Source organism: Methanofollis fontis, from assembly GCF_004297185.1.
Taxonomy (GTDB): domain Archaea; phylum Halobacteriota; class Methanomicrobia; order Methanomicrobiales; family Methanofollaceae; genus Methanofollis; species Methanofollis fontis.
This window is the reverse complement of the sequence record NZ_PGCL01000005.1, coordinates 1-55,368: the sequence shown is the minus strand read 5'-3', so window position 1 is coordinate 55,368 and position 55,368 is coordinate 1. Positions and strand designations below refer to the sequence as shown.

Sequence of the window (55,368 nt, the reverse complement as noted above, 5' to 3'; positions counted from 1 at the left end):
AGCGGTTCGCCGGGTCCTGCGATCCCGATCACCTTGACGAAGGGGAACTCGTCGATGACTTTTTGCACCAGTTCGAGGCTTTCTTCGGGCCTGATCACCTTTGACGTCACGCCCGGGCGGCTTTCATTCACGCAGTCAAAGTCCCGGACGCAGTAGTTGCACTGAATATTGCAGTCCGGTGCAACCGGCAGGTGACAGCGCCCGAAGGTGTGGCAGGCGTTTTCAGAATAACACGGGTGCTCCTGAATTTTTCGCAGCTGTTCGGGGTCATAGGGTACGTCCTGGTCCCCGACCCGCGCCGTCCTGTATTCTTCTTCCGCCATAGTAAACAACACTGTATCTCTCTTCCGCATTATATTACCATTCGGTTCCTGTCAGTCAACGGGGGGGAACGATTATATCGGCGACGGCACATCTCCATCCCATGAAACCAACATCGGCAGCAGTCTTCCTCTGTCTTGTGACGGTCATCCTCTGTGCCGGATGCGCATCCGCTCCCGGAGACGGGGAAACGCCGTCTCCGACCACAGTCGTGACGACCGAACCCACCCCCGAACCGGTGGTGAGTCCGGTGCTCGTAATCGATCCCCGTCTTGCAGATATGCGGATCGGCCTTGATGCGGTGGAACTGAGTGATAGAAGCGGCCTGTTCCTGACGCTCACCGTCGATCCGGCGTGGGCCGAGGTTGCACGCGCCGGAGCGCCCGTAGAAGCGCTGTTCTTTGCATACAACACCGCCGACAGGGCTACGGGATATGTACCGGCATCGCCCGCAGACGTCCGTGCCGGCGACATGCCCTACCGGACGCTCTCGGTCACCGTCTATGATGCAACGGTCATTTTCAAGGCCGATCTCCCGCGGGACTCCGAGAACAAGAACCTGGATATTGAGAAAGAGTATGTCTATGGGGCATTTGTGTCGCTGAGGGACTGAGACTGATGTATGGTGATGTGCTTCCGGAACGTCGGTCGGAAGGGGAACCCCTCAAGGTTCCCCTATGAGATGGTGGATCCGTCTGGCATGGAGATGATGTGTCTATGCCGGGTGTTCTCTCCTCGATCCGGTTGCTGACAATTCATCTGAGGGATGCCCCATGCCGGTTCATCGGGCAAAAAGTGAATTTCAGGTGTCGCAGCCCGGTGCCTTTGATTCCTGGAATATCACCCGGCCCTTGGGGGTGAGGGTGATCGAGGTGAATGTGTAGGGTTCAGATGAGGAACGGAGGTGGATGTCCACTGCTCCTGCCGATTTCAGCTCTCTGACGGCAGCATTGAGGTCATTTGGCCTGAGTCCGGTGATTGATCCGAGTTCCCTGCCGGTATACTGTCGCATGACTCCGCTAACAAGTGTATACATGATTTTTTCTGCATTTTTACTCAATTTTTCCATGATTATCTCCGGGGATCGATTGGATGCACTCGATATCTCGTTTGCACACATAAACCTTCGTATCCGCTGAGGGGGGGGATGTTCATGAAGGCTGGTTAACCCGTGGGCAGCCTCACAACAATATTTATTATTTTGTATTGTGACATAATCCAATGCCATGAGAAAAAGTTTCTTGATGCTACTCGCGGTGGTGATGGTAGCTGCCGCTATTGTTGCAGGCTGTACCGGCACCGGTGGGGAGACGACCCCGGCACCGACAACGGCGCCTGCAGAGACGACAACACCTACAGAGACAACAGCACCTGCAGAAACACAGACGCTTCTGATTGCAACCACGACCAGCCTGTATGATACCGGACTTCTGGACTATATCCGGCCGATGTTTGAGGACGAGTACGGCGCCGAGGTGAAGATCACCGCCAAGGGCACTGGACAGTCCCTCGAACTCGGGCGTGGGGGCGATGTCGACGTCATGATGGTCCATGACCGCGCACGTGAGGACGAATTCATCGACGAGGGCTATGGCGTCAACCGCCGTGTGATTGCCTACAATTATTTCGTGATCGTCGGACCGGAATCTGATCCGGCAGGAATCAAGGGTATGGACCCCGAAGAGGCATTCCTCACCATCAGGGAGATGGGTCTTGCTGATCCGGAATCCGTGAAGTTCGTCTCGCGCGGAGATGATTCCGGCACCCACGGAAAGGAAAAGGCCATCTGGACGTCGGCGGGCATGGACTACACCACAGATGTCCAGGGCTCTGGTGACTGGTACATCGAGGCAGGCACTGGAATGGGCTCCACCCTGGTGCTTGCAAGCGAGAAGGAGGCCTATACGCTGAGTGATATCGGCACCTTCCTTGCCTATAAGGGTGACATCCAGCTGGTCACGCTCGTTGACAAGGGCGATATCCTGCTCAACATCTACAGCGCCATGCAGATCAGTCCCGATCGCTTCCCTGAGGTGAACAGCACCCTCGCAAAGGAGTGGATCAATTTCCTGATCTCACCCGAGATCCAGGATGAGATCGGTAACTTCGGTGTTGCCGAGTACGGGGAACCGCTCTTCTTCCCGTCACGCGGTGCATGGGAGACGATCGGCGTCACGCAGGCAGAGTGTGAGGACCCCATCCCGTGATGGGGATCCTTCTCTTTTTTCCATTACATTCATGGTCTCGCGGAAACCATGAGGGGGTAGAATATGGTTGACTCTCTGAGCGGTCTCGAACCGATCGGCGAAGGACTGGTGCAGGCGTTCTACCTGATTGTATCGCTCGATCCGACGATCATCGATATCACGCTCCGCAGTCTGCTCATCACCTTCAGTGCCGTCATCATCGGTTCGCTCATCTCCCTGCCGCTCGGCGCCCTGATATCCTTCAATGACTTCCCCGGCAAGAAGACGGTCATCAACCTCATCCAGACGCTCTATGCCATTCCGACCGTCGTCGTCGGTCTTGTGGTATTCATGTTTCTCCGGAGGATCGGTCCCTTCGGGTTTCTGGACCTGCTCTTCACGCCGGGCGGGATGATCATCGGTCAGACGATCCTGGTCCTCCCGATCATCACCGGGCTGACGATATCGGCACTCTCCGGTCTGGACACCACCATCAGGGACACCATCATATCGCTCGGTGCAACGAGTCTTCAGTTTTTTCTCTCGGTCATGAAAGAGGTCAGGTTTGCGATCTTTGCCGCCATCGCCCTGGCATTCGGGCGGGCGATCTCTGAGGTGGGTGCGGCGATCATCATCGGCGGGAACATCCAGACCGGCACCTTCTGGGGCTCCACCCGCATCCTGACGACAGCGATCACCCTTGAGACCGGCAAGGGGGACATCGCCCTCTCCATCGCCCTCGGCATCATCCTCCTCTGTATCGCACTGATCGTGAACTCACTCATGACGATTGTCCAGCAGAGGTGAAGGCGTGATCGAAATAGAGCATGTGGCAAAAAAATTTGGCGATAAAGAGGTGCTGCGCGACGTCAATGCGGTGATCAGGGACGGGGAGATCTTTGCGATCATCGGTCCGTCTGGTTCAGGCAAGTCCACCCTTCTGCGGATCATCAACCTCCTCGACCGCCCGAGCGGCGGGCGCGTGCTGCTGGATGGCGAGGACATCCATGCCGAACGGAACCAGGCGCTCTCTTATAGGCGAAAGATGGCGATGGTCTTCCAGAAACCCGCCGCTTTCAATGAGAATGTCTATGAGAACATCGCCATCGGGCTTCGGATGCGGCACCTGCCGGAACCTGCGATCCGGCAGAAGATCGAGGAGGCGCTCGAGGTGATCGGGCTTACCGGCTATGAGAAACGCCGGGCAAAGACCCTCTCGGGCGGCGAGATGCAGCGGGTCGCCCTGGCGAGGGCGATCGTCACCGAACCGGCGGTCCTCCTCATGGACGAACCCACGGCAAACCTCGATCCGGTTTCGACGGCGGCGATCGAGGACCTCGTGCTCCAGATAAACCGGAAGTTCGGCCAGACCGTGGTCATCTCCACGCACGACATGCTCCAGGGCCAGCGCCTTGCCCACCGGATCGGGGTGATGATGGACGGGGTGTTCTCCCAGATCGGGACACCCCGCGAGGTGTTTGCGATGCCGAAGAACAAGCACGTCGCCCGCTTTATCGGCATCGAGAACATCATCTCCGGAACGATCGTCCGGACATCGGAGGGTGTTGCAGATATCGCCGCCAATGGTGCGACCATCCATGCCGTCACCCCGCTTCCTGTCGGCACGCGTGTATGCGCCTGCGTCAAGCCCGAGGACATCACCGTCCACCTGATCGACGGCACGCAGATCAGTGCACGCAATGTACTCGACGGGACGATCAAGGCGGAAAAGGCCTTCGGCCCGCTCGATCATCTCACCGTCGACTGCGGGATCCCCATGTCCGTCCTGATCACCTGGAAATCCTCTGAAGAACTGGGGATAGAAAAAGGCGCCCGCATCCGGATATCGTTCAAGGCGAGCGCCGTTCATGTCATGGAGGACACCGACTGAACGGTGTCACTCTGGTGCCTTCTCTCTCTTCTGCCAGCGGAGCAGATATGCCAGGATGAGCCCGACCACGAAGCCGACGGTGATGTTCACCAGGACCGAGAGCACGGCGATCACGATGGTGACCGCATAGGAGTCGGTCTTTGCCGAGTGTTTGCCCAGTTCGACGGCGGCAAAGAAGAGCAGACCGCCGAAGACCCCGAGGGGGATGAGGGCGAGACTCTCCGGTGAGGCGAAGAAGAGGGCGAACCCCAGGAAGATCACGCCGGCAATGATGTTCGACCCGCCTGTGCGGGCCCCGAAGCGGTGCTGGGCCGCAAGCCCGCCGGCGCCATGGCACATCGGAAAACCCCCGAGCGGGACCGAGACCAGGTTCATGATCCCGATGGTGCGGGAGAGGCGGTCGGGCGGTACATCGGTTTTGAAGAGGTCGTGGGCGAGGAGGGAGGTCGCCAGGATCGCATTCGTGAGGGTGAGCGGGAACTGCGGTGGGACGAGATAGAGTCCGGCGTGGACGAGATCGGCGGTGGAGGGGAGGAGGAGGGAGGGCAGGGGTATCATCGAGAGGTTGGGGAGACCGGCGGTGAGGATGCCGGCGCCGATCCCGATGGCGAGGACGATGAGTGCCGAGACATCATTGATCTTCCAGTGGAGGGCAGCGATGAAGAAGATCACGACGACAGCAACGGAAATGCCGGCAAAGAGGGGGTCTGATATGAGAAATCCGATAGAGGTTTTAATCAGTACCAGGGCAAGTCCTGCCTGCACGCCCCTGATGACGGAGACCGGGATCCGGTCCCGCAACCAGGTCATGCTCCCGCAACACCCGAGGCCCAGGAAGATCACACCGATGATCAGTCCGGCGCCGGCGATCTCCCCTGCTGTCAGTCCTTCGGCGATGGCGATGGCACCGACCGCCTTCAAGGGCTCTATTGGTATCGGGAGGCGGTAGATCAGTCCTGAAACCACATACCAGAGGGCAAAGAAGAGGAAGATATGCGCGAGGTTCACGTTGCAGACCAGAGCGACGCCGAGCACGATCGGGAGGATGGTGCCGAAGTCTCCCACCGATCCGGCGAACTCGCCGATGGTGAATCTGAGCGATAATGGTCTGTTTTTCTCCTCCATTTCCACTGCTTCCTCCATCTGTGCGCATCATGTATATGATGTTCGCCTATGATGCGCACAGGGTGTATATGTCTCTCCGGAGTGTTAAACCATAGGTCTTTATTTACAATGTTAATTAACGCTGTCATCATGAAGTCATTCCCGATCCTTGTGGCCCTGCTGCTGGTGGTGGGCGCCTCCTGTGCCATCTGCGGATGCACAACCGAACAGACGTCGACCACCCCGCAGGTCTCTGAAGATAAGGAGCTGATGGTCTACTGCGGCGCCGGTATCCGCGGCCCGATGGAGGAGATCGCTGCCCTCTACGAGAACGAGACCGGCACCCTGATCGAGTTCACCTTTGGCGGTTCGGCCCAGCTGCTCAGCCAGATTGAACTGGTCGAACAGGGCGACCTCTACATGCCCGGCGCAACCGCCTACATCGAGAAGGCGGACGAAAAGGGGTATGTGAGCACCACCGAGAAGGTCGTCTACCACATCCCGGTGATCGCCGTTGCAAAGGGCAATCCGAAGAATGTGACCTGCATTGAGGACCTGGCCCGGGACGACCTGACGGTCGTCATCGGCGATCCCACCGGACCTGCCATTGGCAAGACCACCAAGAAGATCCTGAATGGCAGTGGACTCTGGGAGCAGGTCGATCAGAATGCCGCCGCAAAGCGCGCCACCGTCAACGAACTCGTTGTCGATGTCTGCATGGGCACGGCAGATGCAACTGTCATCTGGTACGATCTCTATGTCCCCGACAAGATGGACCTTGTAGAGATCCCGCAGGACCAGAACGATATCAAGGTGATCCCGATCGGTACGCTCTCCTTCTCGGAGAACCCGGTAGAAGCGCAGAAATTTGCCGACTTCGTCGCCTCCGATGAGGGCAAGGCGATCTTTGCGGAGCACGGGTATGTCATCTACCCGGACCCGAAGTATGAGTCCTGAAAAACCTGAACACCACCCCTTTTTCTCTTTCCCGGCGAGGTCATTCCCATGCATACTGAATCAACCGATCCGACACGACAACCGGTCACCTACCGGCCCATCGGCGTCATCAGGACGCCCTTTACCGAACAGGAGAACACCCCCATCCAGGGGATATTCAATCCGGCCTGCGGCACCGTCGAGGTCTTCCCGGAGTATGAGGAGGGGCTGCTGGATGTCGAGTCCTTCTCGCACCTGATCCTCATCTACCACTTCCACCGGGCGAACGGTGCCATGCTCCGCCAGAAGCCCTTCCTGGATGTCCAGAAGGAGCGCGGTATCTTTTCCATCCGCCATTTCAACCGCCCGAACCCGATCGGGCTCTCGATCGTGGAGCTGAAGGGTGTGCGCGGCACCACCCTCGATATCTGCGGCATCGACGTCCTCGATGGCACGCCGCTCCTGGATATCAAGCCCTATGTCCGCCAGTTCGACCACCGCGAGGAGGTCAGGAGCGGATGGGTGGACGATCAGCATGTGGACGATATCAGGGAGTGGAACAGCACCCCCGAGGCGCTCAGGCACCGCGGCCGGGTGAATCTGTGAATGCCCCGAACTCCCTGAAGGCGGCGACGGTCGGCGTTGCCGCCCTGATTACCGCCTTTATCGTCATCCTGTTGCTGCTGGTCGTCACCCATCCCTCCCCTGCCGCACTCGTCGCCTCCATCGCCTCGCGTGAGATCCAGTTCGCCATCTATCTCTCGATCGTCACCTCGATCGCCTCGACGGCGATCAGCATCCTGATCGCCGTTCCCTCGGCCTATGCCCTTGCGCGATATGATTTCCTCGGCAAACATGCGGTGAACACGATCGTGGATATGCCGCTCGCCCTCCCACCCCTCGTCGCTGGTGTGGGGCTGCTGCTCTTCTTCGGGACCACGCCCATCGGTAAGGCGCTTGCCGAGGCGGGACTGGTCTTCATCTTCACGCCGCTCGGCATCATCGTGGCCCAGGTGTTCGTGAACTTCCCGTTCATGCTCCGGATCATGCGCTCCACCTTCGAGGGGATCAGCCCCCGTTACGAGTACGTGGCAAAGACGCTGGGGTGCACCGATCTCCAGGCCCTCTGGCGGGTCACCCTGCCGATGGCGACGAGCGGTCTCATTGCCGGCGGTGTGATCACCTGGGCGAAGGGGATTGGAGAGTTCGGTGCAGCCCTGATGATCGCCGGTGCGACGCGGATGAAGACCGAAACCCTCCCGATCTCCCTCTTCCTGAACATGTCGTGCGGAGAGCTGGAGATGGCCATCTCGGCGGCGACGATCCTGATCGTCATCTCGGTGGTCTCGCTCTATGTGTTTGAACGCTATGGCGGGAGTGCCCGGTTATAGGAGGAATTGAAATGCTGGAAATCGAACACGTATCCAAGGACATGGGGGAGTTCGTCCTGAAGGATGCCTCCCTCCAGGTGAACGACGGTGAGTACCTGGTGATCATCGGGCCGACCGGTGCCGGGAAGACGATCCTCCTCGAGACGCTGGCCGGGATCTATCCGCCGGACTCGGGCCGCGTGGTCCTGGACGGTCGGGACATCACCGATGTGCCGCCACGGGAGCGAAACATCTGCATGGTCTACCAGGACTACATGCTCTTCCCCCACCTCACGGTGGCAGAGAACATCGGTTTCGGTCTGCGGAACCGGAAGGTGGAGGCGACGGAGATCGAGCGGAAGGTTACCGATGCCGCCCGCTTTCTGGCCATCGATCACCTCCTCCACCGCCATCCTGATACCCTCTCCGGCGGAGAACAGCAGCGGGCGGCGATCGCCCGGGCGATCGTCATGGAGCCCGCCCTCCTCCTTCTCGATGAACCGCTGAGCGCCCTGGACGGGCAGACGCGTGAGAAGCTCAGGAAGGAACTGCGGCGCCTCCACGATCTCTACGGGATCACGGTGATCCATGTCACCCACAACTTCGAGGAGGTCTTCTCCCTCGCCGACCGCGTGGCCGTGATCCGGGGCGGTGAGATCGTGCAGGTCGGCGAACCGCACGAGGTCTTCAGGAAACCGAACTGTGAGTTTGTGGCGAATTTCGTGGGAGTGGAAAACCTCTTCCACGGTAGGTGCGTGCAGAAGGGCGATCTCTGCGAGATCGACGCCGGCGGCGTCAGGATCGTCTCCGCCACCTGTTCGGGGGACGGTGAGGTCACGGCGACCGTGCGACCCGAGGACATCCTGATATCGCGCACCCCCCTGGATTCGAGTGCACAGAACTCATTGAAGGGAACGATCGTGGATATCGTCGACAATGGCATGGTCGTGCGGATCACGGTGGACGCCGGCATCCCGTTTGTGGTGGTGCTCACCCGGCGGGGCGTGGTCGATCTGGACATCCATCAGGACGAGGAGGTCTGGATCACCTTCAAGGCCTCATCGGTCCACGTCTTTTAATCCCGAGGCCTTCAGCAGTTCCCTGAATGTCGCCCCCCCGATGACCGCCTCCGCCTCTGTCAGGTGGGAAGACGACATCAGCCCAAGGAGGAGTCGTGTGCCGGCGGGCGTGGTCGATATCCCGACCCGCTCCACCCTCCTGATCAACCCGTCCCGCTCCATCTCCGCGCAATATGGGAGCACATAGTAGTGCGGAACACCGAGGTGTTCGGCAAGGCGCCGGGTGGTCGGGAACTGGACGCTGACGGTGCCGTCCCGGTAGTGGACGGTGACAACGCGGTCGACATCGAGCAGGATCCGCACCGCCGCCGCAAAAATGGTCTCTCTGTCCGGCGCTGTCATGTCAGAAAATGGGCGAATGGAGGGGTTACTCCGCCTTCATCCCGCCGCGCTCTTCTTCTGCCATCGGTTCGAGATACACGATCTCTGCGCCCACGTCGGCAGCGACCTGTTCAAGTTCGGTCTTTCTGAAGTGGGTCGCCTCGATCTTCAGGTGTGCGTTGTCCCCCTTCTCTCCGGTGACGGCGACAACCCTGAACTTGGGTTGCTTGACACCGGCACCGACCTTCTGTCGTCCTCGTACATAGATCTTCATTGCTTCACCTCGCTCCAGCTGGTATACCAGTTGGTTGATCGAATCTTATATCATGCTGAAATATATACTTTTTCCATCTGGTGATACTATCAAAGAACAACGGTTCGAACTGGATTCTGGTCTTCGTGGGGAGACGCTTGTCAGAAAAGGGCTTATGAAGAGGGTTTCTGAGATCCCGCAGATCCGGATCATGCCCGACCTCAAAGTGGTGAAGATCGGCGGGCACGGCACGATGGATTTCGGCCGCGACGTCGTCTTCCCGATCGTTGAGGAGCTCGGGGCGCTGAAACAGTCCGGCGAGAAACTCCTTGTCGTCACCGGTGGCGGCGTACGGGTGCGGCATATCATGGACATCGGGATCAACCTGGGCATGCCCACCGGTGTGCTCGCCGAACTGGCGGGCACAATCAGCGAACAGAACGCCCTGATGATGTCCCTCCTCCTCTCACCGCACGGTGGTGTGCAGGTGGCATCCGACGACCTCCTCAATCTCCCCACCCTCACCTCACTGGGTCTGCTCCCGGTGATCCACGGCACACCGCCCTATGGTCTCTATGAGCAACCCCCGGAGATGGGATCGATCCCGCCGAACCGCACCGATACCGGCGCCGTGCTCATTGCCGAGGTGATGGGGGCGAAGACCTGCATCCTGGCCAAGAATGTCGATGGACTTTATGCCGAGGACCCGCGCCTTGACCCCGATGCGGAGTTCATACCTGAGATCACGGCATCTGAACTCCTCGCCCGCGATATGGAGGACATGGTGCTCGAGAAGAAGGCGGTGGAACTCCTGCTCTATACCAAGCACATCACCGAGATCCGGGTGGTCAACGGGCATGTGCCCGGCACCATCACAAAGGCCCTCAGGGGAGAGCGGGTCGGGACCGTGATCCGGCGGTAAACAGAAAATTTTAGGAGAAAGGGGCTTCACATGCCCCTCTGTGTTCACTCCTCTTTCATGCTCCCGCGCTCTTCCTCGGGCATCGGTTCAAGCCAGACGATCTCGGCACCGACATCCCTGGCGATCGCCTCGATCTCGTTCTTCCTGAAATGGACCGCCTCGACCTTGAGGTGCCCCTCGTCTGCCTTCTCTCCGGTGACGGCGACCACCCTGAACTTGGGTTGCTTGACGCCGGCACCGACCTTCTGGCGTTCACGCACATAAAATTTCATGACGTCCCCCCTGCCGCATATGATCGGCAGCACACAAATCACTATATATTAGTGTATATACTTTTCCCGTGTGATCCTATGACTAAAGGACGCTTTGAGCTGGAGTCCGGTCTCCGGGGGGAGACGCTGGTGAGAAAGGGGTTGATGCGCCGTATCGATGAGATCCCGCAGATCCGGATCATGCCCGCACTGAACGTGATCAAGTTCGGCGGACACGGCACCATCGACTATGGCAAGGATGTGGTCTTCCCGATCGTCGAGGAGATCGGTGCCCTGAAGGGTGAGGGAGAACAGGTCCTGGTCGTCACCGGGGGCGGGGGACGGGTGCGGCATATCATGGACATCGGGATCAATCTCGGTATGCCCACCGGTGTGCTCGCCGAACTGGCGGGCAAGATCAGCGAACAGAATGCCATCATGATGTCTGTGCTCCTCTCGAAGTACAACGGGGTCAGGATCAAGACCGACGACCTGCTCGAACTCCCCACCCTGATCGCTCTGGGTCTGCTGCCGGTGACCCACGGCACCCCCCCGTACGGCCTCTACGAGCAGCCGGCCGATATGGGATCGATCCCGCCGAACCGCACCGATACCGGCGCCGTGCTCATTGCCGAGGTGATGGGGGCGAAGAACTGTATCCTTGCCAAGAATGTCGACGGCCAGTTCGCCGAGGACCCGAGGGAGAATGCGAATGCAGAGTTCATCCCCGAGATCACCGCCGCAGAACTCCTCTCGATGGACATGGAGGACATGGTGCTTGAGAGAAGGGCGGTGGAACTCCTCCTCCACACCCGGCACATCAGGGAGATCCGGGTGGTCAACGGGCATGTGCCCGGGAACATCACGCGGGCCATCAGGGGAGAGCCGGTCGGGACCGTGATCCGGGGGTGAACCGGATATATTCTGACACCCGTCCGGGATGAAGAGGGGCTGCGGCCATACTGCCTCTCCCCTCCTTTTTGTAGTTGTCTCCTGCGAGGTATGTCTTGGGCTGCGTTTCTGCCAGCTTTTTGCCTTTTTGCCCTTTTTTCGTGCTATAATTCAGAAAATAGGTCGCTCATCCCGGTTGTTTGATGGTGCCTCCCGTCATCGCTAAAAAGAGAAAAGGGTTCAGTTGGAGGTGAAGAGGTCATCGTAGTCTGCAGGCGTGAGGTCATAGTGGTAGAACTCACTGTAGAATGCGGTGATCCGTCCTTCGACATCGAGATCGGCAAACCGGTCGGGATACATCATCTCCCCTGCCCAGAGCATGCCCGGTATCAGGTTGGTGCTCGGCGGGGCGTTGAAGACACTGAACGGTCCATAGGGCGTGTAGAAGACCTGGTGGTTCTCCACGGCCGTGACGTTCTCCCAGAGTGGGTCGGTGTAGACCGATGTAGCAAAGGTTGGATCGTCACAGAAGATCAGGTCCGGGTTCCAGAGCAGCACCTGCTCTATCGAGACCGGTGTCTTGCCTGATCCCGGCGTGACGGCGCATTCGGCCACGTTCACCCCACCGCAGATTTCGATGACCTGGGCGTGGAAGGAACCGGTGGGATCTGTGGCGAGTCCATCCGCACCCTCTGCATAGTAGACGCGGCGACGCTCGTCCTCAGGGATGTCGCCTGTGCGGGCGGAGACCTCGTCCATCACCTCATTGTAGAACTCGATCAGGGAACCGGCCTCGTCCTGACTCCCGAGCACCCTTCCGACAAAACTAACGGTGGTTTCGAACTGCGTTGCATCGTTCGATGCAAGCACGCCGACGACCGGGATCGGGTCGAAGTTTGCCTGCCGCTCCTCGATGTTTTCCTCAAGGGTGCCCTGGCAGTTCGCCCCGTCGATGATCAGATCAGGGCCGAGGGCGATGAAGGTCTCGTAGTTGCCGCTCATGGACCCGAACCATCCCCCAACGACCGGGAGACTCTTGTAGTCCGCCGGCATCGGGTCGCCGGGGTTGAAGTTCCATCCGAGGAGTTTGTCGGGCGCGATCATGTAGGTCATGATCGTGGTGGTCGGGTTGGTGGTGAGCACGCCGTTCACCTCGTCCGGGACGATGATCCGCCGCCCGACCATGTCGGTCATATAACGGGTGTGTGTCGCCTCCGGGAGATCGCCGATGATGGCGGTGACCTCGTCATCAGTGAGGTCGACGTGATAGAATTCGGAATAGAACTGACCGATCGTCCCGACAACGTCCATGTCCTCGAACTCGTCAGGGTACATCACTGCCCCTGCCCAGAGCATGCCCGGTATCAGGTTGGTGCTCGGCGGGGTGTTGAAGAGGCTGAAGGGCCCGTAGGGAGTGTAGAAGACCTGATGGTTCTTGACTGCGTCGATCTCCTGCCACTGCGGGTCGGTGTAGACCGAGGCGGCAAAGTTTGGATCGTCACAGAAGATCAGGTCCGGGTTCCAGAGCAGCACCTGCTCTATCGAGACCGGTGTCTTGCCTGATCCCGGCGTGACGGCGCATTCGGCCACGTTCACCCCGCCGCAGATGTCGATGACCTGGGCGTGGAAGGAACCGGTCGGATCGGTGGTGAGTCCGTCCGCCCCCTCGGCATAGTAGACGCGGCGGCGCTCGTCCTCAGGGATATCGGCCGTCCTGTCGGTGACCTCGTCCTTGACGTTCCGGTAGAACTCGATGAGGTTGCTGGCGCGGTCCTGGTCGCCCAGGATCTCCCCGACAAATCCGACTGTCGCCTCGAAATGTGTTGCATCGTTTGAGGACAGCACGCCGACGACCGGGATCGGGTCGAAGTTTGCCTGCCGCTCCTCGATGTTTTCCTCAAGGGTGCCCTGGCAGTTTGCGCCGTCGATGATCACGTCCGGCCCGAGGGCGATGAAGGTCTCGTAGTTGCCGCTCATGGACCCGAACCATCCTCCGACGACCGGGAGACTCTTGTAGTCTGCCGGCATCGGATCACCGGGATTGAAGTTCCATCCGAGGAGTTTCTCGGGCGCGATCATGTAGACCATGATCGTGGTGGTCGGGTTGGTGGTGAGCACCCCGTTCACATCATAGGGGAGTTGGACCAGACGACCGACGGTGTCCTGTACATAGCGAATGTCGGGATCGTCGCCGGAATCCCCGGACCCGCCGCCGCCTGAGGAGGAGCCGGCGGTTGTTTCCTCAGTTTCGGTTGTTTCTTCCGGTTCGATGGTTTCTTCAGGCGCCGTTGTCTCTTCAACCGGTGTTCCGTCAGTTTGGGTTTCACCGTTGCTTTCAGCCTGAGCAGATTGTGTCTGCGTGGTGGCGGCGTTTGTCGTGGCGCCCGTCGTGTCGTCAGACCCTGTTGGTGGTGACTGCTGTTCGGGCGCTCCACCTTCTTCTGGCCCCGGTTCAGTGGTTGTACCGGAGAGGCACCCGCAGGTGACGGCGGTTGCCAGGAGAAGAAAGAGGATTGATATAATGAAAATGTGGTCAATTTTTCTCATAGTTGACTCCTGAATCATCTTTATTGAAAATCAGGCTCAATTGTGTCCTTTCCTGATCTTCAGCATCCTTACTCTGCAGGTCTCTGCTTAAATGTTGGTATTGTACCAAAACCAAATGTTAAATAAAAATGGTTATCTCGGGGGCCGGTATATGGAGGGGATGCAGACCCGCCGTCCGGCCTCCTCGACATAGGTGATCGCCACATCGATCCCGTAGGCCGCACCGAGATGTTCAGGGGTCAGCACCTCTTCTGCCGGTCCGACGGCGATAAACCCTCCGTCCTTCATGATCGCCACATTCTGAGAAATGATGAAGCTATGATCCGGGAAGTGTGAGGTCATGATCACGGCGATCCCCTCGTCGGCAAGTCGTTCGATGAGACGGAGGACTCGTACCTGGTTGCCGAAATCGAGGTGGGAGGTCGGTTCGTCGAGGACCATCACGGCGGGCTGCTGTGCCAGCGCCCGGGCGATGAGGGCCAGCTGCAGCTCGCCCCCGCTGATCTCGGATACCGGACGAGCGGCGAGATGCTCTATCCCCACGGTGACCAGTGCCTCCTCTGCAATCTGACGGTCGGCACGACCCGGCGTGGCGAAGAGGGAGAGGTGGGGGGCCCGCCCCATCAGGACGAAGTCGATGACCGCAAAGGGGAAGACGATCTGGTGGGCCTGCGGCACATAGGCGATCTGCCGGGCCACCTCTGTTCTGGGGAGCGTGACGATCTCCTCCCCTCCGAGCGTGATGCTGCCCATATTCAGGGGGAGGACGTTGATGAGACATTTGATCAGGGTGGACTTCCCGGTGCCGTTCGGGCCCAGGATGCAGAGGCACTCCCCCCGTCCGATGGAGAAGGAGACCCCCGCAAAGATCATCCGTGTGCCGTCATAGGAGAAGGCGGCATCTCTGACATCCAGGATCATTCCCACCCCACCTTCCTGAACTTCAGCAGATAGGCGAACACCGGGGCCCCGATCACGGCGGTGAGGATGCCGAGCGGGATCTCGGCGGCGGTGAGGGTGCGGGCGATGTCGTCGACGATGAGGAGATAGCATGCCCCGATCACCACCGAGACTGGCAGGATCTTCCTGTAGTCCGGTCCGACGATCATGCGGGCGATGTGCGGGACGACAAGCCCCACCCATCCGATGATCCCGCTGATGCAGACGGCCGTTGCCGTGATGATGGTGGCGCAGATGATGATGATCTGTGCCATCCTGGTGGTGTTGATGCCGAGCGCCTTTGCTTCGTCGTCTCCTACCGACAGGATGTTGATCCGCCACCTGATCAGCAGGAGAATGATCATGCACCCGATGATCAGCGGTCCGACGATGATCAGGTCGCCGATCCTGACATCTGCAAGGCTCCCCATCAGCCAGAAGACGATGGCCGGGAGTTTCTCAAACGGATCGGCGACATATTTGGTGAGCGATATCATCGCCTGGAAAAAGGCGCCCACGATGATGCCGGCCAGCACCAGCACCAGGGTGGGGGTGGTGCGGTAGACGCGGGCGAGCAGGTAGGTTGCCACCACGGCCACGATCCCGAAGGTGAAGGCAAGCCCCTGGACCACAAGAAGGGATCCCGAGATCAGGATACCGAGCGCCGCCCCGAAACCCGCACCTGAGTCGACACCCAGGATATGCGGAGAGACCAGCGGGTTTCTGAAGAGGCCCTGGAAGGCGGCGCCTGATATGGCAAGCCCCGAACCCACGAGCATCGCCGCACAGATGCGGGGGATTCTGATCCGCCACACGATGGTGTCCATCACCGCTGGCCAGGTATGCGGGATCGAGACGGGGAATGAGGGGATGGCGTCGGTGATCCCTGCCGCAATGATCTGGATGGCCGTGAAGGGATCGATCGTGTAGCGGCCGAGAAAGAGGGAAAAAACGAACAATAGAATTGGGAGTCCGGCAAGCACCCCGATTGTCGTCCAGTTATGGGTCGAGTCTATGTCTCTCATCCCTCACCCCGTGAAAAACGGATCCAGAGGTGCCAGGGTTCTCGGAGGATGGTATAGTCCTCGATCCCCGCCCGGTCCAGGTCTGCCCTGAACCGTTCCGCGGTCCTGTCACTGAGGCGCTCGTGCACCCCTTCGATCCAGGCCGTATCGATACGGTCCATCTGCTCCCTGACCCTCTCGAGGATCTCGGCGCTCCCGAACCCGCCGCCGATCCATGCCTGACCGCCAGGTCCGAGCACCCGCCGGATCTCCCTGAATGCCCCTGCAGGATCAGGCCAGAAAAAGGCCGATCCCTTGCTGAAGACGAGGTCCGTCGATGCATCGGAGAGCGGGATCGCCGCAGCGTCGCCGCTGAGCGGGGTGATCTGATCGTAGAGTCCGGCGTCATGGATGGTTCTGGCCGCAATGGATCGCATCGGCACCGAGATGTCGAGGGCGATCACCCGGAGGTCGGTGATCCGTGCCACCTCGATTGCGAGGTGGGCAGGGCCGCTCCCGATTTCGATCGCCGTTCCCCGGGTGATCCCGCATTCTGCTACAATCTGGCGGGCGATGGCAGTGTTGACCGGTGCAAACACCCTTTCTGAGAGGCGAGCAAACCGCTCTGCCGACTCCCGGTCCGAAAATGTCCCTTTCTGATCGTGTTTTTTCACTGGATCCCCCTCCATTGTTCATTTTTATCTCTGCGGACCGCCGCCATCGTGCCGTAATTGTAGAGGTTGCGGGCAAAACACTCGACGGTGATGTCGGTACCGGCATACACATGCGTCAGGGTGCTCCGACTCCCGACTGCCGCGCTGCGCCCCTCATAGGCAGAACCCAGGGTGTCTGCAGGCATCGTGGTGTAGGGCCCGGCAAAGGGATACTCCCGCCCCTCGCCGTCCTCAGGATAGTATCGGAACCCCGGCGGGTAGGCCTGATCAGGGAGGTGCTTTCCGGGGTCCGGTCGCCGGGGTGGCAGTGGTCTGCCTGGATCCTGCGTGCAATACCGACCAGCGGGCTGTCCGCACTGATCCCTCTTCCCGTTCCTGAGGTCGATGACCCCGATCATCGGTCGTTGACCTCTATGGAATCCAATGCAACACGCCTCCCATGGAGGGGAATTTCCCCTCCGCAGTATGGGCAGGTACCATCTTCGAGCAGATCGCGGACGATTTTTCTGCCGCGTCCTCCGCCGTTGATTCGCTCGACGACCGTCCTCCCGCATCCTGGACAGATGGTGTTGAACTGATCTGGTCCAATACCATTGCTGAAATACACATACGGCAGGATCTCCCGTATGGGCTCGATGTTGGCGTCGATATGCCTGATCTCGGGCGCCTCTTTGCCGGATATATGGTGTTCAGGGAGGAGGGGAAAGAAATGCCAGGGGATGAATGGATCGATTCCCGCGATGAATCGGGCGATACCGGCGATCTCATCTTCGTTAATGCCCTGTATAACGGGAGTGGTCACCTCAACATGGCAGTGTCCGGCAAGGATCTCAATGGTCCTGAGCACCGGGTCCACGCTCTCGACACCGGCATATTTTTGATAGAATGTTGATGTTAATGATTTCAGGCTGATGTTCACAAAAGATAGGTGTTCTCCAAGTGTTCGAGCGGATTCCTCGGTCATATAGCCGTTTGTGAGGCAGCCAACGGGAATTTCATGCTCCTGTGCAGTTGTGGCAAGATCGAGGAGTGAAGGGAGAGAAACCGTTGGTTCGTTGATGCCGAAGGTGATCGTATGGCACCCCTCCTTTTCTGCGAGGCTCACAAGGTGTTCGGGTGATGCATGGTGGAGCTCGATCCTTGCGGGGTCCGTTCTTGCCATGTGGGGATTTGAGCAGTAGGTGCATGCGAGGTTGCAGCCGGCTGTTCCCACCTGGAGGGTGCGTGTACCGGGGTAAACATGGAAAAACGGAATGGATTCGATCTGTGTTACGTGGTATGATGACCATCGGTGGGGAAAACGCTCCCTGATTGTTCCTCCACTCGAATAATACATCCTGCAGAAGCCGATCCGCACATCCGAGAGATCACACCTCCGTTCACAGTAATGGCACTTCATTATTTTTCTCCTGCGGACCGTTGGGGCAGCAGCCTGAACGGCTGGAGATGCAGATGCTGTCCGTCCCGCCGCGTTGTTAATATCATCTCAATTGCCTCGAGAAATCCCGGTATGGCCTCTCTGGAGGTTTCACATCTGTCTCCGGTTGATCGGTCTGATCTGCCTTCACAGATTTCGGGGTGATCCCGGTTACCTCCTCACCAGCCGTGAAACCCCTGTTGGAACGCCAGCAAGGATCTGAGCGATAGTTACAATCTAATTGTACACTATTTCCTCAGGATGGCTGAATTTTGATAATTACCACGTTTTTGCTGGTCTAGAGTTTTTTTAACGACAATAATAAACTTTTCAATTTATTGTTCGGGTGGGATAAATTAACCTGATTAACTGCTGTCGCTCCCCTCCTATGATTGGATCCGTTTCAGAATGGCGTATCTCTCTGGTTTTTCCATGCCTGCGGGATTTTTCAACCTGAAAATATTTTTTTGTGAAAAATTGGATTTTCCCTCTTCACGGTGCACCGCGCAGAATCAAACGTCCCCGATCAGGCGGAGGCACCGGTTCAGGTGGTCCCTGTACATTCCCCTGAAGAGGGCGGGGCTGATGGCGTCCGCCCGGTGCCCCCGCAGGACCAGGATCCGGTCGGACTGGGCAATGAGGGGATCCAGGGACGAGGCGGCGAGCACCAGGGTGGTATTGCCGAGGATATGGCGCTGTCCGCTCAGGATCTCGGAGAGGGGGGTGACGTCCTCCTCCTGCAGGGTGCTGTGGACCAGCAGGTTTGCCGCCGCCCGGTCCTCGTCGATGAGCAGGAGCGGCGCCTCCTCCCGCACCGCCCGTCCGACCTGCATCGCCATCGTCATCGACCCGCTCCCCTGTCCGAAGGCGGAGGTCGGCGTCCCTGTCATGCCGGGGGGAAGGGATGAGAAGAACATGCTCACGTCGGCGCCATGGAGGTGCTGCCCTCCCGCCTCGGCCGTCCTGGCGCCCGGGACGGTGACGAGGAGTTCGCGGCCGTCGCCCGGTGCGTGGTCGTCCTCTCCGGCCAGGATCGCCTGAAGAAGGGTGGTCTTTCCGGCCGCATTCGATCCCGCCACAGCGAGCGCCTCCCCCCGCCGGATCGAAAGCCCGCTCACCATTCTCCCGCTCGCCGGCAGTTCCAGGCAGATAGGATTGAGGGCGTCCGGGCAGGTGAAGGGGATGTGGACTCCGTCTTTCGGGCCGGCGATCCGGCTATGCTGGCGGAACCGGGTGTAGGCGCGGGCGGGACGCGTCCCGTCGCCGATAAAGGCCACAAGGCCGAGTTTGTGGAGGCGTTCCCTGAGCATCGTCTGGTCGAGGAGATGGGTGACCGCCGACCTGAGGCGGCGCTCCGGCACCCTGAACCCCGCATCGGCGATCCCCCCGGCGATATCGGTCACCTGTTCGGCGAGACGGCGTATCGCGGCATTATCCGGGGTTCCCGGCCACGGAACGGCCCCCCGGACGGTGCAGTGGAGGCCGTCGGTCCCGATGTAATTGTCGGTGTCCGCCTTCCAGAGGTCGGCGCCTGCCGCCGATCTCAGGTGCATCACCGTCACCGGTTCGATCCCGGCACCATAACGGCCCGGGTGGAGGGTGTCGAGCCCGCCAAGCGGCCTGAGGCGGGGATCTCCGGGTGCTGCCCGTTTCACCGCCTCGATCACCGCCCATGCGGCGCCGTCGGCCCCGCGGGGATCGATATCCTCCGGGAGGGGGAAGGGGAGGTGGAGGGGGAAGCAGAACTGGAGGGCATCGCCGTCGGCCGATCGGACGGCATAGCAATTCACACCGGGACGAAGCCTTCTTCTGTCGATCTGCACGCCGCTATCGCCCGCCACACGGACCGCCGCCTCCATCCACCCGTCCGCTGCCATTGAAGGGATCGTCGGATCTTCTCAGATGAATCTCTGTCGATCGCCATCGATATAGTGGTCAAGAACAGATAGATGGAGGATGAAGGTTACCGTCCTCGCCAGCGGGAGCAAGGGAAACTGTGTGTATGTGGAGGGGGAGAGCGGTGCACTCCTCATCGATGCCGGTCTCTCGGCACGGGAGATCAGGAACCGTCTTGCCGGGGCCGGCGGAGACGAGAACCTGGTGAAGGGCATTGTGGTGACCCACGAGCATATCGATCATATCAGGGGCGTGGACGTCCTCTCGCGCCGCCTTGGACTGCCGGTGGCCGGAACGGCGGGAACGCTGGATGCATTCTGCAGGACCAGAAAATCGGACAAACCGGTCGAACTGATTCGTGCCTCCTGCGGCGAGGCGTTCTCCTTCGGTGGTCTCTCTGTCGTGCCCTTCCAGACGGCGCACGATGCTGCCGACCCGGTCGGTTATGTCATCGAGGAGGACGGCGTCCGCATCGGCTGCTGTCTGGACACCGGCATCATCACCCCCAGGATCGAGGAGGCCCTCCGGAGGTGCGATGCGGTGGTGCTCGAGAGCAACCACTGCCCGCAGATGCTCGAGGAAGGGCCGTACCCGGAGTTTCTCAAGAAGCGGATCCGCTCCAAGCACGGACATCTCTCCAATGCTGCCGCCGCCACATGCCTGCGCGATATCGGCGGCGACCTCTCGGCGGTGATGCTCGCCCACCTCTCCGAGGTGAACAACACCCCTGAAAAAGCGCTTGTGTCGGCAGAAGACGCTCTTGCCCACCTTATCGATGGCATCGAGGTCGTCGTCGGGTGCCAGCACGAGGTGTCGGCCACCGTGAGGGTCTGAAATGGATTTTGCGGAGTTTTCCCGGATCTGCGAGCACCTTGAGGGTCTCAGCGGCCGACTGGAGATGATCGCGGAGATCGCCTCCGTAATGCCCTCTCTCTCCGACGACGAACTCCCGGTGTTCGTTCGTTTTGTGATGGGGCGGGTGTTCCCGGACTGGAGCCCCCTCAAGCTCGGCATCGGGCCGAACCTCCTGTATGACGCCGTCGCCTATGTGGTCGGCAAAAAACGGGAGGAGGTGGTCCGCTCCGTCAGCGGGAACGGTGACGTGGGCCGCGCCGTGGAGATGCTGCTGGCCTCGAAGTCGCAGACCTCCTTCTTCTCAGAGTCCCTGGACCTGACCGGCGTCTACGGGGACTGCCGCCGCATCGCCGAGACCGAGGGGAGTAAATCGCAACGGGAAAAACTTCGGATCGTCCGGGGACTCTTCAGCAACGCCGGTCCGCTGGAGGGGCGCTACCTCGCCCGTCTCCTCCTCGAAGAACTCAGGATCGGTGTCGGCGAGGGCAATGTGCGTGACGCCGTGGCGCAGGCCTTTTCCGTGGACGCCTCCCTGGTCGCCCATGCTCACCAGGCCCTCAACGACCTGGGTGAGGTGGCCCTGCTGGCGCGCCGTGGCGAGGACGCCCTGCGTGACGTCCGCATCGAACCCTTCCGCCCGGTGAAGATGATGCTCGCCCAGCAGGGGACGATCGCCGAGATGGTGACCGATCACGGTGCGGTGGCCGTCGAGTACAAGTACGACGGCACGCGCTTCCAGTTTCACCGGGTCGGGGATGAGTGCCGGGTCTACTCGCGGCGGCTGGAGGACGTGACCGCCGCCGTCCCGGACGTCATCGAGGCTCTCTCTGGTGCGGTCGCGGGTGACGTGATCCTGGACGGCGAGGTGATCGCCATCAAGGACGGTCGTCCCCGCCCCTTCCAGTTTGTGCTCAGGCGGTTCCGGCGAAAGCATGAGGTCGAGGAGGCGATCGGCAGGGTGGAGCTCGTCCCGAACGTCTTCGATATCCTCTACCTGGACGGCGAAACGCTTATCGACCGCCCGTTCTCCGAGCGCCGCCGTATCCTTGAGGAGACGCTCGCCTCGTCCGTGGCCCCGCAGTGGGTGAGCGACGATTCGAGCGTGCTGGAGGGGATCTATGCCGATGCCCTCACCGCCGGGCATGAGGGTGTGATGGTCAAGGCGCTCGATTCTGCCTATACGCCGGGAGTGCGGGGCAGGAACTGGATCAAGGTCAAACCTGCCGTGGACACCCTTGACCTCGCCGTCATCGGGGCAGAGTGGGGGGAGGGACGGCGGGCCCATATCTTCGGGTCATTCCTGCTCGCCTGTCAGCGCGAGGGCGAACTCCTCCCGGTCGGGAAGGTGGCGACCGGTTTTTCCGACGAGCAACTTGCCGCCATCCATGAAACCCTCAGGGATCTGGTGATCGCGGAGAAAGGAAAGGAGATCGTGCTCGAACCGACAATCGTCTTCGAGGTCGGGTATGCCGAGATCCAGCAGAGCCCGAATTATTCCAGCGGTTTTGCCCTGCGCTTCCCGCGGTTTGTGCGGATGCGCCAGGACAAGAGTGTGGACGAGGTGGAGACGGTGGAGGGGATGCAGGGTCGCTATGATCGCCAGTTCAGGTCCGTATGACCCGGTAGACCTGTCTGCCGGTGTCGCCGTCCACATAGGCATAGTACTCTGAACCGAACCCCTCCACATTGGTGAAGGTGACCTCGCCGTTGAAGTCGGTGTATTTTGTATGGAAACGGACTCCGTTTCTGTGTTTGAGGACCACCTTCACGTCTGCTGCCGGTTCTGAATTCAGTTTGTCCTCCACCCTGTAGGAGAGGACCGGGTTGAGGGGTTCGTCAGGGCGGTCGGCGGCGTCCTTGACGATGGCGCCACTCCTGGTCGGCATCGCCACCTCTGAGATCTTGCCATAATCGCTGTAGCGCACGAGCAGGACCGATCCGAGGAGGAAGAACAGGGTCCCGAGTGCTCCGAAGAGCAGGATGCCGCCGGTGCCGTCGAGGTGCAGCGCCGGGACGATCCCTGGTATGGTGTCGCTCAGGATATAGGAGAAGAGGTCGACGGTCCAGGCGAAGAGCGTGACCCCGGCAAACCGTGCGACCAGTACCATGGCGATGAAGACCAGGCAGAGACTCCCGATTGCGATGCTCAGGATGCCGAAGAACATGGCGGCGATCCGGGCGACCGGCGAGCGCCCGCGGTTTGGTTGACCCCGTCTAACCACATGATAGAGCACGACCACAAAGACGTTGAAATAGATGACCCCGCCGATGAAGAGGGCGAAGACATCGGTTGTCGTGAATGCGGTGGTGACAGCTCCGGCGGTGCCGTTCGCTGCCGCTGCCGCCGGTGCGATGAGAGAGAGGATGAGGAGAGCGACCCCCGGATAACGCATGATCATCAATCTGGCTCTAAAAATTATATTTGTATCTTTTTTATTCTCATGACTAAAAATCAAACAGCGTTTTTTGCGATCGCATCTCCGGTATGAGTCTGCTGTGCGCCCTCCACGATGGCGATCTGATGGCGGTGTCCACCCGCGTCATCGCCTCCTCCAGCGTTGCGCAGTACACCGGGCGGGACGACATCGCCGCGCGCGTGGCCTCCCTGATCACCCAGGAACCAAGCGGCGCCCAGTATTCGCTCCCTGCATGGCGGACGACGACGGCGCGACCCGAACGCCCCGTCCGCCCGAGATATTCGAGTACTGCCAGGCGTGCTGCATAGTAGGCGCCTGCAATGGGAGAGTAGCCGCGTTTTTTCATCCGCTCACCGTCAGTGACGATGGACTCCTCCTCTCCGGCCCAGAGCGACCGCCGTCCCCAGATCTCGATCATCTCAAACCGCCAGTCGCCCGGGACCAGGATCACCGCAATGGTGTTGCCGTGGAGGGTGGCGCTGAAGACCTCGATCCGGGTGAGGGGTGAGAGGCGGGCGATCTCTTGTTTCAGACCGGTTCCCACGGTGTCGTCCACCGCCGTTATCGCCCAGCGGGTTGGCACAATCCGCCGTTTTTTCCCCAGGAGCCCGACGCTCATCAATCGTGAGATCTGGTATACGTCCACCCCATCGCTGCCCAGGGAGAGGCAGGCCTCGGCGGCGGGCAGGTCGGTGTCCGAGGTGATCCGGTCCACGACGCGGCTGACACGTGCATTGTCGATGACGTCCAGGCGGACGATCGTGCCCGAAAGCCCGACCGGCGTGACCGTGCCGTCGAAGCGCAGGTCGAATGAAACCGGGCGATCGAATCCGGCCTCCACATCCAGGGGTGCCGACGAGAGGGCGATCTCCTGCATCTGCCCGGATATCGCCGCCGGCTGTGCCGATCCCCGGATCGTCTGCGCCCTGATCCCGACGATATCCTCGATGGAAAGGCCTCGCGCCACCCATTCGGGCGGGCTGTCGGCATCGGCACTCATCAATGGGCCGGCGGAGACGGCCGGATAACCGTACGAACCCACAAATACCGATGGGGCGGAGCCCATATACTCCCGGCCGCGTGCCGCCGCCCGCACCTGTGCATGGAACCGGCTTGTGATCGGGCACTGCGGAAGACCGCAGAAGAGTCGTCCCTTGCATTCGGCGCATCTCATTATCGGATCACCTCAGGTCAAGGGCGATCCGGGCGCCCTTCCCGGCGGTCCGCACCGCCCCCGCCACCCACGCCGACCACTCCGTATCCCCGTCCGGGATCGTCTCCCCGATGATGAGCCCGAGTTCGTCGTCCCGTCCTTCAATCGCCTCCAGCACCACGGAACCCGGTGGGAACACCCCGCTGACCACACCGTCGGCGTCGCCGTCCGTGATCCCGAGCACCGGGATCCCGAGATGGCTGGCGATATGCCCGGCAACGGCAGTGGTGTCGTCGCCGACGGCGAGAAGACCGCAGGTGCCGGGAGTGACCAGGTCATAGAAGCGGTGGGCGCAGTGGTCCAGGAGCACGATCCTGCCGCTTTTCGGTTCTCTCTGTGCTCGTTGCGGCTCATGCGTCCTGATCCCGCCGCTCTTGCACCATGCGGCGGCGAGGTCGACGGGGCCGCAACGGTGGAGCTTCTCCAGCCCGTGGGGTTTGACCTCCACCCCGCTCACCGCCTCCACCTCGCCATCCCGCGTGCGGAGGACCACCGCCTCCGCCCGCGCCGTTCCGATCACGATCCCGTTCACAAAGAGCGGTTCGCCGGGGATGCATCCGCGGATCCGCCGCTCTCCCCCCTCCTGCCGGGGGTGCGGGGCATCCCGCCGGAAACAGCGGTAACCGAGGGCGCGCGCGATTGAAAGTCCCCTCTCTTCGTCCCCGTTCCAGCAGTACACGGTGTCTGAGGAGCATTCCACATGTATCAGGGGCCGATCGCTCCGTCCGGCCACGATCTCGCCGAAGACTTCCCCGGAGACCGGGGTCTTGCCGCGGTTGAGGAGGAGGGCGGGGGCGCTGAGGCGGGCGAAGACGATGCTCGGTGGAACCCCGCAGAATTCGCAGGCGATACCTGACTCCTCTGCAGCCGTCCGTGCCATGATGCCGGCGACAAGCACCCGGCACGGCCCGATCGCCTCCTGCAGACGGCGGATGTCACCGCGGTCGAAGGGCTCGGGGCCGTGGACCACCATGACGGGGGCATCACCCGGTTTCATCGGATCCATTCTGTGCTGAATGCAGAAAAAGCGTGGCGATGGGGATCACGACCGCCGGAAATATCGTCCCTCGCCGGTGACGAGTCTGCCCGCCACCGTCTGCCATCCGCCGTCCGCCGGCACCTCAGCCGTGATCAGGTCGGTGTAGGAGTTGGATGACCAGCCAAGCAGCCACCACTCATTGGAGCCGCTGAGGGTGATCGTCACCCTGACCACGGTCCCTGCCGGAGCGTCGCAATGGAGAAACAGGGGGGTGGTATAGAGATACTCCCTCTCGCTGACGGTGGTGAGGTTGTGCTTCGGGGCGAGCACCGGTTCGGCGCCGAGGGGGTGGCGGGTGTCGATCGGTCCGGGCTCCCGCTCTGCCGTGTAGGTCTCCGTGCCCGCCTCCACCGTCGCCCCCATCCGGAAGGGGAGGAGCACCGGGGTGTCGTCCGAGTACTCGGGGGAATAGGTGATCGTCACCCCTTCTTCTGGCTCATCGCCCGGCGTGACGGCGACCGGCCGCGGGGCATACCGCGGGAGCACCTCCGCGGCGGTGACGACCAGCACCGGCGTTCCGTCCACCTCTGTCACCGCAAGGCTCCAGTTCTCCGGCACCCCGTATCCATCGCCTCCGACCAGCATCTCCCCTATTGCGGAGGTGCCGTTCTCCACCGGGAGGGGGAGGATCAGGCTGAGGTTCTGGAGGGGGGCGGGTGTGGTGAGGGTGATCTCGTAGCGGTAGGTGCCGGTGATCTCGGTCTCTCCCTCCGTTGGCGATGCCGCATGGTAGAAGAGGGCGGCACCGATAATTCCGAGCAGCACCAGCACCAGAAGGGCTCCTCCGGCTACCCAGAGGAGGACCCGTAGCCATCGCTTCATCTGCACTTCCCGGGACGGTATTCTGCCCGGGATCTATACATCGGTTTCCATGGGGGGCGAAGCGATCAGCGCCGTCTCTCTCCGGTGCTCCGCCGCCCCTCAGGAATGAGGCACCGCCATCCCTGACCGATGAGGTCCCGCCTGCCTGCGGCCCGCAACCCCTCCTCGACGAGTTTCCTGTTCTTCGGGTCGCGGTAATGGAGGAGCGAGCGCTGGACCTGTTTCTCCCTCCCCTTCGGGACATGGACGGTTTCGCCTGTGAGGGGATCGATGCCGGTGGCGTACATGGTGGTGGAGCGGGTCATCGGCGTGGGTGTGAAGTCCTGCACCTGCTCGGTGTAGAGACGCGTGTCCCTGATGTACTCGGCCAGCAGGACGGCGTCCTGAATGGTGCAGCCCGGGTGTCCGGACATGAAGTAGGGGAGGATATACTGTCGTTTTGTGCCGGTTTTTCTCAACCGGGCGAAACGCTCCCTGAAACGGTCGAAGACCTCCTGCCCCGGTTTGTTCATGAGGCGGGTCACGGCGGGTGCCACATGTTCGGGGGCGACCTTGAGGTGTCCGGAGATATGGTGGCGGCAGACCTCCTCCAGATAGTCTCCATCGTCTGCGAGCGCCAGGTCATAGCGGATGCCTGATGCGATGAAGACCCGTTTGATGCCGGGGAGCGCCCTGAGCTGGCGCAGCAGGGCGACCTGGCGGGCATGCGAGGTCCGGAGCGCCGGGCAATCCGGGCCGCACCGGCGGTCGGGGCAGGCCCCCGCCGTTTCCCACCGCGGGCAGACCAGGCCGTACATGTTGGCGGTCGGGCCGCCGACATCCTGGATCACGCCGGAGAACCCCTGCATCTGCGCCATCCGGCGCGCTTCGGCCAGGATCGATTCCTCGGTCCGGCTCTGGATGATCCGCCCCTGGTGGTGGGTGAGGGCGCAGAAGGAGCACGAACCGAAACAGCCCCTGTGGGTGGTGATCGAGAAGTGGACTGGTTCGAGGGCAGGAATGGGCTCCCGGTAGGAGAGGTGCGCAGCCCTGGCATAGGGGAGGTCGTAGATCCGGTCGAGTTCCGGGGGCGAGAGCGGGAGCGCCGGCGGTTCCTGGATGATCACAGTCTTTGGGTGCGGCTGAACGACGGTCCGCCCCCTGATGGGATCCTGTTCACGGTCCAGGAGGGCAAAGGCCCGGGCATACGCGGCCGGATCGTCCCGCACCTCCGGAAATCCGGGGATGACGACATCACCCTCCCGGTCCCCCGCCCGCCATTCTGCGGGGGGAATGCCGTGGGCGGTGCCCCGGATCCCCTGAAGACTCTCTCCGGCAGCGCACCGTTCTGCGATCTCCCGGATCTGCCGTTCGCCCATGCCGTAGATGAGAACGTCTGCGGGGGCGTCGGCCAGTATGGAGCCCCGGATGTTATCCGACCAGTAGTCATAGTGGGCGAAGCGCCGGAGACTTGCCTCGATCCCGCCGAGGACGATCGGAACACCGGGGAAGTGCGAGCGCACCAGGTTTGCATAGACGATCGTCGCCCTGTCTGGCCGTTTCAGTTTCCCTCCCGGGGAATAGGCATCCGTGCTCCTCCGTTTTCTGTTCGGGGTGAATGCGTTGACCATCGAGTCGACGGCACCGGCCGAGATGGCGAAGAAGAGTCGGGGGCGCCCGAGGCGGAGGATGTCGTCGGGGCGTTTCCAGTCGGGCTGGGCAATGATCCCGACGGTATAGCCGGCGTCCCAGAGCACGCGCCCGATGACGGCAGTGCCGAAGGAGGGGTGGTCCACATAGGCGTCTCCTGATATCAGGATGACGTCGAACTCCTCGATGCCGAGGCGGTGCGCCTCTTCGGGTGTCATCGGGAGGAAGGGTGGCTGCGGGATCATCCCTCCCATATCCACCCTGCTGCGGGAAATACCTGTGTTATGCGGCCGGGACAAATGCCATGACGGTGCCGCTGCTGCCGCCATGTATGGTCAGCACACCGGCGGTCGGTTCCAGATAGAGCATATACTCGCCATCATCCAGGGAGAGGTGATAGGCCCGCTGTGTTCCGATACGGATCCGGGGTTCGAAGGTCCAGTCCCCCTGCCGCACCTGGGGCGCGCCTTCTGTCAGCTCCTCCTCTGTCGTCATCACGGCGGTGCCGTTCTCGAAGAGCACCAGACACACCATGACCGTGCTATTATAGTGCCAGGTCCCGGCCACCTGGTCGGCAGGCGGAAGGGGGGTGTTCTGTGCCGGTGTGTTCGTGGGTGCCGGAGCGGCGGTGGTCGCCGGTGTCGGCACTATGGCGGGCCCCGTGGTCGGCACAGGATCGAGTGTCTGCAGTGCGGGCTCCTCCCCGCCGATCCCGCCGACGAACAGCGTCACTGAGAAGATCAATGCAACGGCCAGACCGGTGATGATCGCGAGTGCCGTCTCCCCGTTCATGGATGGATCTTCATCCGCTCTCCTCATAGAGTTTGTGTTTGCTCCGGTTTTTTTCATTGGCCTGCGATGGCAATGGATGCTCTGCCGGGATGCACCGGGGGCCAGTGGTTGATAGAACGAAAAAAGGTCGGCGAATGGTTCAACGGTTCACGCCAGGAAGGCGAGGACAAGAAAGCATGCAAGAAGCCCGCTCACCCCGGCGGCCAGGAGGAGGTCAGGGCGCCCGAACGTCCCGGTGCCGGTGGTGGAGAGGCGGTGCCTGAGCCCCCGGAGATCGATGGTCAGACCGATCACCTCGGCCTTGCCCAGGGCGTTTGCAATCAGGGGCACGAGCACCGGGACGGTGCCGCGGACCCTGCCGCCGATCCCGGTCCCCGGCGCAAAACCCCTGGCTGCCTGTGCCTCCTGGATTTTTCTCCCCTCGATCTGGAGGTGCGGTATGAACCGCAGGGCGACCAGGGCCATCAGTGCGTAGTCGGCCGGAAAACCCAGGCGCCTGAGGGCGGAGACGAGGGCGGTGGGCAGGGTGGTCGCCACCAGGATCTGGAAGGCGAAGATCATCGCACAGAAGCGGAGGGCGAGGGCGAGTCCGAAGGAGAGTGCGCCCGCCGTCACGGTGATCGGGCCGTTCAGGACCACCGCCCCGCTCTGGAGGGTGAGGACGGTGATCAGCACCAGGAAACCGCCCAGGAAGGTGAGCAGGGGCACCTGCCGCGCCAGGTCGCGTCCCACCCCGCCGATTGCACCGAGGAAGGCGATTGCGATGGTCATCACGGCAAGGAAGAGGGGATCGGCAGTGAGGACGGCCAGGACGACGACCGCCGTCACCCCGCCGATCTTGGTGAGCGGGTTCATGCGGTGGAGGATGCCGGTGCCGTTCCTGTACTGGAAGATCTCCTGCATATCTCACCTCCCCGCATTTCGTCCCCGACGATCTCCCCGCTATCCATGGTGATGATCCGGTCGGCATACCGACGGGCGAGGGCGTGGTCATGGGTGACCATGATCACCGTCCGCCCCTCCCCCTGCAGCATGCGGAGGCGGTCCATGACAAGCCCTGCCTCGGCGGGAGAGAGCCCGGTGGTGGGTTCGTCCAGGACGATCACCTCGGGGGCCATCGCCAGCACACAGGCGATGGCCAGGCGCTGCCGCTCCCCCCGGGAGAGATGGCGGGGATAGGCCTTTTTTCGCCCGAGCAGGTCCACGGCGGCAAGAGCAGAGATCACGGCCTCCTCCGGATCGTTCACTCCTGCGTTGCGAGCACCGAAGGCGATCTCCCTCTCTGCGGTCTCCTCGAAGAGCATCGTGTCCGGGTTCTGGAAGACCAGCCCCACCCGGCGGGCGAGGGCGTGGACCGGATGGGCGGCGGCGTCCATGCCGCAGACCTCGACGGTTCCTGTTTCCGGTTTCAGGAGTCCGTTGAGGTGGCGGATCAGGGTCGTCTTGCCAGACCCGTTCTCGCCGGTGATCGCCACGCACTCCCCCCGCCCGATGTCAAGGTCGAGGGGCCTGACGGCAAATCCTCTCTCATAGCGGCGTGAGAGCCCCCGGATCCGCACCACCGGTTCTCCTGCAGGAGGCGCCGGTGGGACGTTGTGATGCACCTCAGGCGCCCCCGTCCTGTTTTCGGTCTGCACCCCGGCGTCGATATGGATTGTGCGGTCGGCGATGGCGGTAAAAGGGCCGGGGGTGTTCTCGACCAGGAGGATCGCCTTCCCCTCCCCTTTCAGGGTGTTCAGGATGGCGGCGACCCGTGCAGCGCCGGCAGGATCGAGTTCGGCGGCCGGTTCGTCCAGGATCAGGACCGGACGATCTCCGGCCACCGCCGCCGCCAGCACGGTCCGCTGTTTCTCCCCGCCCGAGAGGGTGTGGGGCGCCTGCTCCCGCAGGTGGGCGATCCCGAACCGCTCCATGATCTCGTCCGCCTCGATCCCGTCCGCGGCGGCCGACCGGATCTCCTCGCCGACGGTGGAGAAGATCAGCTGGGCGTCGGCATCATCGAAGACCATCCCGATCGATGCGGCGATCTCCTCGATGCCGGTATAATCGGCGGCCTCTCGCCCGGCGATCCGGATAGACCCCCGGATCTTGCCGCCGTATTCGTGGGTGAGGATGCCTGCCGCCGCCCGGCAGAGCGTTGTCTTGCCCGCACCCGTGGGTCCGGTGACGAGCGCGAGTTCGCCGGGTCTGATCTCCAGATCGATCCTCCTGAGGGCCGGTGTCTCCGACCCCCCATAGGTGTAGGCGAGGGTGTTGATCCGGATCATTCCTGGTTCCCCGCGGCCATGCTCCGGGCCACCGGTGCCCCTGTGCCCCTGGAGAGCGCCCGATGTGCGGGCATGTAGAGGATCTGGGCGATGACGGCGTTCACGACGGCGGTGCCGATGACGATCGGGACGGTGGCGGCGGCGAAGGCCCCGATGGAGGCGTACTTCGTCAGGATGACCGGTGCGATCCCGATGATAGCGACGAGAATGAACGTCGTCCCGGATGCGGCGGTGGCCACGAAGGTGGTGAGTCCGGGTGCGGCGGCGATCCGTCCTCTGAGGGCCAGATAGGTGCCGATACAGACGAGAGCGCCGATGGGTTCGCTGATCAGGTTTGCGGGCGGGAAGACCGAGTGACTGATCAGGGCGCAGATGATCCCGGCGACCACGCCGATGCCCAGGGCCTCGCCGAGGGTCGGGACGATGAGGATGATCGCAAGGCAGTAGAAGGCGATCACCAGGTTCGAGACGATCGGGCCCGGGATCACCAGGGAGAGATAGCGCACGATGGCGCCTGATGCGAGCAGGATTCCTGCAATGGCAATGTGCTGTGACTTCATGGTATCGTTTGTATATGGTATTCAACAGGCGGTGCAGATGGAGGCGTGCGATGGTCGCCAACGGCGATGCCAGCGGCGGTGGTATCCTCTGTCCTGCACCCCGACCCGAGGGGGCAAATGTCCTACAGCAAACATCGTTGTATATTGTTGTGCATTTTGGTATTAAAATGCTTGTGCTCTGCTCCACCTATCTGCAGAGAACAGGTCCGGATCTTCACCCGGATGGCATGAACATACAAAAAAGGGGGTATGGATTCGGTCCAGGACCGGTTCGATCCCGCTTATGCGGGTCGTCGGGAAGAAACGATGAGTTACCGCCGCCTGCGTCGCCTGTCCCTGAAGTCGTCGGGTTCATCCCCGTAAAACCGGTCCTCTTTCGACCGTCTTCGTCCACTGTCCGAGTCCCATGTATTCGTCTGGTTTCTGATCGCTTTTGTCCCAGATCTGGACATGAATGTGAGGTGATATGTTCAGATTTATAAATCTGATCTTTGGGTGCTATGCGCTTTATATCTGAATCGTGTGGGGGAAAGGCGAGGGATATGGTGGGCCGAACCCGCTGCCTGCCCTGTCTGTCATAACGATCTCTTGTGCCTCCAATGGTTTCTGGCGTCTCCGGGGTTAAGCAACGGTTAAATACTCGTTTTTTCACCAATTTCGTCCAGATTCCGGCCTTTATGGATGCCCTCTGGTGGGTTGTGCCGGGAGGGGATGGATGATTCATCGCCGGTGATCCAGACCTTCTGATCGGGGCGATAGGATTGCTGAATAATGGTCGATATGCGAATCAGGACCCCTATTTTGCATCTTTTGACAGGGGACCTTTCGCCCCGCGTGGATCCTGCTGAAATGGGTTACAGAGGTCATAACGGTCTCTGTTCAGCGTGGGGAGATGGTCCCTCCGGTGCCTCTCCGGAGCGACCGGAAAAGAGGGGTCTGGTTTGGCACCGGAATCCGGATCCTGGTGTGCGCCCAAGCGTCAATGCCTGCACATATGAGAAATACCGTGCAGGGAGATATTTTGCTCTTTAATGGGGAAAACAGCGGCAAGCATTCTCTGCCGTTGTGCAGGAGAAATCGCATGAATAATTATTCTGATGGATCATTTCATCAAACGTTCTGGCGCTGAAATTTCCGTTTGATAAATGTTGGTAGATGATTTTCTCAAAAAGGGTATGGGCCCGCTGAGATTCGAACTCAGGACCTCCGCCATGTCAAGGCGACGTCATAACCAGCTAGACCACGAGCCCGTTCGTGTCCGGTTATCAGACTCTCTATAGGTTGCACCTTTTTTGATATAAACATTGTTGAGGGCGGGAACGTCCGGCAAAAAAATACGGGGTGCAGAACACCCTCGCGCAAAGGTATTCTAGAGTTTGGCGAACTTTGCGGAGAAGATCCCGACCTTCGTCCTGATCTCTTTCATGACCTCTGCTGAGACCTCGGAATCGACGTTCAGGACCATTATCGCCTCTTCGCCGCGCTTGGTGCGACCCACCTGCATGCCGGCGATATTGATCTCCGCCTCGCCCAGGATGGTGGAGGCGCGGCCGATCACGCCCGGTTTGTCGAGGTGGCGGGAGATGATCACGCAGCCCTCAGGCACCATGTCCATCGTGTAACCGCCGATGGACGTGATCCGGATCCGGTCCCGCGAGAACACCGTGCCGGAGATGGTCTCTTCGCCGGCGTCGGTCCGCACCTTCAGGGTGATCAGGTTCTTGAACCCCTGCGCCGCCTCGGTGACGGTTTCTGCCACCCTGATCCCGCGCTCCTTTGTGACGAACTCGGCGTTCACGAAGTTCACCGGTTCCCGGAGGATGGGGTCGAGGAGTCCCTTGAGGACGCTCCGGGTGATGTAGCGGGTGAAACGGTTCTTTGCAAGGTCGCCGCCATAGGTGATATCGACCGCCTCGATCCGGCCCTCAACGAGCTGGACGATGAGTTTTCCCATTTTCTCGCCCAGAACGGCATAGGGCTCCATCTGCTCCTGCTGGTCGGGGGGCACCATCGGGACATTCACCGCATACTTCGCCGGTTCGCCGGCAAACACCGCAAGGCACTGCTTTGCCACCGAGACGGCGACATTCTTCTGGGCCTCGACAGTGCTCGCACCCAGGTGCGGGGTGACGATCACGGTGTCGAGGGTCAGCAGCGGGGACTCAAACGGAGGTTCGCTCTCAAACACATCGAGGGCGGCGCCCGCGATCTTGCCGGAGACCAGACCGTCGTACATCGCCTGCTCGTCGATAATCCCGCCGCGGGCACAGTTGATCAACCGGACGCCGTCCTTCATCGTGGCGACCCGCTCTGCATTGATCAGGTGGCGCGTCTCCGGCGTCAGGGGGGTGTGCACGGTGATGAAGTCCGATACCTTCACCAGGTCATCGACCTCCATCAGTTCGACACCCATCTGGGCGGCGTTCTCCTTCGTGATGAAGGGGTCGTATCCGGCGATCTTCATGTCCATGGCGATCGCACGCTTTGCGATCTCCCGTCCGATCCGACCGAGACCGACGATCCCGAGGGTCTTCTCGTTCAGCTCGACCCCCATGAACTTTGAACGCTTCCACTCCTTCTTCTTCAATGATGCCGTTGCCTGCGGGATGTTCCTGGCCAGGGACAGCATCATGGCCATCGTGTGTTCGGTGGCGGCCATCGTATTGCCGGAGGGTGCGTTCGCCACCGGTATGCCGCGGCGGGTGGCGGCCTCGGTATCAATATTGTCGACACCGGCGCCGGCACGCCCGATGAACTTCAGCCGTGTTCCCGCCTCGATCACCGGCGCCGTCACCTCGGTCCCGCTCCTGACCAGGATGGCGTCGTAATCCCCGATGACGTCGATCAACTGTTCTTCGCTCAGGTCGGTCCTGACGTCCACGTCACATGTCGCCCTGAGGATGTCGATCCCTTCTTCGGCCAGCGGATCGCTGACAAGGACTCTGTATTTCAAGTGAAACCCCATCATATATGGTGCCCTGGGGTATTCATGTTTTTTTATGAAAACGGCTGCGGCCACGGTGTGCCGGCGGTTCGGGCCGGAAAATACTCCCCCTGAGGTCGGCGGCAGGCCCTCCCATCATGGGTCTGAGGGTCGCGGTCTGTTTTTCAAAACAGATATATATTGGTTTCTATGGGGGCGCTCCCGTTCTCCCCGGATCCTCCTCCTTTTACCAGTGATATCCACTCGCTCTCCGCGGTGAAACCCATACCAGGAGAATCTATAATAATCGTCAGGCATATGTTATAGGTGGTGCGAAAATGACCGAAATGCCCAACATTTTGTGGCTCGAAGAGATTTCAAAGGACGATATTCCTTCCGTCGGGGGAAAAGGTGCCTCCCTCGGTGAGATGACCTCTGTCGGGCTGCCCGTACCCAGAGCATTTGTTGTAACCGCCCAGGCCTTCAGGAAGTTCCTGGTGGAAACCGGTCTGGAGGACTCCATCTTTGATTTACTCACAGATGTCGATGTCGAGGATAGCGACGAACTCGAGCAGGTTTCCCGGAGCGTCAGGGATATGGTCCTTGAGGCGAAGATGCCGGACGGGATCAGGGAAGAGATCATAGCCTCCTATGCGAAGATGGAGCCTGAGGACGTTGTGGTCGCAGTCCGTTCGAGCGCAACGGCTGAAGACCTCCCTGATGCCAGCTTTGCAGGCCAGCAGGAAACCTACCTGAATATCAAGGGTGATGCGGCGGTCCTTGAAGCGGTGCAGATGTGCTGGGCCTCCCTCTATGGGGCCAGGGCCATCTACTACCGCTCGAAACAGGGCTTTGACGACCGGACCGTCAATATCGCCGTCGTTATCCAGCAGTTGATCCGGTCGGAAAAATCGGGCGTCATGTTCTCATCGCACCCTGTCACCGGCGAACCGCTCACCATCATCGAGGGCTCATGGGGCCTTGGTGAAGCGGTTGTCTCCGGTAGCGTTTCACCGGACAAATATGTATACGACCGCCGGCTGAACCGCATCGTCGACCGATTGGTCTCGAACAAGGAGTATATGATCGTACCGGTCGGTGAACACGGCACCGAACTGGTAAGCGTTCCTGCGGACCAGCAGGACGAACCGGTCCTCTCCGACGCCGAGATCGAGGATCTCACACGTTTCGCCGAGATCTCTGAGAACCACTACGGCCTCCCGCAGGACCTTGAATGGGCGACCGTCGGAGGGACGGTCTATATCCTGCAGTCCCGACCGATCACCACAATCGGCATGTCCTCAAAGCCCTCGAGTGCATCCGGCGGTCTTGGCGGGATCATCCTGGAAGGGAACGGTGCGTCTCCGGGCATGGCCAGCGGTCCGGTGATCATCGTCCATGACATCAAGGACCTCGGCAAGGTCAGGGAGGGCGACATCCTTGTGGCGAAGATGACCAATCCCGACATGGTGCCCGCGATGCGCAAGGTCTCCGGGATTGTCACCGATGAGGGTGGCATGACCTGCCACGCCGCCATCGTCTCCCGCGAGCTCGGCACCCCGGCGGTCGTCGGGACGAAGAAGGCCACAAAGAACCTGAAAAACGGCCAGATCATCACCATTGATGGTGAAAAGGGGCTGGTCTTTGAGGGTGCGGCCGCCGAGGCAGCCACTCCATCTGCAGCCGCCGGTGCGGCGGTATCGGCCGCCGGTGCGGTCGCAGCGGCCCCGATCATCACGGCGACGAGCATCAAGGTGAACGTATCCCTCGCCGAAGCCGCGGGGCGCGCCGCCGCCACCGGGGCGGACGGCGTGGGGCTGCTGCGGATCGAGCACATGATCCTGGGCCTGAACAAGACGCCGGGCTGGTACATCTCGCAGGGCAAGGAAGAGGAGTTCATCACCGAGCTCTATAACGGCATCAAGGTGGTGCTCGACGCCTTCCCGGGCAAACCGGTCTGGGTCAGAACCCTCGATGCACCGACCGACGAGTTCAGGAATATGCTCGGCGGCGAGGACGAACCCATCGAGCACAACCCGATGCTCGGGTGGCGCGGCATCCGCCGTGATCTCCAGAGCCCTGAGCAGTTCAGGATGCAGATCGAGGCCTTCAAACGCCTCTGGGGCGCCGGTTACGACAACCTTGGTCTGATGTTTCCGCTCGTCTCTCACCCCGACCAGTTCATCCAGGCGAAGGCGCTGATTGAGGAGTGGGGCGTGGATGTCACCGAGGTGGCCCTTGGTGTGATGATCGAGATCCCATCCTCTGCAATCCTGATCGAGGACTTCTGCAAGGCCGGCATCTCGTTCGCCTCCTTCGGCACCAACGACCTGATCCAGTACACCCTGGCCATCGACCGGAACAACGAACTTGTCTCCAGCATGTACCTGCCAAAGCACCCGGCCGTACTCAAGCTGATAAAGGACGCCATTGCCGTCTGCCGCGAGTATGGTGTGGAGTGCTCCATCTGTGGGCAGGCGGGTTCTGACCCGAATATGGTCGAGTGGCTGATCGAAAACGGCATCTCCAGCGTTTCGGCCAATATCGACGCCGTCCCGAAGATCCGGGAGACGGCGGCGCGGACCGAGATGCGGATGATCCTCGATTCGGTGAGACGCACCAATGCTTGAAGAGGGACGCTCAGAGGAGGAACTTTTTTCCTTCCTCTCCCTCAAGAAGGGGGAGGATTCCAGTTATCATCATGTGCTCAGCTCGATGTGCACCATTCCTCACCCGGTTGCGGCCCGCGCCCACCAGATGTTCCTCGAGGCAAACCTCGGCGATCCCGGTCTGTTCCGGGGCACCGCAGAGATCGAGGCCCTGCTGATCGAGCGTATCGGGGACCTGCTCCATCACCGGCGTGCCGGCGGTTACGCCACCTCAGGCGGCACTGAGTCCAATCTCCAGGCATTGCGGATCTTCCGGAAGATGAAGGCTTCTTCAAGGCCCAATATCGTCGTCCCTGAGTCGGCGCACTTCTCCTTCGAGAAGGCCTGCGATATCCTCTCCCTCGGCATGCGCACGGTGCCGTGCGACGACTCGTTCCGGATGGACGCCGATGCCCTGCAGGAGGCGATCGATGCCGATACCTGTGCGGTTGTGGCGATTGCCGGCACGACCGAGTACGGCGTCGTCGATCCCATCGCCGCCATCGCCGATATCGCCCACGATACCGGCGTCCCGCTCCATGTGGACGCTGCATTCGGCGGTTTTGTGATCCCCTTTCTGAAGCAGGAGATCCCCTTCGACTTCTCCCTGGAGGGGGTCTCGAGCATCGCAATCGACCCGCATAAGATGGGGATGAGCACCATCCCGTGCGGCAGTCTGCTGGTGCGAGAACCCTCCTGGTTTGACCTCCTGAACGTGGAGACGCCCTACCTGACGGTGAAGCAGGAGTGCACCCTTGCCGGCACCCGTTCAGGCGGGGCGGTCGTCGGCGCCTTTGCCGTGCTCGAGTACCTCGGAAAGAGCGGGCTTGCGGCGATCGTCAGGGGGTGCATGAAGAACACGAAACGCCTCATCACCGGGATGGAGACCCTTGGTTACCGGCGGGCGGTCACGCCCGACCTGAACGTGGCCACCTTCCATGCGGACCATGTGCCGCCGGGATGGCGCGTCTCCTGGACCCGGCGCGGGCATATGCGCACGGTGATGATGCCGCATGTGCACCTCAGTGTGATCGAAGAGTTTCTCAGGGATATTGGTGACAACAATGCTCAGAAGACTGATTGAATCGCTTGAATCCTGCCCGATGGTGCGGCGGGGGGAGTATAACTATTTCATCCACCCGATCACCGACGGCGTGCCGATCGTCGAACCGGCGCTGCTGCGCGAGGTCGCCTGCGCCATGGTCTGTGTGATGGACCTTGCGGGCGTGGACAAGATCGTCACCGCCGAGGCGATGGGGATCCATATCGGCACCACCCTCTCGATGATGACCGACATCCCCCTGACGATCATGCGCAAACGGCAGTACAACCTCCCCGGCGAGGTCGCTGTCCACCAGTCCACCGGATACTCGTCCGGCGAACTCTACCTGAACGGGATCGAGCGGGGCGACCGGGTCGCCGTGATCGATGACGTCATCTCTACCGGCGGGACGATGCGGGCGGTCATTGCCGCCCTTGAAGGCGCTGGAGCGGAGATTGCGGATATCTGTGTGGTGATCCGGCGGGGCGAGGCCGATGTCGGGCGCCCCTTTACGACACTCGTCAGCATTGAAGTCGATGAAAGCGGCGTCCATGTCGTCGATACCTGCCGCTGAACTGGCGGCGCGGATCCGCCGCGCCGGCGGGGAGCGGATCGTCCTCCAGTTCCCGGACGGACTGAAGCGGCAGGCGGCGCCCCTGGTGCGGGAGTTGCGGGCCGAGGGGATCGAGGTGGCGGCCGTCGCCGGCGATCCCTGCTATGGCGCCTGTGACCTTGCCCTGGATGCCGTGGCCCTGACCGCTGCCGACCTCCTGGTGCATATCGGTCATGCCCCGGTGGAGGAGCGGAGCGGGGTGATCTACTGGGAGTATCCCCTCGAATTCGATCCGGCGTCCGCCGCCGCCGCCGTCCCCCTCCTCCAGGGTCCGCGAGTCGGTCTGGTCACCACGGTCCAGCACGCCCATATGCTTGATGCGGTTGCCGGCGTGCTCGCTGACCAGGGTCTCGAGACCGAGATCGCCCCTGGCGGCGGGCGCACACCCCATGCCGGTCAGGTGCTGGGATGCAGTTATGCGACGGCGAGAGCCCTCTCCTCCACGGAAATCCTCTATATCGGCACCGGCGTCTTTCATGCAATCGGCGTGGCTCTGGCGACCGGGAAACGGGTCGTCGCCCTCGACCCCTACACCGGGGAGGTGCAGGAGGTGAATGCCGATCGCCTGCTGAGGCGGCGTTTCGCCCTGATCGAACGGGCCCGGAAGGCCGAGACGATCGGGATCATCCTCTCCACCAAGAGCGGGCAGGCGCGGCCCGACCTCGCCGCCCGACTCGCCGCCCTCTCGGAGCGGGCGATGGTGATCACCATGCGGGAGGTGACCGCCGCCGAGATGACGAACTTCGGGTGCGGGGCATATGTGAACACCGCCTGCCCGCGCCTCGCCTACGACGACCAGGTCCGCTTCCCGGTGCCCCTCCTCTCCCCGCAGGAGTTCGAGATCCTCTGCGGTGTGCGGGCATGGGAGGATTATGCCATCGACGAGATTGAGTGATCTGTCGTCAGGTTTAAGGTGTCCGGGGGCATGGGTCGGTCATGCGACCCGCACTCCGGCGCCTGCTGATCCTCTGCGGCGTCTGCCTTGCGGTTTCGGCTCTGTTCTGTGCCTTATTTCCCCTCGTACTGGATGGATCGCTGGATTATCTGGTTGCCTACCCCTGCACCGTCCCCGCCGATCCCTCTGTGCCGGTCATCGTCCTGGATGAGGATGACTTCAGGGAGCATCCCGCCCTCCGTGAACTGGTGGTCGGCATGAAGATGGTCCGTTGTCCGTCGCTCTTCGCCCCGTTTCTGCCCCCGGGCGAGGGGTGGAGCTCGGTGGTGCTGACGGAAGCGGAGGAGGAGGCGCTATGGGGGTATATGCTCGCTGTGAATGAGCGGGGGACTCTGGTGCCGGCGGTGGTGGAGTACAACGGCACCTGCTATCAGGTTGCGGCGTCAAGGGGCAGACCGCCCGCCCCATCCGGTACCTTCATCCCCTCTACACCCGTATAATCTACCAGATATGCGCCTTCGCCACCTTGAAATGGCCCTCCAGCGCCTTTCCGGTTTTCCCGCACCCCGACCCGAGCTCGAGCAGTATGCGACCCCCGCCGTTGTTGCGGCACGCCTCCTCTATCATGCGGCGGGGGAGGGGGCGATCCGGGAGTGTCGGGTGCTCGATCTCGGGTGCGGCACCGGGGTGCTTGCCGGCGGGGCGGCGCTCCTCGGTGCTGAGACGGTCGCCGGCATCGACTGCGACCGCGGTGCCCTGGGCGTGGCGCGGAAGAATGCCGCCGCCCTCGGGGTCGATCTGGACCTGATCCGCGGCGAGGTCGGGGGTCGGTTTCCGATCCGGGCCGACACCTTCGACACCGTCGTGATGAACCCCCCCTTCGGGGCGCAGCGGCGGCATGCCGACCGCCCTTTCATCGACTGCGCCCTCTCCACCGCTCCGGTGGTCTACGGGATCTTCAATGCCGGTTCACGCCGGTTTGTGGAGCGTTATATCGGGGACCGGGCAATGATCACCGCCGCTGTCGGCGGTGCCTTCACCATCCCCCGCACCTTCTCCTTCCATCGGCGTGAGGCCGTCGAGATCGCGGTCGAGGTCCTGCGTATCGAGCGGGGTGCCGGATGCTGAAACGCCTGCGCGGCGTGCTTGGTCTATCTGCCGGTCATTTCGTCATCGACATCTATTCCCCGGTTATTCCGGCTATTCTTCCCCTGCTCATCGCCTCCTATGGCTACTCCTACTTCGCCGCCGGCGTGCTGGCGGCGGCCTTCAACATCACCTCATCCCTCCTCCAGCCGATCGCCGGGATGGCGGCCGATCGGCGGGGTGCACTGATCCCGATCGGGCTGCCGATCATCATCTCGGCGGTGGCGGTCAGTGCCTACGGGGTTGTGGAGGCCTATCCCCTCCTGCTCATCTGCGCCTGCTGTGCCGGGATCGGTCATGCCACATTCCATCCCACCGCTCTGGCCGCCGTCAACCGTCTCAGCAGGGCCGAGAACAGGGGTCGCATCACCTCGATATTCGTGATCGGGGGGAATTTCGGGTTTGCGGTGGGGCCGGTGCTTGCCGGGCTGATCGTCGTGGCCTTCGGTCTCCCCGGTCTTGTCTGGCTGGTCATCCCCGGCATCATCGCCGGCATCGCCTTCCTGGTCTTCAGGCCAGGCCGCGGCGGTTCCGGCGACCATCCCGGCGCCACTGATGTGGAGGACACCGGTCCCCTCTCCTATCGACCCATCCTCCTGCTCATCACTGTCGGCGCCCTCAGGTCATGGGTAATCTTCGGCTCCATCGCCTATTTGCCGGCCTATATCCACGCACAACTGGGCGTCGATCTCCTCACCGCCGATGCCCTGGTCTCCCTGATGCTCGTCGCCGGTGTTGTCGGGCAGTATGTGGGGGGCCACCTCTCCGACCGTTACGGCCGCAAGGAGTACACCCTCTTCGGGCTCTCTGCCGCCGTCCTCCCCTTCCTCCTGTTCATCTCGACCTCGGGGGTGCTTTCCTATGCGGCCCTCCTCCTCTTCGGGTTTCTCCTCTGGTCCACCTTCTCGGTGACAGTGGCAATGGCGCAGGAGGTGCTGCCGGGCCGCGCCGGACTCGCATCCGGCCTCATGCTCGGCCTCGCCGTGGGTGCGGGCGGACTCGGCGTGGCGGCGAGCGGTGCAATCGCCGACGCCTCGTCCCTGGGTACGGCCCTCTCTCTGCTCCTGCTCCCGATCGTCGCCGCCGCCCTCCTGATGACGGTCGTCCCCTATCCCTGGAAGAGTCTTGCCGGGAGAGTGCGGGACCGCCTGTAAAATTTTCTGGCGTTCCCCGCGTTCCGCGGCACCATCGTCATCATCCTGACGGGCGCCTCGCCTTCATCGATTTCGGAAATGTGGGGGTGATCCGCCCGGAGTCTTCTCTTCGGTGCGAATAAGCCGGTAGTGATGAAAAAAATGCAGGAGGATGGATGCAGCGGGTTTTGCTGAAGGTTCTTTCCTTCTGGAATGTTGTGAGAGCGGGCCATCCATGGACCGACCCGCGGAACCCCTCCTGATCGGATTAAGGGGGTGGTGTGATCCCCGTTACCGCCTCGGGACAGCCCCGATCTAATCTTCTTTCTTCCCGAAATACAGGTTGCAATGGCACTGCCCCTCGTTCTCCACCTCATCGCGGTGGTAGATGCAGGGGCAGATGATCTTCCTGTCCTCTTCGGGATCGCCGCTCCTGATGCGGCACGGGCAGTATCGTTCGCCAAAGCGGAGGGAGTTTCGTGCCAGTCCCCGGATCACGGTTCTGAGCTGATCGTCGTTCGAGTTGAGCACCCAGCCGTTTTTACGCGCATATTCCTGTGCCCACTCGAGGATCTCCTGCTCGAGTTCTTCCTGAGAGAGATCTGCCATACAGGTACCTCGACTCACCTATGCTTGACCTTTGCCGTTCTCCCGGTCTTCGATGCTCCGGATCATCCCGGTGAAGATCCGACGCCCGTCGTCGGATCCGAGCACCTCCTCAGACGCCCGTTCGGGGTGGGGCATCATGCAGAGCACGTTCCGCTCGTTCCCGCCGATCACACCGGTGATGTTCTCGGCCGCACCGTTCGGGTTGGCGGCAGGCGTGACATTCCCCTGCTCGTCGCAGAAACGGAAAGCGACCCTTTTCTCGGCATTCAGGGTGCGAAGGGTCTCGGCCGGGGCCACATAGCGCCCCTCCTTGTGGGCGATCGGTATGCGGATCACCTCGCCGGTGCGGTATTCCCTGGTGAAGGGGGTGTCCTCGGTCTCGACCCGCAGGCAGACCGGGCGGCAGATGAACTTCGGGGTGGCGTTGGTGGTGAACGTGCCCGGCACCAGTGCTGTCTCCGCCCCGATCTGGGCGCCGTTGCAGATCCCGAGCACCAGTTTTCCGGCCTCTGCATGCTGTTTGATGGCCTCCATCACCGGTGTCCTGGCCGCAATGGCGCCGGCCCTGAGGTAATCGCCATAACTGAACCCGCCCGGGATGACAATGGCGTCGTAGTCACGGGTGATGCCGTCCTTGTACCAGACGAGGTCGCAGTCAACGCCGCAAACATCGGAAACGACGTGGTGGACGTCGCGGTCGCAGTTGCTCCCCCCGAACTGGACCACCGCGAACCTCATGCGCCGACCTCGACCTCGTAGCGGTGGATGACCGGGTTGGCGAGGAGACGCTCGCACATCCGGGTGGCCTCGGCCTTTGCGGCCTCAACGTTTTCCGCCTGCAGGGTGATGAAAAACACCCGGGCGGTGCTCAATGCATCGGTCGAAAACCCGAGGTTTGCAAGGGCATGCTGGATCGCACGCGCCTCGGGATCGAGCATCCCCTCCTTCAGGCTGATGGTAATCTTTGCGGTATAGTTCATACTTCTCACGCTCCAGTCAGTCGTTCTGCGACGGTGGCATAGGTGGCCATCACGTCGCCCTTGTCAAAGCGGTAGACGTCCTTGTCCATCGATGCGTGCGTCTCCATGTCCCACAGGCGCATGGAGTCCATCGAGATCTCGTCGCCGAGCAGGATCCGATCGCCGTGGCGACCGAACTCCAGTTTGAAATCGACCAGGTCAAGGCCGATACGCCCGAACTCTGCGCGCAACAGGTCGTTGACCTGCAGGGCGATCGTCTTTACGGCATCGATCTCCTCGGCCGTCATCAGACCGAGGGCGACGATGATCTCCTCATTGATCATCGGGTCATGGCGGGCGTCGTCCTTGTAGTCCAGGACGATCACCGGCGGGTCCAGGCGCTGCCCCTCCTCGAAGGGATAGTTGCGCACAAGCGACCCGGCAGCGGCGTTCCTGACGATCACCTCGACGGGTATCATCGTCAGGGGACGCACGATCATCGTGCGTTCGTCCTCCATCCGCACGAAATGGGTCGCGATGCCCTTCTCCTCCAGGCGTCCGAAGAGGTAGGCCGAGACCGTTGCGTTGTAGACTCCCTTGTCCGTCAGTTCGTCTTTTTTTGCACCGTCAAAGGCGGTAATGTCGTCCCGGAACGAGACGATCAGTTCGTCCGGGTTGTCCGAGCGGAAGATGGACTTCGCCTTTCCGCGGTAGATGGGTTGCTGTTCAGTCACAAAGACCTCTCCTCTATCTGTTTCTGGAGTGTGTGGATCAGCGTGGCCAGAGATGCCGGATACCATCCCCGCTCGATGAAGCGGGGGTAGATGCAGAGACGCTCGCGCAGGGTGGCGTCGCCGACAAGGGATTTCAAGGCATCGATCTGCGGCCACGGGTGTTCGGGGTTGACATAATCGATGGTGAGCGGGGAGACGCCGCCGAGGTCGTCCACCCCGCACCGGATCAGGCGGCGGGCGTCGGCAAGGTTCGGCGGGATCTGGACGGCGACCTCGGGGGGGAGGATCTCCCGGGCGGCGCGGATCGTCTCTGCCATCTCAGCCGTCGATGCCGGGGCGAACCCGGCCATCTCCGTCCCCTCCTTCGGGCAGAAGTTCTGGACGATCACTTCCTGGATATGCCCGTAGCGGCGGTGGAGGTCTGCGATCACCTCCAGCGACTCAAGCCTGTCACGGGGGCCCTCGCCGATCCCGATCAGGATGCCGGTGGTGAAGGGGATGTGCAGCCTCCCGGCGTCCTCGATCATGGCGATCCTGACCGCCGGATCCTTGCCCGGTGAGTTGCGATGGGCCGGCACCTCTGCGGTCGTCTCCAGCATCAGACCCATGCTGGCGTTCACCTCGCGGAGGCGTTCAAGTTCCTCATAGGTCAGGATGCCGGCATTCGTATGCGGGAGGATGCCGGCTCCGATGGCATACCCGCAGAGATCATAACAGTAGTCGAGAATGTCGGTATAGCCGAGCGCTGCAAGGTGATCGGAAAAACCGGGCACTTCTCCGGGCCGTTCGCCGAAGGTGAAGAGGGCCTCGGTGCATCCGAGTGCAACGCCCTCATCGATCGTCCGGTGGACGTCTTCGGGCGGCATCACGCACCCCTCCTCCACCGGGCGCCTGAAGGTGCAGTAGCTGCAGACATTGGTGCAGACGGTGGTGAGCGGAAGGAAGACGTTCCTCGAAAAGGTGATCACCCTGCGGTGCATGCAGGTACCATTCCCCCTCAACCCTGATGTAACCTTCGTGGGACGGTGCCCGGCGGGGTGGACGGGGCGCATCACCTGCTGTGCAGCATAACACATGCTTTTTTGCGAAACCGCACCAACCTCTGATGAATGGCCATTGACGCTGTCATACCCTTTAAACCGAAGAACCCCAAGACCCGCCTCTCCTGTGTGATGGAGCAGGAGGAGCGCGAGACCTTTGCGCGGGCCATGCTCGCCGATGTGATCGCCGCATCCTGCGAGGGCGGGTGTTCGCCCCGTCTCCTCTGCACCGCCCCCTATCTCCACCCGACGGCAGAAGTCTGCGTCGATGCCGACGGCCTGAACGAATCCCTGAACCGTGTGCTCTCGGCCGCCTCCTCGCCTCTCCTGATCATCATGGGCGATCTCCCGCTTGCCGACGGGGCGGCGATCCGGCGCCTGGTCTCGACGGAGGCCGATATGGGGATCGTTCCCGGGCGCGGCGGGGGGACGAACGCCATCTTCCTCAGGCACCCGGGGCGGTTCAGGGCGGACTATTATGGCGCCAGTTTCCTGAAGCATATGGCGATCGCCGATGAGGCCGGACTCTCGGTTGAGGTCATCGACTCCTTCAGGCTGCATACCGACGTGGACGAAAAAGAGGACCTTGTGGAGGTTTTGATCCACGGGCGGGGCGAGGCCCGTCGTTGCCTCCAATCACTCGGGTTTGTGCTGTCTGTTGAAGGTGGACGGGTCGGCGTTGAGCGCCGCACCCATAAAGAGACACTCTGAGGCGTCGATCGAGGGGATGCCCTGTTCGTCCCCGATTGCGATCCCCGTCCCCCGGATGAGCACCGCCGGTACGCACTCGTCGGCCTCGCCCATCAGGAGCTCGGCGGTGGAAGCGAGGCAGTCCCCAACGGCCCGTTTTGTCACCTCAAGCCGTCTGCCGAAGAGATCGCAGCGTCCTGTCTCGTCCACGACGGCCATCGGCCCCGAGCACCCGATGGCCACCCCGCTGCACCCGAGACGCATCGCATGCGTTCTGGAGTCTATCACAAACACCCCGACGTTTTTTCCGGTCAGTTCCCGGATCCGTTCCCGGATCGACGCCGCACTGGCATCCGGATCAGCCGGCAGGGGGACCACGGTGCCGTCCGGTGCGTTGGAGTGGTCCACCCCGGCATTCGGGAGGAGTGTGCCGTTCTTGAGGGTGAGAAGGAAGCCGGGTATGCCGCCGACAACACGGTCGGACTCCCTGAGCACCACCTCGGCGATCCTGGGTTCGATATGATAGCGTTCGGCATAGCGGAGTGCCTCTTCGGAGGGGACGACTGTATCGAGATGGACGGCCGCCCCTTCAGCCGTGGCCACCGCCGACTCGGCCACCAGAATGATATCGTCGTCCTGGATGCCGACGCACTCCGCCCTGCCCGCGGCCGCCGTCACCGCCTCACCGATGTCGTCCCCCTCGCCGATCAGATCCGTCCGGAGGGCATAGACACAGAACCAGTCGCTCATCACATCTCCGTGCACTTTCTGATCACAAAAATGGCGTCCCTTGTTGCGGCCACATCATGCGCCCTGACCATATCGGCATGGGGGAGGAGGCGGGCCGTCAGGGCCAGGGTGCCGGCCAGACGGTCGGCTGCTGGACGTCCTATGAGGTCCCCGATGAACGATTTTCGTGATATTGCCAGGATGACCGGATATCCGAGTTCTGAAAATCGTGGGAACGAACGGCAGAGGTCCCAGTCATCTTCAAACGTCCGCTCTTCCGTCCATCGCCCGACCGCCGGGTCCAGGATCAGGTGCTTGATCCCGGCCTCTGCGGCGCGTATCCCCACATGCCGCAGGGCGGCGAGGGTCGCCTCGGTGCCGCGGGCGTCCCCGGGGCGCCGTTCTGCTGCCATGGCGATCACCGGCAGCCCGGCAGCGGCTGCGCAACTGGTGATCGCCGGGTCATGGAGGCCGCCGATGTCGTTGAGCACATGGACGTCGTGGCGGAGACAGGCCTCCAGCACCCCGGCGTGCATGGTGTCGACCGAGACGGTGATCCCGCTCCCGTCGAGTTCGGTGAGGGCGGTGGTGATCCGTTCGATCTCCTCTTTCACCGGGATCGGGGCCGATCCGGGTGCGGTGGACCGCGCCCCGATATCGATGAGGTCGGCCCCCTCATCGATCATCGAGAGCGCCCGCTCCCTGATCGACCTGCAGGGAACAAAGGAACCGGAAAAAAAAGATTCAGGGCTGCAATTGATCACGCCCATCAGGCGCGGGGGGGCGCCGCCCCCGACCGCCATCCCGTTTATAGCACAGGGCCGCATGATCGCGCCCGGGCCGCCGCGAAGGTGTTCTCCATCAGGGTGGCGATGGTCATCGGGCCGACACCGCCGGGCACCGGGGTGATCGCCGATGCACGCTCCTTAACGGCATCGAAATCGACATCTCCGCAGAGTTTCCCATTTTCGTCACGGTTGGTACCGACATCGATGACCACGGCCCCCTCCTTCACCATCTCTGTCGTCACAAAACGGGGCTTTCCGATTGCGGAAATAAGGATGTCGGCCTCCCGCGTGACCGTTGCGAGATCCCTGGTCCTGGAGTGGCAGATCGTCACCGTGGCATCGGCGTTCAGGAGGAGTGCGGCCATCGGGCGTCCGACGTCCACGCTCCTCCCCATGACCACGGCGCGCTTGCCCGCAGTCTCGATCCCGTACTCGGAGAGGATCGTCATCACGCCCTGCGGAGTGCAGGGCACAAATCCGGGATGACCGGTGTAGAGTTTCCCGATATTGAGGGGATGGAAACCGTCGACGTCCTTTTCCGGGAGGACGGCGCTGATCACCTGTTCGGTATCCACCTGTGCGGGCAGGGGAAGCTGCACCAGGATCCCCGAAATCTCGGAGTCATTGTTGAGGCGGTTCACCGCCGAGAGCACCTCCTGCGTCGTGGCCGTTTCCGGGAGTTCGATCCCGACTGATCCGATCCCGACCCGCTCGCAGGCCCGGTGCTTCATCCTGACATAGAGCTGTGAACCGGGGTCCTGCCCCACCAGGACGGTGGCGAGGTGGGGGTGGAGCCCCGACTCCTCGATCCGCTCCTTCAGGATCTCCAGTCTCTTCTCAGAGAGCGCCTTGCCGTCGAGTATCATTCTGTTACCGCGTAGATGGGGAACCTGCTCGAAAGCGCCTCGACCTCTGCCTTCACCTCTGCGATGCGCTCTGCGTTCTCGATATTCTTCAGCACAGTGGCGATGCAGTGCCCGATCGTCTTCATCTCCTCCTCTTTCATGCCGCGGGAGGTGACGGCCGGCGTGCCGATGCGGAGACCGCTCGTCACGAAGGGAGAGAGGGTCTCGCGCGGGATCGTGTTCTTGTTCACGGTGATCCCGGCATCATGGAGGGTGTTCTCTGCCTGCAGACCGGTGAGTTTGCGGTCCGAGAGGTCAAGCAGCATCAGGTGGTTGTCCGTGCCGCCCGAGACGAGGCGGAGCCCTTCGCCCTCCAGGGTTGCGGCCAGCGTCTGGGCGTTTTTGATGACCTGCCGGCAATATTCTTTGTAGGCGGGCTGGAGCGCTTCCTTGAAGCAGACGGCCTTTGCAGCGATGATGTGCATCAGCGGACCGCCCTGCAGACCCGGGAAGATCGCCTTGTCGATCGCCTGCGCATATTCGCTGTCGCAGAGGATGGCGCCGCCGCGGGGGCCGCGCAGGGTCTTGTGCGTGGTCGTGGTCGTGAAGGGGATGACGCCGACCGGGGAGTTGTGGAGTCCGGCGGCGACGAGGCCAGCGATGTGTGCGATATCGGCGACACAGTATGCGCCCACATCGGCGGCGATCTCGCCGAAGGCCTTGAAGTCGATCTCACGGGGGTAGGCGGATGCGCCGCAGACGATCATCTGTGGCTTCTCTTTTCGCGCCATCTCGGCAAGGTCGGCATAGTCCAGGCGCTCGGTCTCGTGGTCGACGCCATACTGCACCACATCGTACATCTTCCCGGAGAAGCTGACCGGGGAACCATGGGAGAGGTGACCGCCTTCAGAGAGCTTCATCGACATGATCTTGTCGCCGTAGTTGATGGTGGCGAAGTACACTGCCATATTGGCGCCTGAGCCCGAGTGCGCCTGGACATTTGCGTGATCTGCCCCGAACAGCTGGCAGAGGCGGTCTCTGGCAAGGTTCTCGACGATATCATAGTATTCGCACCCGCCATAGTATCGCTTGCCCGGGTAGCCCTCTGCATACTTATTGGTCATGATCGAGCCCGTGGTCTCGAGGACGGCCTTGCTGACGATGTTTTCGGATGCGATCAGTTCAAGACCGTTTGTCTGCCGCAGACGCTCATTTTCGATGAGTTCTGCGACTTCGGGGTCGGTAGAGGCAAGATGAGACATGTATAAAAACATCGCATTGATCGGTATTATGTCTTCGTCCGTGCGCATCCAACCGCCCTTTTCTATGCGGAAACTGATTCAATGGTCGCAGAATCCTGAGGGCCACCTGACATGCGGCGCTTCCGATCTGGTGCAGTCATTTCCGGGATGTATGGTTCGCTGTTTTTCATATCCCTCCTGTGTAGCAGACCGCCGTGAACAGTGATGTCCGGCACTATCCTGTTCTCTCACTTACGTGGTCCGTACCGATTTTTCCCACCGGTACCGGGCGAAAGGTGGAAGAAGCGAACACAATCCTTATAGGTCAATAGAAACATCTTTATTCTGAGGGAAAATATGCTCAAAAAGGATGCCAAAGTGAAATTTCTTGAGCATCAACTTGAGGAGAGGGAGAGGGAGATCGTATCAATGCGGGACCAGGAGAGAACTTTTGCATCACCGGAGGACGAGCGGGTCTACCGCCTCGAACAACGGTTGAGAGAAACGGAGGCACTCGTCAAGGGCCTCACCGAAGAGGTGCTCGACCTCAAGAGCGTGACCAATAAACTCTATCGTGCCTTTGAAGCGCGTATTGAGGCAGAAAGGGCGGCAGAAAAGGAGCGTGCGGCTCGTGTGGTGATCGAGGAGCCAGCGCCCGTCATCGAAGTTGCAAAACCTTCAATTGAGGCGAAAAAATCTGTCAGGGTCAGAAAAGAACCAGAGCCCGTTGAGGAAGATGAGGACCAGAGCGGTATGGACCTGATCATGCAGCCCGACGGAACACTCAAGCGAGAAAGGAGGACCGGGTCGTCCTATATCATCGCCCCTTCGAAGTATCAGGCCCCTGCCGGACTGGGCGATGACCGGCGGAAGGGTTCCCGGAAGGGGAGAGAGACGAAATCTTCGTCTGTTATCATTGCAGAGGACGATGATGACTCCATTACCCGCTAAGGGGTTGCCAGGTGCACATAACCGGAATTGAGATCGACAACTTCAAGTCTTTTGCAAAAAAGACTTCAATTCCATTTTTAGAGGGTTTTACTGTCATTTCCGGGCCGAACGGTTCTGGAAAGAGCAATATTATTGACAGTCTGCTCTTTGCCCTCTCCCTCTCGAGCGCACGCGGTCTGCGGGCAGAAAAACTCACCGACCTGATAAATCTGAACTCGGGAAAGAATACGGCCGAGGTGGCGATCACCTTCTCTGATGGTACCGAGATCAGGCGGCGGATCAAGCGGACGGCCTCAAACTACTATTCCTACAACTACCTCAACGGCAGACTCGTGAAACTGGGCGATGTCGTCGAGTTTCTTGCAAAATTCGGGATTAAGCCCGAAGGATATAATGTGGTGATGCAGGGCGACATCACCCGGATCATGGAGATGAGCGATGGCGATCGCCGGCGGATCATCGACGAGATCGCCGGTGTTTCTGAGTTTGAGGGGAAGAAGTCTCGCGCCCTTGCCGAACTCGAGGTGGTGCGTGAGCGTATCGAGCGCGAAGAGATTGTGCTCTTTGAGCTGAACACCCGGCAGGAGGAGTTGAAGCAGGAGCGGGAGCAGGCGCTCGCCTACCAGCACTGGAAGGGGGAACTGGATCACTTCCAGAGCTGCCGGGCGGCGGCACAGTTGCGTGAACGGGAGAAAGAGCACAGACGTATCATCGATGGGATCGAGGAGGAGCGGATCGGGCTCGAACGCACCCTCTCAGACCTCGGGATCGAGGAGAACGACCTTGAGTATCTGAGGGGCGATCTGCGGGAGGCAGATGCCGAGATCAATGAGAAGAGCGGGAGCGAGTATCTCAAAATGATCTCGGCCCTTGAGGGGGCGAAGGGGCGGATCAAGGTTGCAGAAGGCACAATTGGACGGTTGAAAAAGGAGAAAGAGGGGAACCTCGAAGGGATCAATCGCGCCTACCTCGACGAGAAAAGGGCGGCGGAGCGTGCGGTGCAGTGCACCGACCAGGTCCGCACCCTCTCGATCGACCGGGCGAACCTCGCAATGGAGGAGGCGGGGGCCCGGGCGGCAATCGGCAACCTTGAGGCGGAGATCTCTCGGGGGGGCAAGGAGGCCGAAGACCTCAAAAATCTGCTCTTTTCACGGATTCAGGAGGCCGGAAGCCTGCGGGACCGGAGGTCCGCCCTCCTGCATGAGCAGGATCTTCTCATCGAGAAGAGCAGGATGCGAACCTCGGAGATGGAGCGTATTGAGGGTCGCCTTGACGGGATCAGAAAGGGAGACTCCGACCTCTCCGGCGAGATCGAGACGGCGCGGAAGGCGGCGGCTGACCTGGCTGCGGAGAAATCGAACCTCGATCGGCGGCTTTCTGAGTCGGAGAGCGGGTTGTTCGGGCGCCGCTCCACTCTTGAACAGATCCGAAAGGAGATCCAGAACGACGAACGGGAGCTGATGCGGCTTGAGGCGCAGCAGCAGTCCAGTGGTGAGGCAGGTGGACCGGCGCTCGATGCGGTGCTTGCAATGGAAGGGGTGCACGGCACGATCGCACGCCTGGGCAGGGCGCCGCCCGAGTACGCCACGGCGCTCAACATCGCCGCGGGCGGGAAGATCAGGTACGTGGTGACCGATGACGATACCGTGGCCTCGGATGCAATCCGCTACCTGAAGGAGGAGCGGCTTGGCAGGTTGACCTTCCTGCCCATGAACAAGCTCCGCACACGGGAATATCCGCCTGTTCGGGGCCAGGGTGTCATTGGCTATGCAAAGGATCTCCTCTCATTTGATCCGGCGTATGACAGTGCATTCCAGCAGGTCTTTGCCGGGACGGTCGTCGTGGATACACTGGCAAATGCCCGCCGCCTCATCGGGCAGTACCGGATGGTCACCCTGGAGGGCGATCTCCTGGAGCGCTCCGGTGCCATGACTGGCGGTTACCTGAAGAAGCGGAAAGGGGAGGGGGGCTTTGGTGCGGCGGTTGACGATGAGATCGCCCGTCGTTCATCCTCCCTCGCTGAAAAAAGGGAGGAAGCTGCTGAATTCGAACGTTCGGTCGAACGCCTGACCGCCGAGGTGGATGGTGCACGGCGCCGCCGCTCAGAGATCGAACAGGAGATCGCCCGCCATGCCCTTGTTTTCGAGGACTACGAGCGGCGGATCGCCTCCCGGCGGGAGGATGAGGAGGAGCTTGCCGCAAGCCTCTCCGCATTGAAGGCCGAGGTGACCGGGAGTTCTCAAAACCTCGCAGAGATCGAGAGCGGGCTTGATGAGGTCTCGGATCTCCTGTCCACACTCAATGCCGGGATTGAAACGCTCAAAAAACGACTTGAGGATACGGAGATCCCCCGCCTGACCGAGGAACTTGAGCGAAAACGCCGGGAGCTGGAGGGCGTCGAGCGGCGCCTCCGCAACAAAGAGGCGGATATCACGGACGCCCAGCGGGAGCGGCAGTACTTCGAGAAACGGGTGGAGGAGTTATCCCTTGAGCGGGAACGCCTTGCCGGTAAAAATGCGGAGATCGACGCCGAAATTGCCGCGGCGACGGTCGATATCGAGGATGCCCGGGCCGAGATCGCCGCCCTTGAAGAACGCCAGAAGTCGTTTTCTGCGGAGATTGATGCTCTCCGCCAAAAAAGGGAGGAGATCGCCGCGCGGATCGCCGAGTCTGAACGGCGTGTGGCAGGGCTGAATGCACAGTCCGATCGCATCCGTCTCAGTATCGCATCGCTGACCGAGAAGGCGGAGGCGATGGCTGCTGAGATCGCCACCCTGAAGGAGCATGCGGGCACAGAGACCGATCTCTCCCTGCAGGAGATCGAGGCGGGGATCGCCCGCGCCGACCGTGAACTGCGGGCAATCGGGGCGGTGAACATGCTCGCCATCGAGGAGTACGGCCGCGTCTGTGATCGGATCGAGGAGCGCACCCGGAAAAAAGAGGTGCTCTCTGCCGAACGGACCTCTATTCTGGAGCGGATCGAGCGGTTCGACCAGATGAAATATGATTCGTTTATGAAGGCGTTTACGGCGATCGATGCCCATTTCAGGGAAACGTTTGCCCGCCTTACTGCCGGCAGCGGTCATCTGGTGCTGGCGAACCAGGACGACCCCTTCGCCGGTGGTCTCACGTTTGCGGTCCAGCCTCGCGGCAAGAAGGTGCAGTTGCTCTCTGCGCTTTCGGGCGGAGAAAAATCCCTGACGACGCTTGCGTTCCTCTTTTCGGTTCAGAAATATCTTCCTGCCCCCTTCTATGCCTTTGACGAGGTGGATATGTTCCTTGACGGTTCGAATGTGGAGCAGGTGGCGTCCATGATCCGGGAACTCTCCCGCAATGCCCAGTTCATCTCGGTCTCGCTGCGAAAACCGATGATTGAACATGCGGACAGGATCATGGGGGTGACCATCCGTCCGGACAAGAGCACGCTCGTGACCGGTGTCGAGAATCATGGATGAGGAGCCCGTAGAGATCCTGGTTCAACTCGCGGAGCGGGGCGAGATCGATCCATGGAATATTGATATCGTCGAGGTAACCGACCGCTTCCTCTCAGAGATGGAGCGCTGCCGCGAACTGGATCTGCGTGTTTCCGGACGGACGCTCTTCTATGCAGCAACCCTGCTCAGGATGAAGTCTGAGTACCTCGCCTCCACGATGGATGAGGGGTCTGAGGACGAGGAGGTATGTTTTGAGGATGAGGAGGAGGACTTTGGTCCGTCCGATCTCGCCGAACCGATCGAACACCTTGAACGCGAGATCCAGCGCCGGATTGGCAGGAAGAAGATCCGTCGCCGTCCGGTGACGCTGTACGAACTGATCACCGAATTGAAGGCGGCGGAAAAGGAGGAGCGCCGCCGTCAGCGCCAGCGTTCTGAACATGAGGACGAACGGTTGATCCGTGCGGCTGATGTGGTCTCGGTCGCCCATGACGAGGACTATCAGGGTGCGGCATCGGCGGTGCTGGCGTGTTGTGATGAACTATCTTCGGATGGAAAGACGGTGACGCTTGCGTCTCTCTGTTCGTCGCTCGGGAAGGGGGCGATGGATATTTATATCCCGCTCCTCTTCCTGATGCTGGATGGAAAGGTTGAGGTATGGCAGGAGGAATATTTTGGCGATCTCTATGTGAGGAGGAATGAGGATGGACAGGACAACCATGCTTGAGGCGGTGCTCTTTGTGGCAGATGCCCCGGTGAGTTATGAGGTTCTGGCGAAGATGCTCGGTGCTGGTCGGGACGAGATCTCCTCCATTGCATCGGATCTTGCTGAACGCCTTGCGCTCCGTTCGTCTCCGCTTGAGGTCATCGACTCTGGTGAGGGCGTGTTTCTGGTCCTGAAGGAGGAGTATGCGGACCTCGTCTATCCGGTGATGCGCCCCGAGATCTCCAGGGCCGTGCTGCGCACCCTGTCGGTGATCGCCTACCGGCAACCGATCCTCCAGAGCGATCTGGTCGAGGTGCGTGGGAGTGGCGCCTATGCCCATGTCGAGGAGCTGGTGAAGCGCGATCTGGTGGCGCGGCACCGGAGCGGCAGGAGTTATGTGCTCCAGACAACGCCGGAGTTCTCGCGCTATTTCAAGACGGCAGACCTTGTCGGGGGGCAGGGGCGTCTGGAGACTGATTAGGTGTGCAAGGCTATTTATGTCGGATGCACCAACATTGTTAGCACACGGGGGCAACAGGGACCATTCGTCACTCGACTGGTCTGTTTGTGGTTGTGATGGTTGTATTCCTGGCTTCTCCGTCCTTTCCGGGGCGGAGTGGTAAGGTATATAACGCATTGCGCCCAA

The 55,368-nt window shown here is 61.3% G+C and carries 56 protein-coding genes and 1 tRNA gene (1 of these 57 only partly in view); 24 read left to right on the top strand and 33 right to left on the bottom strand.

Annotated elements, in window-relative coordinates:
- A protein-coding gene (nifB, locus tag CUJ86_RS10590) for a nitrogenase cofactor biosynthesis protein NifB (protein WP_130647552.1) crosses the window boundary here: on the bottom strand, positions 1–323 show its start. The gene continues 595 nt to the left of window position 1, outside the view; 323 of the gene's 918 nt are visible here — the first part of the coding sequence; its start codon is at positions 321–323; its stop codon lies beyond the left edge, outside the window.
- Positions 324–424: 101 nt separating this feature from the next.
- Between nifB and CUJ86_RS10585 the strand changes: the two genes are divergently transcribed.
- Entirely contained in the window at positions 425–934 is a 510-nt protein-coding gene (locus tag CUJ86_RS10585; protein WP_130647551.1) for a hypothetical protein, read from the top strand.
- A 189-nt stretch (positions 935–1,123) separates the two neighbouring features.
- On the opposite strand, the gene CUJ86_RS10580 is transcribed toward CUJ86_RS10585, so the two are convergent.
- The gene (locus CUJ86_RS10580) at positions 1,124–1,357 is read right to left on the bottom strand and encodes a hypothetical protein (RefSeq protein WP_130647550.1); all 234 of its coding nucleotides are present in this window, start codon (positions 1,355–1,357) and stop codon (positions 1,124–1,126) included.
- Between the two features lie 208 nt (positions 1,358–1,565).
- Between CUJ86_RS10580 and CUJ86_RS10575 the strand changes: the two genes are divergently transcribed.
- The 3 genes from CUJ86_RS10575 (at position 1,566) to CUJ86_RS10565 (ending at position 4,398) form a co-directional block, all read left to right on the top strand.
- Complete coding sequence (locus CUJ86_RS10575) at positions 1,566–2,528, top strand: substrate-binding domain-containing protein (RefSeq protein WP_235855663.1); 963 nt, start codon at positions 1,566–1,568, stop codon at positions 2,526–2,528.
- A 63-nt stretch (positions 2,529–2,591) separates the two neighbouring features.
- The gene (locus CUJ86_RS10570) at positions 2,592–3,314 is read left to right on the top strand and encodes an ABC transporter permease (RefSeq protein ID WP_130647548.1); all 723 of its coding nucleotides are present in this window, start codon (positions 2,592–2,594) and stop codon (positions 3,312–3,314) included.
- A 4-nt stretch (positions 3,315–3,318) separates the two neighbouring features.
- Positions 3,319–4,398, top strand: coding sequence for an ABC transporter ATP-binding protein (locus CUJ86_RS10565; RefSeq protein ID WP_130647547.1), 1,080 nt, complete (start codon positions 3,319–3,321; stop codon positions 4,396–4,398).
- A 6-nt stretch (positions 4,399–4,404) separates the two neighbouring features.
- On the opposite strand, the gene CUJ86_RS10560 is transcribed toward CUJ86_RS10565, so the two are convergent.
- Positions 4,405–5,541 carry a putative sulfate/molybdate transporter gene (locus CUJ86_RS10560; protein ID WP_130647546.1) on the bottom strand — a complete coding sequence of 379 codons (1,137 nt, stop codon included), beginning with the start codon at positions 5,539–5,541 and terminating at the stop codon, positions 4,405–4,407.
- 111 nt (positions 5,542–5,652) lie between these two features.
- On the opposite strand from CUJ86_RS10560, the gene modA reads away from it, so the two are divergent.
- From modA to wtpC, 4 genes are read left to right on the top strand one after another with little or no spacing between them, the layout of a single operon-like run.
- Positions 5,653–6,459 carry a molybdate ABC transporter substrate-binding protein gene (gene modA, locus CUJ86_RS10555; protein WP_130647545.1) on the top strand — a complete coding sequence of 269 codons (807 nt, stop codon included), beginning with the start codon at positions 5,653–5,655 and terminating at the stop codon, positions 6,457–6,459.
- A gap of 48 nt (positions 6,460–6,507) precedes the next feature.
- Positions 6,508–7,044, top strand: a complete 537-nt coding sequence (gene tsaA, locus CUJ86_RS10550; RefSeq protein ID WP_130647544.1) for a tRNA (N6-threonylcarbamoyladenosine(37)-N6)-methyltransferase TrmO — start codon at positions 6,508–6,510, stop codon at positions 7,042–7,044.
- Complete coding sequence (locus CUJ86_RS10545) at positions 6,993–7,829, top strand: ABC transporter permease (RefSeq protein ID WP_235855662.1); 837 nt, start codon at positions 6,993–6,995, stop codon at positions 7,827–7,829. Before tsaA ends, CUJ86_RS10545 begins: the two co-directional genes overlap by 52 nt.
- Positions 7,830–7,840: 11 nt before the next feature.
- Positions 7,841–8,887 carry a tungstate ABC transporter ATP-binding protein WtpC gene (wtpC, locus tag CUJ86_RS10540; RefSeq protein ID WP_130647542.1) on the top strand — a complete coding sequence of 349 codons (1,047 nt, stop codon included), beginning with the start codon at positions 7,841–7,843 and terminating at the stop codon, positions 8,885–8,887.
- Here the strand turns inward: wtpC and CUJ86_RS10535 are convergent.
- Complete coding sequence (locus tag CUJ86_RS10535; RefSeq protein ID WP_130647541.1) at positions 8,867–9,229, bottom strand: hypothetical protein; 363 nt, start codon at positions 9,227–9,229, stop codon at positions 8,867–8,869. The genes wtpC and CUJ86_RS10535 overlap by 21 nt on opposite strands.
- Positions 9,230–9,254: 25 nt before the next feature.
- A complete protein-coding gene (locus tag CUJ86_RS10530) occupies positions 9,255–9,482 on the bottom strand; it encodes a hypothetical protein (RefSeq protein WP_130647540.1) in 228 nt (75 codons plus the stop codon).
- An 88-nt stretch (positions 9,483–9,570) separates the two neighbouring features.
- On the opposite strand from CUJ86_RS10530, the gene CUJ86_RS10525 reads away from it, so the two are divergent.
- Positions 9,571–10,383 carry an amino acid kinase family protein gene (locus CUJ86_RS10525; protein WP_130647560.1) on the top strand — a complete coding sequence of 271 codons (813 nt, stop codon included), beginning with the start codon at positions 9,571–9,573 and terminating at the stop codon, positions 10,381–10,383.
- Between the two features lie 44 nt (positions 10,384–10,427).
- On the opposite strand, the gene CUJ86_RS10520 is transcribed toward CUJ86_RS10525, so the two are convergent.
- On the bottom strand, positions 10,428–10,655 hold the full coding sequence (locus tag CUJ86_RS10520) for a hypothetical protein (protein WP_130647539.1): 228 nt from the start codon (positions 10,653–10,655) through the stop codon (positions 10,428–10,430).
- 78 nt (positions 10,656–10,733) lie between these two features.
- Here CUJ86_RS10520 and CUJ86_RS10515 point away from each other — a divergent pair, with 78 nt between their 5' ends.
- Positions 10,734–11,546, top strand: a complete 813-nt coding sequence (locus CUJ86_RS10515) for an amino acid kinase family protein (protein WP_130647538.1) — start codon at positions 10,734–10,736, stop codon at positions 11,544–11,546.
- A gap of 219 nt (positions 11,547–11,765) precedes the next feature.
- Here the strand turns inward: CUJ86_RS10515 and CUJ86_RS10510 are convergent, their stop codons facing one another.
- From CUJ86_RS10510 to CUJ86_RS10480, 7 genes are all read right to left on the bottom strand, one after another.
- Positions 11,766–14,072: an ABC transporter substrate-binding protein gene (locus tag CUJ86_RS10510; RefSeq protein ID WP_165394881.1), complete on the bottom strand. Its 2,307-nt coding sequence runs from the start codon at positions 14,070–14,072 to the stop codon at positions 11,766–11,768.
- Between the two features lie 132 nt (positions 14,073–14,204).
- Positions 14,205–14,993: an ABC transporter ATP-binding protein gene (locus CUJ86_RS10505; protein WP_130647536.1), complete on the bottom strand. Its 789-nt coding sequence runs from the start codon at positions 14,991–14,993 to the stop codon at positions 14,205–14,207.
- Positions 14,990–16,036 (bottom strand): FecCD family ABC transporter permease, encoded by a 1,047-nt coding sequence (locus tag CUJ86_RS10500; RefSeq protein ID WP_130647535.1) that lies wholly within the window; start codon positions 16,034–16,036, stop codon positions 14,990–14,992. The genes CUJ86_RS10505 and CUJ86_RS10500 overlap by 4 nt, the downstream gene beginning before the upstream one ends.
- The gene (locus CUJ86_RS10495) at positions 16,033–16,689 is read right to left on the bottom strand and encodes a class I SAM-dependent methyltransferase (RefSeq protein WP_165394880.1); all 657 of its coding nucleotides are present in this window, start codon (positions 16,687–16,689) and stop codon (positions 16,033–16,035) included. The genes CUJ86_RS10500 and CUJ86_RS10495 overlap by 4 nt, the downstream gene beginning before the upstream one ends.
- Positions 16,686–17,087, bottom strand: a complete 402-nt coding sequence (locus CUJ86_RS10490; protein WP_130647533.1) for a hypothetical protein — start codon at positions 17,085–17,087, stop codon at positions 16,686–16,688. Before CUJ86_RS10490 ends, CUJ86_RS10495 begins: the two co-directional genes overlap by 4 nt.
- Positions 17,084–18,088, bottom strand: a complete 1,005-nt coding sequence (locus tag CUJ86_RS10485) for a radical SAM protein (RefSeq protein WP_130647532.1) — start codon at positions 18,086–18,088, stop codon at positions 17,084–17,086. Before CUJ86_RS10485 ends, CUJ86_RS10490 begins: the two co-directional genes overlap by 4 nt.
- A gap of 530 nt (positions 18,089–18,618) precedes the next feature.
- A complete protein-coding gene (locus CUJ86_RS10480; protein WP_130647531.1) occupies positions 18,619–19,983 on the bottom strand; it encodes a P-loop domain-containing protein in 1,365 nt (454 codons plus the stop codon).
- A 79-nt stretch (positions 19,984–20,062) separates the two neighbouring features.
- On the opposite strand from CUJ86_RS10480, the gene CUJ86_RS10475 reads away from it, so the two are divergent.
- Both CUJ86_RS10475 and CUJ86_RS10470 read left to right on the top strand, forming a co-directional pair.
- Positions 20,063–20,836, top strand: coding sequence for an MBL fold metallo-hydrolase (locus CUJ86_RS10475; protein ID WP_130647530.1), 774 nt, complete (start codon positions 20,063–20,065; stop codon positions 20,834–20,836).
- 1 nt (position 20,837) lies between these two features.
- Positions 20,838–22,475, top strand: coding sequence for an ATP-dependent DNA ligase (locus CUJ86_RS10470; RefSeq protein ID WP_130647529.1), 1,638 nt, complete (start codon positions 20,838–20,840; stop codon positions 22,473–22,475).
- Here the strand turns inward: CUJ86_RS10470 and CUJ86_RS10465 are convergent.
- From CUJ86_RS10465 to serA, 11 genes are all read right to left on the bottom strand, one after another.
- Positions 22,462–23,250, bottom strand: coding sequence for a hypothetical protein (locus tag CUJ86_RS10465; protein ID WP_130647528.1), 789 nt, complete (start codon positions 23,248–23,250; stop codon positions 22,462–22,464). The genes CUJ86_RS10470 and CUJ86_RS10465 overlap by 14 nt on opposite strands.
- A 52-nt stretch (positions 23,251–23,302) precedes the next feature.
- The gene (locus CUJ86_RS10460) at positions 23,303–24,448 is read right to left on the bottom strand and encodes a hypothetical protein (RefSeq protein WP_165394878.1); all 1,146 of its coding nucleotides are present in this window, start codon (positions 24,446–24,448) and stop codon (positions 23,303–23,305) included.
- A 7-nt stretch (positions 24,449–24,455) separates the two neighbouring features.
- Positions 24,456–25,484 (bottom strand): DUF2117 domain-containing protein, encoded by a 1,029-nt coding sequence (locus tag CUJ86_RS10455; RefSeq protein WP_130647526.1) that lies wholly within the window; start codon positions 25,482–25,484, stop codon positions 24,456–24,458.
- Positions 25,485–25,529: 45 nt separating this feature from the next.
- Positions 25,530–26,348 carry a hypothetical protein gene (locus tag CUJ86_RS10450; protein ID WP_130647525.1) on the bottom strand — a complete coding sequence of 273 codons (819 nt, stop codon included), beginning with the start codon at positions 26,346–26,348 and terminating at the stop codon, positions 25,530–25,532.
- Positions 26,349–26,413: 65 nt separating this feature from the next.
- A complete protein-coding gene (locus tag CUJ86_RS10445) occupies positions 26,414–28,222 on the bottom strand; it encodes a YgiQ family radical SAM protein (protein WP_130647524.1) in 1,809 nt (602 codons plus the stop codon).
- 37 nt (positions 28,223–28,259) lie between these two features.
- Positions 28,260–28,769 (bottom strand): hypothetical protein, encoded by a 510-nt coding sequence (locus tag CUJ86_RS10440; protein ID WP_130647523.1) that lies wholly within the window; start codon positions 28,767–28,769, stop codon positions 28,260–28,262.
- A 147-nt stretch (positions 28,770–28,916) separates the two neighbouring features.
- Positions 28,917–29,672: an energy-coupling factor transporter transmembrane component T family protein gene (locus tag CUJ86_RS10435; protein ID WP_130647522.1), complete on the bottom strand. Its 756-nt coding sequence runs from the start codon at positions 29,670–29,672 to the stop codon at positions 28,917–28,919.
- Positions 29,621–31,036 carry an ABC transporter ATP-binding protein gene (locus CUJ86_RS10430; RefSeq protein WP_235855661.1) on the bottom strand — a complete coding sequence of 472 codons (1,416 nt, stop codon included), beginning with the start codon at positions 31,034–31,036 and terminating at the stop codon, positions 29,621–29,623. The genes CUJ86_RS10435 and CUJ86_RS10430 overlap by 52 nt, the downstream gene beginning before the upstream one ends.
- Positions 31,033–31,596 carry a hypothetical protein gene (locus CUJ86_RS12215; protein WP_235855660.1) on the bottom strand — a complete coding sequence of 188 codons (564 nt, stop codon included), beginning with the start codon at positions 31,594–31,596 and terminating at the stop codon, positions 31,033–31,035. The genes CUJ86_RS10430 and CUJ86_RS12215 overlap by 4 nt, the downstream gene beginning before the upstream one ends.
- 1,176 nt (positions 31,597–32,772) lie before the next feature.
- Positions 32,773–32,846 (bottom strand) — tRNA-Val (locus CUJ86_RS10425).
- A gap of 119 nt (positions 32,847–32,965) precedes the next feature.
- Complete coding sequence (gene serA, locus CUJ86_RS10420) at positions 32,966–34,561, bottom strand: phosphoglycerate dehydrogenase (RefSeq protein ID WP_130647559.1); 1,596 nt, start codon at positions 34,559–34,561, stop codon at positions 32,966–32,968.
- A 296-nt stretch (positions 34,562–34,857) separates the two neighbouring features.
- On the opposite strand from serA, the gene ppsA reads away from it, so the two are divergent.
- The 7 genes from ppsA to CUJ86_RS10385 are packed head-to-tail and all read left to right on the top strand — an operon-like array spanning position 34,858 to position 42,017.
- Positions 34,858–37,149, top strand: coding sequence for a phosphoenolpyruvate synthase (gene ppsA, locus CUJ86_RS10415; RefSeq protein WP_130647521.1), 2,292 nt, complete (start codon positions 34,858–34,860; stop codon positions 37,147–37,149).
- Positions 37,142–38,251: a tyrosine decarboxylase MfnA gene (gene mfnA / locus CUJ86_RS10410; RefSeq protein ID WP_130647520.1), complete on the top strand. Its 1,110-nt coding sequence runs from the start codon at positions 37,142–37,144 to the stop codon at positions 38,249–38,251. The genes ppsA and mfnA overlap by 8 nt, the downstream gene beginning before the upstream one ends.
- A complete protein-coding gene (gene hpt, locus CUJ86_RS10405) occupies positions 38,232–38,783 on the top strand; it encodes a hypoxanthine/guanine phosphoribosyltransferase (RefSeq protein WP_130647519.1) in 552 nt (183 codons plus the stop codon). The genes mfnA and hpt overlap by 20 nt, the downstream gene beginning before the upstream one ends.
- Entirely contained in the window at positions 38,746–39,717 is a 972-nt protein-coding gene (dph2, locus tag CUJ86_RS10400) for a diphthamide biosynthesis enzyme Dph2 (RefSeq protein ID WP_235855658.1), read from the top strand. The genes hpt and dph2 overlap by 38 nt, the downstream gene beginning before the upstream one ends.
- A gap of 41 nt (positions 39,718–39,758) precedes the next feature.
- Positions 39,759–40,217 (top strand): hypothetical protein, encoded by a 459-nt coding sequence (locus tag CUJ86_RS10395; RefSeq protein WP_130647518.1) that lies wholly within the window; start codon positions 39,759–39,761, stop codon positions 40,215–40,217.
- A 10-nt stretch (positions 40,218–40,227) separates the two neighbouring features.
- Positions 40,228–40,845, top strand: coding sequence for an METTL5 family protein (locus tag CUJ86_RS10390; protein ID WP_130647517.1), 618 nt, complete (start codon positions 40,228–40,230; stop codon positions 40,843–40,845).
- Complete coding sequence (locus CUJ86_RS10385; protein WP_130647516.1) at positions 40,839–42,017, top strand: MFS transporter; 1,179 nt, start codon at positions 40,839–40,841, stop codon at positions 42,015–42,017. The genes CUJ86_RS10390 and CUJ86_RS10385 overlap by 7 nt, the downstream gene beginning before the upstream one ends.
- A gap of 294 nt (positions 42,018–42,311) precedes the next feature.
- Here CUJ86_RS10385 and CUJ86_RS10380 read toward each other — a convergent pair whose 3' ends face one another.
- Genes CUJ86_RS10380 through cofG form a run of 5 tightly spaced genes read right to left on the bottom strand, consistent with a single transcriptional unit; the run spans position 42,312 to position 45,278 of the window.
- Positions 42,312–42,605, bottom strand: coding sequence for a ferredoxin-thioredoxin reductase catalytic domain-containing protein (locus CUJ86_RS10380; protein ID WP_130647515.1), 294 nt, complete (start codon positions 42,603–42,605; stop codon positions 42,312–42,314).
- 18 nt (positions 42,606–42,623) lie between these two features.
- Positions 42,624–43,343 carry a phosphoribosylformylglycinamidine synthase I gene (gene purQ, locus CUJ86_RS10375; RefSeq protein ID WP_130647514.1) on the bottom strand — a complete coding sequence of 240 codons (720 nt, stop codon included), beginning with the start codon at positions 43,341–43,343 and terminating at the stop codon, positions 42,624–42,626.
- Positions 43,340–43,585, bottom strand: coding sequence for a phosphoribosylformylglycinamidine synthase subunit PurS (gene purS / locus CUJ86_RS10370; RefSeq protein ID WP_130647513.1), 246 nt, complete (start codon positions 43,583–43,585; stop codon positions 43,340–43,342). Before purS ends, purQ begins: the two co-directional genes overlap by 4 nt.
- 5 nt (positions 43,586–43,590) lie before the next feature.
- Positions 43,591–44,298, bottom strand: a complete 708-nt coding sequence (purC, locus tag CUJ86_RS10365; protein ID WP_130647512.1) for a phosphoribosylaminoimidazolesuccinocarboxamide synthase — start codon at positions 44,296–44,298, stop codon at positions 43,591–43,593.
- Positions 44,295–45,278 (bottom strand): 7,8-didemethyl-8-hydroxy-5-deazariboflavin synthase subunit CofG, encoded by a 984-nt coding sequence (gene cofG, locus CUJ86_RS10360; RefSeq protein WP_130647511.1) that lies wholly within the window; start codon positions 45,276–45,278, stop codon positions 44,295–44,297. Before cofG ends, purC begins: the two co-directional genes overlap by 4 nt.
- Positions 45,279–45,407: 129 nt before the next feature.
- Here cofG and cofC point away from each other — a divergent pair, with 129 nt between their 5' ends.
- The gene (gene cofC / locus CUJ86_RS10355; RefSeq protein WP_130647510.1) at positions 45,408–46,049 is read left to right on the top strand and encodes a 2-phospho-L-lactate guanylyltransferase; all 642 of its coding nucleotides are present in this window, start codon (positions 45,408–45,410) and stop codon (positions 46,047–46,049) included.
- Here cofC and cofE read toward each other — a convergent pair.
- Genes cofE through glyA form a run of 4 tightly spaced genes read right to left on the bottom strand, consistent with a single transcriptional unit; the run spans position 45,975 to position 49,652 of the window.
- Positions 45,975–46,778 (bottom strand): coenzyme F420-0:L-glutamate ligase, encoded by an 804-nt coding sequence (gene cofE, locus CUJ86_RS10350; RefSeq protein WP_130647509.1) that lies wholly within the window; start codon positions 46,776–46,778, stop codon positions 45,975–45,977. The two genes, cofC and cofE, sit on opposite strands and share 75 nt — an antisense overlap.
- A complete protein-coding gene (gene folP / locus CUJ86_RS10345; protein ID WP_235855657.1) occupies positions 46,778–47,560 on the bottom strand; it encodes a dihydropteroate synthase in 783 nt (260 codons plus the stop codon). The genes cofE and folP overlap by 1 nt, the downstream gene beginning before the upstream one ends.
- A 5-nt stretch (positions 47,561–47,565) precedes the next feature.
- A complete protein-coding gene (gene folD / locus CUJ86_RS10340) occupies positions 47,566–48,411 on the bottom strand; it encodes a bifunctional methylenetetrahydrofolate dehydrogenase/methenyltetrahydrofolate cyclohydrolase FolD (RefSeq protein ID WP_130647507.1) in 846 nt (281 codons plus the stop codon).
- A complete protein-coding gene (gene glyA, locus CUJ86_RS10335; RefSeq protein ID WP_130647506.1) occupies positions 48,408–49,652 on the bottom strand; it encodes a serine hydroxymethyltransferase in 1,245 nt (414 codons plus the stop codon). The genes folD and glyA overlap by 4 nt, the downstream gene beginning before the upstream one ends.
- A gap of 408 nt (positions 49,653–50,060) precedes the next feature.
- On the opposite strand from glyA, the gene CUJ86_RS10330 reads away from it, so the two are divergent.
- The 4 genes from CUJ86_RS10330 to scpB are packed head-to-tail and all read left to right on the top strand — an operon-like array spanning position 50,061 to position 55,203.
- Complete coding sequence (locus tag CUJ86_RS10330) at positions 50,061–50,582, top strand: hypothetical protein (protein WP_235855655.1); 522 nt, start codon at positions 50,061–50,063, stop codon at positions 50,580–50,582.
- 11 nt (positions 50,583–50,593) lie between these two features.
- Positions 50,594–54,037: a chromosome segregation protein SMC gene (smc, locus tag CUJ86_RS10325; RefSeq protein ID WP_130647504.1), complete on the top strand. Its 3,444-nt coding sequence runs from the start codon at positions 50,594–50,596 to the stop codon at positions 54,035–54,037.
- Positions 54,030–54,743, top strand: a complete 714-nt coding sequence (locus tag CUJ86_RS10320) for a segregation/condensation protein A (RefSeq protein ID WP_130647503.1) — start codon at positions 54,030–54,032, stop codon at positions 54,741–54,743. The genes smc and CUJ86_RS10320 overlap by 8 nt, the downstream gene beginning before the upstream one ends.
- Positions 54,721–55,203 carry an SMC-Scp complex subunit ScpB gene (gene scpB / locus CUJ86_RS10315; protein WP_165394877.1) on the top strand — a complete coding sequence of 161 codons (483 nt, stop codon included), beginning with the start codon at positions 54,721–54,723 and terminating at the stop codon, positions 55,201–55,203. The genes CUJ86_RS10320 and scpB overlap by 23 nt, the downstream gene beginning before the upstream one ends.
- The last annotated feature ends 165 nt before the right edge of the window (positions 55,204–55,368 follow it).

What these genes read in the sequence shown, in the direction of transcription:
- CUJ86_RS10450 (WP_130647525.1), bottom strand. Translation starts at nt 26,348, where the DNA reads ATGAAGCGATGGCTACGGGTCCTCCTCTGGGTAGCCGGAGGAGCCCTT.
- tsaA (WP_130647544.1), top strand. Translation starts at nt 6,508, where the DNA reads ATGCATACTGAATCAACCGATCCGACACGACAACCGGTCACCTACCGG.
- CUJ86_RS10530 (WP_130647540.1), bottom strand. Translation starts at nt 9,482, where the DNA reads ATGAAGATCTATGTACGAGGACGACAGAAGGTCGGTGCCGGTGTCAAG.
- CUJ86_RS12215 (WP_235855660.1), bottom strand. Translation starts at nt 31,596, where the DNA reads ATGAAGTCACAGCACATTGCCATTGCAGGAATCCTGCTCGCATCAGGC.
- cofE (WP_130647509.1), bottom strand. Translation starts at nt 46,778, where the DNA reads ATGAGCGACTGGTTCTGTGTCTATGCCCTCCGGACGGATCTGATCGGC.
- CUJ86_RS10585 (WP_130647551.1), top strand. Translation starts at nt 425, where the DNA reads ATGAAACCAACATCGGCAGCAGTCTTCCTCTGTCTTGTGACGGTCATC.
- CUJ86_RS10465 (WP_130647528.1), bottom strand. Translation starts at nt 23,250, where the DNA reads ATGCGTTATCCGGGGGTCGCTCTCCTCATCCTCTCTCTCATCGCACCG.
- CUJ86_RS10535 (WP_130647541.1), bottom strand. Translation starts at nt 9,229, where the DNA reads ATGACAGCGCCGGACAGAGAGACCATTTTTGCGGCGGCGGTGCGGATC.
- CUJ86_RS10575 (WP_235855663.1), top strand. Translation starts at nt 1,566, where the DNA reads ATGCTACTCGCGGTGGTGATGGTAGCTGCCGCTATTGTTGCAGGCTGT.
- CUJ86_RS10430 (WP_235855661.1), bottom strand. Translation starts at nt 31,036, where the DNA reads ATGATCCGGATCAACACCCTCGCCTACACCTATGGGGGGTCGGAGACA.
- CUJ86_RS10455 (WP_130647526.1), bottom strand. Translation starts at nt 25,484, where the DNA reads ATGAAACCGGGTGATGCCCCCGTCATGGTGGTCCACGGCCCCGAGCCC.
- CUJ86_RS10490 (WP_130647533.1), bottom strand. Translation starts at nt 17,087, where the DNA reads ATGATCGGGGTCATCGACCTCAGGAACGGGAAGAGGGATCAGTGCGGA.
- CUJ86_RS10515 (WP_130647538.1), top strand. Translation starts at nt 10,734, where the DNA reads ATGACTAAAGGACGCTTTGAGCTGGAGTCCGGTCTCCGGGGGGAGACG.
- mfnA (WP_130647520.1), top strand. Translation starts at nt 37,142, where the DNA reads ATGCTTGAAGAGGGACGCTCAGAGGAGGAACTTTTTTCCTTCCTCTCC.
- glyA (WP_130647506.1), bottom strand. Translation starts at nt 49,652, where the DNA reads ATGTCTCATCTTGCCTCTACCGACCCCGAAGTCGCAGAACTCATCGAA.
- purQ (WP_130647514.1), bottom strand. Translation starts at nt 43,343, where the DNA reads ATGAGGTTCGCGGTGGTCCAGTTCGGGGGGAGCAACTGCGACCGCGAC.
- folD (WP_130647507.1), bottom strand. Translation starts at nt 48,411, where the DNA reads ATGATACTCGACGGCAAGGCGCTCTCTGAGAAGAGACTGGAGATCCTG.
- CUJ86_RS10510 (WP_165394881.1), bottom strand. Translation starts at nt 14,072, where the DNA reads ATGAGAAAAATTGACCACATTTTCATTATATCAATCCTCTTTCTTCTC.
- CUJ86_RS10330 (WP_235855655.1), top strand. Translation starts at nt 50,061, where the DNA reads ATGCGGGACCAGGAGAGAACTTTTGCATCACCGGAGGACGAGCGGGTC.
- CUJ86_RS10480 (WP_130647531.1), bottom strand. Translation starts at nt 19,983, where the DNA reads ATGGCAGCGGACGGGTGGATGGAGGCGGCGGTCCGTGTGGCGGGCGAT.
- folP (WP_235855657.1), bottom strand. Translation starts at nt 47,560, where the DNA reads ATGGCGGTCGGGGGCGGCGCCCCCCCGCGCCTGATGGGCGTGATCAAT.
- modA (WP_130647545.1), top strand. Translation starts at nt 5,653, where the DNA reads ATGAAGTCATTCCCGATCCTTGTGGCCCTGCTGCTGGTGGTGGGCGCC.
- CUJ86_RS10500 (WP_130647535.1), bottom strand. Translation starts at nt 16,036, where the DNA reads ATGAGAGACATAGACTCGACCCATAACTGGACGACAATCGGGGTGCTT.
- CUJ86_RS10570 (WP_130647548.1), top strand. Translation starts at nt 2,592, where the DNA reads ATGGTTGACTCTCTGAGCGGTCTCGAACCGATCGGCGAAGGACTGGTG.
- CUJ86_RS10320 (WP_130647503.1), top strand. Translation starts at nt 54,030, where the DNA reads ATGGATGAGGAGCCCGTAGAGATCCTGGTTCAACTCGCGGAGCGGGGC.
- CUJ86_RS10395 (WP_130647518.1), top strand. Translation starts at nt 39,759, where the DNA reads ATGCGACCCGCACTCCGGCGCCTGCTGATCCTCTGCGGCGTCTGCCTT.
- CUJ86_RS10560 (WP_130647546.1), bottom strand. Translation starts at nt 5,541, where the DNA reads ATGGAGGAAGCAGTGGAAATGGAGGAGAAAAACAGACCATTATCGCTC.
- serA (WP_130647559.1), bottom strand. Translation starts at nt 34,561, where the DNA reads ATGGGGTTTCACTTGAAATACAGAGTCCTTGTCAGCGATCCGCTGGCC.
- CUJ86_RS10440 (WP_130647523.1), bottom strand. Translation starts at nt 28,769, where the DNA reads ATGAACGGGGAGACGGCACTCGCGATCATCACCGGTCTGGCCGTTGCA.
- cofG (WP_130647511.1), bottom strand. Translation starts at nt 45,278, where the DNA reads ATGCACCGCAGGGTGATCACCTTTTCGAGGAACGTCTTCCTTCCGCTC.
- CUJ86_RS10485 (WP_130647532.1), bottom strand. Translation starts at nt 18,088, where the DNA reads ATGAAGTGCCATTACTGTGAACGGAGGTGTGATCTCTCGGATGTGCGG.
- dph2 (WP_235855658.1), top strand. Translation starts at nt 38,746, where the DNA reads ATGAAAGCGGCGTCCATGTCGTCGATACCTGCCGCTGAACTGGCGGCG.
- CUJ86_RS10520 (WP_130647539.1), bottom strand. Translation starts at nt 10,655, where the DNA reads ATGAAATTTTATGTGCGTGAACGCCAGAAGGTCGGTGCCGGCGTCAAG.
- CUJ86_RS10505 (WP_130647536.1), bottom strand. Translation starts at nt 14,993, where the DNA reads ATGATCCTGGATGTCAGAGATGCCGCCTTCTCCTATGACGGCACACGG.
- cofC (WP_130647510.1), top strand. Translation starts at nt 45,408, where the DNA reads ATGGCCATTGACGCTGTCATACCCTTTAAACCGAAGAACCCCAAGACC.
- CUJ86_RS10460 (WP_165394878.1), bottom strand. Translation starts at nt 24,448, where the DNA reads ATGAGATGCGCCGAATGCAAGGGACGACTCTTCTGCGGTCTTCCGCAG.
- CUJ86_RS10435 (WP_130647522.1), bottom strand. Translation starts at nt 29,672, where the DNA reads ATGCAGGAGATCTTCCAGTACAGGAACGGCACCGGCATCCTCCACCGC.
- CUJ86_RS10470 (WP_130647529.1), top strand. Translation starts at nt 20,838, where the DNA reads ATGGATTTTGCGGAGTTTTCCCGGATCTGCGAGCACCTTGAGGGTCTC.
- CUJ86_RS10390 (WP_130647517.1), top strand. Translation starts at nt 40,228, where the DNA reads ATGCGCCTTCGCCACCTTGAAATGGCCCTCCAGCGCCTTTCCGGTTTT.
- CUJ86_RS10380 (WP_130647515.1), bottom strand. Translation starts at nt 42,605, where the DNA reads ATGGCAGATCTCTCTCAGGAAGAACTCGAGCAGGAGATCCTCGAGTGG.
- CUJ86_RS10385 (WP_130647516.1), top strand. Translation starts at nt 40,839, where the DNA reads ATGCTGAAACGCCTGCGCGGCGTGCTTGGTCTATCTGCCGGTCATTTC.
- hpt (WP_130647519.1), top strand. Translation starts at nt 38,232, where the DNA reads ATGCTCAGAAGACTGATTGAATCGCTTGAATCCTGCCCGATGGTGCGG.
- purS (WP_130647513.1), bottom strand. Translation starts at nt 43,585, where the DNA reads ATGAACTATACCGCAAAGATTACCATCAGCCTGAAGGAGGGGATGCTC.
- CUJ86_RS10475 (WP_130647530.1), top strand. Translation starts at nt 20,063, where the DNA reads ATGAAGGTTACCGTCCTCGCCAGCGGGAGCAAGGGAAACTGTGTGTAT.
- wtpC (WP_130647542.1), top strand. Translation starts at nt 7,841, where the DNA reads ATGCTGGAAATCGAACACGTATCCAAGGACATGGGGGAGTTCGTCCTG.
- CUJ86_RS10445 (WP_130647524.1), bottom strand. Translation starts at nt 28,222, where the DNA reads ATGATCCCGCAGCCACCCTTCCTCCCGATGACACCCGAAGAGGCGCAC.
- ppsA (WP_130647521.1), top strand. Translation starts at nt 34,858, where the DNA reads ATGACCGAAATGCCCAACATTTTGTGGCTCGAAGAGATTTCAAAGGAC.
- CUJ86_RS10580 (WP_130647550.1), bottom strand. Translation starts at nt 1,357, where the DNA reads ATGTATACACTTGTTAGCGGAGTCATGCGACAGTATACCGGCAGGGAA.
- scpB (WP_165394877.1), top strand. Translation starts at nt 54,721, where the DNA reads ATGGACAGGACAACCATGCTTGAGGCGGTGCTCTTTGTGGCAGATGCC.